We start from the raw sequence: 57,671 nt of genomic DNA on the forward strand, positions 1-57,671 counted from the left end.
ACGGCCAGGACCAGGTTGTTCGCGACCAACGAATCCGCAGTGGAGAAGAAGCCGAGGTTGCGCATGACGATGCGGCGTTCGTCGTCGGTCAGGCCTTCGGGGTTTTTCCACAGGGCGATGTCGGCGGTCATGTTGACCTCCTGCGGCATCCAGTGGTTGGCGCAGCCGTCGAGGTATTTCTGCCAGGCCCAGTCGTATTTGAAGGGCACGAGTTGGTTGAGGTCGGCGCGGCAGTTGATCATGCGCTTTTCGTCAACGGCGACGCGGGCGGAGGCGCCTTCGAGTTCGGCGAGGCCTTCGGCGACGTCGAGTTTGTCCAGGGCGGCCTTGGCGCGCACGATGGCGGCGGAGTCACTGGCGGTGACGGCGCGGGCTTCGATGGCGGCGGCGGCGCCGGCACCGTCGAGGCGGTCCATGTTGGCTTCGGTGGCGTGGCCGGCGTTGGCGCCTTTGGTGGCTACTTCGCCGTCTTCTTCTTTGTCGAATTCGTCCCAGCTCAGCATGACGTGTCGTCTCCTGCGTGAGGGCTCAAAGGTGCCCGTGTGAAACCGGATGGTTGGGTGTTCACACGGCCCTCGGGCCGCGGTGGATCTTAAGGAATCGTTTGTTGCAACAGCTCGCGCAGGCAAATAAACGGAATTGGGTAACGGGTACTGCATGAGGCTTGAGGGGCGGAGCGGTGGATGCATACTCCAGCGCAGGCTCAAGGTCTGGCTCTTCGTCCCTGTGTAAAGGGATATTGCAGGCCCGATTTACCCGCGCATTATAGGGAAAAATTCGGCTTTGTGTTGCGGCGGATGGTCTCGGATCAGAGACAAAAAGGCGGCTATTTGAGCCAGAGTGAGGGTTTGCGGGGGGTTGATGGGGTAGGAAATTTTTGACGGGCGGTGGGCTATTTATTGTGGGGAAGAGGGGAGGGCTTTTTGAGGGCGGGAAGGGAGGACCGGTTCTTTGCCGCAAGAACGATTTCTTGCGGCGAATAAGATTCGGGTCTGTTCCAACTAACGAAGTTGTTATCCGTTAGAGCAACCATTACCCATGACATGGTAATTAAGGATATGACGCTGACCCTGGGAATCTTCATATTCCATCTTCACCGGCACAACTTCGCAAACTTCCGGGATTGTGCTCATGGACAATACTTTGGCCACGTCCAGCTTGGTGCTGTAGGTGTAATCTTCAACAATCGGGGCGTTCTGGCCGGCCAGCTCGGTCGGGGCCTCGTCGGCCAGGGCGGCGGTGGCGCACAAGCTGCTGAGGGCCATAACTACGAGAGCTTTCATTTCTTTACTTACCTTCTTCAGGGCGAAAGGGGCCACGGGGCCCTTGTGAGGCCACGTGTGTAACTTAGGATTGGTTAGTTCGGATTAACGTGCCTTCGTGGGGGCTGTTACGTTGTTAATCACTGTTGTGTTAATCACAATGCCTTGGTTGGCGGAAGTGATTCTAGGCCTGCGGGTTATATTCATATACCCGTGCTTTTGATAAAGACTATTGGCGGTTTTTGTAATAATCCCGTGGTAAAGGTTTTTTCACCCGCCCGCAAAGCCCCGCAGGCTGCGGGCTAGAGCGGTAAACGGGGATAGCAGGGCATTTTGTAGGGTCTTGTTACTACCATCGTCGAATGGTTCTATAGGCCTACCCCGGATACAACTGGGCCATACAACAACAACTATGTCACCGAGGTAAGAAAGATGAGTGCGGCTTCCCTGTACCCCGTTCGCCCCGAAGTAGCAGCCAACACGCTGACCGACGAGGCAACCTACAAGGCCATGTACCAGCAGTCGGTGGTCAACCCCGATGGCTTCTGGCGCGAGCAAGCCAAGCGCCTTGACTGGGTCAAGCCTTTCACCGCGGTGAAGCAGACCTCTTTCGACGATCACCATGTCGACATCAAGTGGTTCGCCGATGGCACCCTGAACGTTTCCTACAACTGCCTGGACCGTCACCTCGCCGAGCGTGGCGACCAGGCGGCGATCATCTGGGAGGGCGATGACCCGGCCGAGAGCCGCACCATCACCTACCGCGAGCTGCACGAGGAAGTCTGCAAGTTCGCCAACGCCCTGCGTGGCCAGGATGTACACCGCGGCGACGTGGTGACCATCTATATGCCGATGATCCCCGAAGCCGTGGTCGCCATGCTGGCGTGTACCCGCATCGGTGCGATCCATTCGGTGGTGTTCGGCGGTTTCTCGCCGGAGGCCCTGGCCGGTCGCATCATCGACTGTAAGTCGAAGGTGGTGATCACGGCCGATGAAGGCATTCGCGCCGGTAAGAAAATTCCGCTGAAGGCCAACGTCGACGACGCGCTGACCAACCCGGAAACCAGCAGCATCCAGAAGGTCATCGTGTGCAAGCGCACCAATGGCCAGATCAAGTGGAACCAGCATCGCGACATCTGGTACGAAGACCTGATGAAAGTGGCGGGCACCGTGTGCGCGCCCAAGGAGATGGGCGCCGAAGAAGCGTTGTTCATCCTCTACACCTCCGGTTCCACCGGCAAGCCTAAAGGCGTGCAGCACACCACCGGCGGCTACCTGTTGTACGCGGCCCTGACCCACGAGCGCGTATTCGACTACCGCCCGGGCGAAATCTACTGGTGCACCGCCGACGTCGGCTGGGTCACCGGCCACACCTATATTGTCTACGGCCCGCTGGCCAATGGCGCGACCACCTTGCTGTTCGAAGGCGTGCCGAACTACCCGGACATTACCCGGGTGGGCAAGATCGTCGACAAGCACAAGGTCAATATCCTCTACACCGCCCCGACCGCGATCCGCGCCATGATGGCGTCCGGCACCGCTGCCTGCGAAGGCGTCGATGGCAGCAGCCTGCGCCTGTTGGGGTCGGTGGGTGAGCCGATCAACCCGGAAGCGTGGGACTGGTACTACAAGAATGTCGGCCAATCCCGTTGCCCGATCGTCGACACCTGGTGGCAGACCGAAACCGGCGCCACCCTGATGAGCCCGCTGCCGGGTGCCCATGCACTCAAGCCGGGTTCTGCCGCGCGGCCGTTCTTCGGCGTGGTGCCGGCGCTGGTGGACAACCTGGGCAACATCATCGAAGGCGCCGCCGAAGGCAACCTGGTGATTCTCGACTCGTGGCCGGGCCAGGCCCGTACCCTGTACGGCGACCATGACCGTTTTGTCGACACGTACTTCAAGACCTTCCGTGGCATGTACTTCACCGGTGACGGCGCCCGTCGCGATGAAGATGGCTACTGGTGGATCACCGGCCGTGTGGATGACGTGTTGAACGTGTCCGGCCACCGCATGGGCACCGCCGAGATCGAAAGCGCCATGGTTGCCCACCCTAAAGTCGCCGAAGCGGCGGTGGTGGGTGTGCCGCACGACATCAAGGGCCAGGGCATCTATGTGTATGTGACCTTGAAGAATGGCGAAGAACCCACCGAAGCCCTGCGTCTGGAGCTGAAGAACTGGGTGCGCAAGGAAATCGGGCCGATTGCCTCGCCCGACGTGATCCAGTGGGCACCGGGCTTGCCGAAGACGCGCTCGGGGAAAATCATGCGCCGCATCCTGCGCAAGATTGCCACGGCCGAGTACGACGGGCTGGGCGATATTTCCACCCTTGCGGACCCGGGGGTAGTGGCGCATTTGATTGAGACCCACAAGACCATGAACGTCGCGTAAGGCGGGCTGGTCAGACAAAGCCCCATTCGGTGTGAGCCGGGTGGGGCTTTTTTGTGAGTGCTTGAAATTGGAGGAGATCCAAATAAATATCGGTTTTTCGCGTAGGAGATTTCTGAATGTTACCGAGTGGCACAAATGTGTAACCCATCGCCCAAATATGAGGCAAAGGGCTACGCTTATGCCCCGAAAAACCGCGCTTTAGACACCCCGAGCCATAAGATTAAACGCCACACTTGCCGTGCTAGAAGGGTTTGCGAATAATAGGCCCGCAATTTGCAGCATCAACAGGTTTAATATCTTTTGTCTCTGCATAAAATTCAGAGGCTGTCAATGTGCTGGAACCGCTTTCTCAGTGCTTCTGTAAATTGTTGTCGCATTGAGGAAATATCGGCTTCCGGCCTGTCGTTAGAATGCCGATCACTCGCTCGTCGTCGCAGGTGTGTAGCCAGCGTAGGACGCAGCACCGCTATTCGGTTTCACTCAGTCGCATCGTGGGCCATGGCTCATACTGCTGTTTTGCCCTATACCGATGGAGTCCCAAGATGAAGAAACTCGTGCTGTTGGGCGCCCTGGCGCTGTCCGTGCTGTCCATGCAGGCTTTCGCTGAAGGCAAGCCTCTGAAAATTGGTATCGAAGCGGCTTACCCTCCGTTTGCCTCGAAGGCGCCGGATGGCAGCATCGTCGGGTTTGACTACGACATCGGCAACGCCCTGTGCGAAGAGATGAAGGTCAAGTGCACCTGGGTCGAGCAAGAGTTCGACGGCCTGATCCCGGCTTTGAAAGTGCGCAAGATCGACGCGATCCTGTCGTCCATGTCCATCACCGAAGACCGCAAGAAGTCCGTGGACTTCACCAACCGCTACTACCTGACCCCGGCACGCCTGGTGTTGAAGGAAGGCACCGCCGTCAGCGACAGCCTGGATGAACTGAAGGGCAAGAAGATCGGCGTACAGCGCGGTTCGATCCATGACCGTTTCGCCAAGGAAGTCCTGGCTCCTAAAGGCGCCACGATTGTTCCTTACAGTTCGCAGAACGAAATCTACCTGGACGTGGAAGCCGGTCGCCTCGACGGCACCGTGGCTGACGCCACCCTGTTGCAGGAAGGTTTCCTCGATACCCCGGCTGGCAAAGGCTACGCGTTCACCGGCCCGGCCTTCACCGACGCCAAATACTTCGGCGACGGCATCGGCATCGCCGTACGCAAGGGCGACAAGGAAAACCTGGACCGCATCAACGCTGCCATCGCCGCGATCCGTGCCAACGGCAAATACAAAGAAATCGAGAAAAAGTACTTCAACTTCGATATTTACGGCCCAGAAGCCAAGTAAGTATTCGCAGCTGTCTGTCCGAAATGGCGCAAGCAACAGAATTCCTGCGGTTTGCGCCATTTTTTCATCCCCCTTTTCGAGGACCTGAATCATGTTGAAAGGCTACGGGGCCGTCATCCTCGATGGCGCATGGTTGACGCTTCAGCTCGCCTTGTCGTCCATGGCCTTGGCCATTGTTCTGGGTCTGATCGGGGTCGCGTTACGCCTGTCGCCGGTGCGCTGGTTGGCCTGGCTGGGTGACTTGTACTCCACGGTGATCCGCGGGATCCCCGACCTGGTGCTGATCCTGCTGATTTTCTACGGTGGTCAGGACCTGCTCAACCGCGTCGCGCCGATGCTCGGCTATGACGACTATATCGACTTGAACCCCTTGGCCGCCGGTATCGGCACCCTGGGTTTCATCTTTGGCGCCTACCTGTCGGAAACCTTCCGTGGCGCCTTCATGGCCATCCCCAAGGGCCAGGCCGAAGCCGGCCTGGCGTATGGCATGAGCAGTTTCCAGGTGTTTTTCCGGGTGATGGTGCCGCAGATGATCCGGCTGGCGATCCCCGGGTTTACCAACAACTGGCTGGTACTCACCAAGGCCACCGCGCTGATCTCGGTGGTGGGCCTGCAAGACATGATGTTCAAGGCCAAGCAGGCGGCTGATGCCACCCGCGAGCCTTTTACCTTCTTCCTCGCAGTGGCGGCGATGTACCTGGTGATCACCAGTGTGTCGTTGCTGGCCCTGCGTCATCTTGAGAAGCGCTACTCGGTAGGCGTAAGGGCGGCTGATCTATGATCTTCGACTACAACGTCATCTGGGAGGCCATGCCGCTGTACCTTGGCGGCCTGCTGACCACCCTGAAACTGCTCGCCATCTCGCTGTTCTTCGGCCTGCTCGCCGCCTTGCCCCTGGGCTTGATGCGTGTGTCCAAGCAACCGGTCGTCAACGGCGTGGCCTGGCTCTACACCTACGTGATCCGCGGCACGCCGATGCTGGTGCAGCTGTTTTTGATCTACTACGGCCTGGCGCAGTTCGAAGCGGTGCGCGAGAGCTTCCTGTGGCCGCTGCTGTCCAGTGCGACCTTCTGCGCGTGCCTGGCCTTTGCGATCAACACCAGCGCCTACACCGCGGAGATCATTGCCGGTAGCCTCAAGGCCACCCCCAATGGCGAGATCGAAGCGGCCAAGGCCATGGGCATGTCGCGCTACAAGCTGTACCGCCGCATCCTGCTGCCGTCGGCCCTGCGTCGCGCGCTGCCGCAGTACAGCAACGAAGTGATCATGATGCTGCAGACCACCAGTCTCGCGTCCATCGTCACCCTGATCGACATCACCGGTGCCGCGCGCACGGTGAACGCGCAGTTTTACCTGCCGTTCGAAGCCTACATCACCGCCGGCGTGTTCTACCTGTGCCTGACCTTTATCCTGGTGCGCCTGTTCAAGTTGGCCGAGCGCCGCTGGCTGAGCTACCTGGCTCCACGGAAGCACTGATATGGAACGTATCGATCACCTGTTGCCCTGGGGCCACCTGGGCTGCGAGCGCCAGCTGAGCGTGTTCCGTTTCGGCCGCGGCGAGCGCAAGGCCTATATCCAGGCCAGCCTGCACGCCGATGAGTTGCCCGGCATGCGCGCCGCGTGGGAGCTGAAAAAACGCCTCGCCGAACTTGAAGTGCAAGGTGCCCTCAACGGCGTGATCGAGCTGGTGCCGGTGGCCAACCCGATGGGCCTGGGCCAGTTGCTGCAAGGCAGTCACCAGGGCCGTTTCGAAGTGGGCAGCGGCAAGAATTTCAACCGCGATTTCGTTGAGTTGAGCGAGCCGGTGGCCGAGTTGCTCACAGGCAAGCTGGGGGATGATCCTCACGCCAACGTGCGCATGATTCGCCAGGCGATGGTCGATGTGCTCAACGCATTGCCCGAGCCGAGCAGTCAGTTGCAAGGCATGCAGCGCATCCTGCTGAGCCATGCGTGCAGCGCCGATATCGTCCTCGACCTGCACTGCGACGCCGAAGCCGCGCTGCACATGTACGCGCTGCCCCAGCATTGGCCGCAGTGGCGTTCGTTGTCGGCGCACTTGAATGTGAAAGTCGGTCTGCTCGCGGAAGACTCCGGTGGCAGCTCGTTCGATGAGGCCTGCTCGTTGCCGTGGCTGCGGTTGTCCCGCGCCTTCCCCGACGCACAGATCCCGCTGGCCTGCCTGGCGACGACCCTGGAATTGGGCGGTCAGGCGGACACCGGTCGTGACGAAGCGATCTTCCACGCCGAAGGCATCCTCGCGTTTCTCGCCGAACAAGGCCTGATCAAGGGCGAATGGCCGGCACCGCAACACGAACCGTGCGAAGGCGTGCCCTTCGAAGGCACCGAATTGCTGTTCGCGCCCCACGCCGGGGTGATCAGTTACCTGCGTAAAGCCGGCGACTGGATCGAGAAGGGCGAGCCGATTTTTGAAGTGATTGACCCCCTGGAAGACCGCGTGAGCATTATCTGCGCGGGCACCTCGGGGGTGTTGTTTGCCGTTGAACGGCTACGTTATGCCCAAGCGGGTTTCTGGCTGGCCAAGGTGGCGGGGCGCGAAGCGCTGCGTCACGGGCGCTTGCTCAACGACTGACCACCTGTTTTTGTGAGAACCGACCGCATGTACAAACTTGAAGTCCAAGACCTGCATAAACGCTATGGCAGTCATGAAGTGCTCAAAGGCGTGTCCCTGGCCGCCGCGGCCGGTGATGTGATCAGCATCATCGGTTCCAGTGGCTCGGGCAAAAGTACCTTTTTGCGTTGCATCAACCTGCTGGAGCAACCCCACGCCGGCAAGATCCTGCTCAATAACGAAGAGCTGAAACTGGTGGCCAACAAGGACGGCGCCATGAAGGCCGCCGACCCTAAGCAGCTGCAACGCATGCGCTCGCGCCTGTCGATGGTGTTCCAGCATTTCAACCTGTGGTCGCACATGACCGCGCTGGAAAACGTGATGGAAGCGCCGGTGCACGTGCTGGGCATGTCGAAGAAAGACGCCCGTGAAAAGGCCGAGCACTACCTGGCCAAGGTCGGCGTGGGCCATCGCAAGGATGCGTTCCCGGGCCATATGTCCGGTGGCGAGCAGCAGCGCGTGGCGATTGCCCGTGCCCTGGCGATGGAACCGGAGGTGATGCTGTTCGACGAACCCACCTCGGCCCTCGACCCCGAGCTGGTGGGCGAAGTGCTCAAGGTCATGCAGGATCTGGCCCAGGAAGGCCGCACCATGGTGGTGGTGACCCACGAAATGGGCTTTGCCCGTGAAGTGTCGAACCAACTGGTGTTCTTGCACAAAGGCATCGTCGAAGAGCGTGGCAACCCGCGGGAAGTGCTGGTCAACCCGCAGTCCGAGCGGTTGCAGCAGTTCCTGTCCGGCAGCTTGAAATAATCCCTTACTGCTGAAGTTGCTTTTTATGTGGGGGGAGGGCAAGCCCCCTCCCACATGGGATCTACAGTGGAGTTCTACCGTTGGATCTTCATTGTTTTTGAGCTTTGTGTTGGTTTACGGGCTAGCATTGGCCCTTGTCTTCATTACCGTTCTTCGCTTCGGATAGCACTCCATGACCGCCCACAAAATTGGTTTCCTGATTTGGCCCAGCACAAAAGCACTCACGCTTGCGCTGGCTGAGGAGGCCTTGCGCGTTGCTCAGCGGGTGCATCCTGAGGTTGTCTACGAGCTGTCGTTTTTGCTCGCAGAGCCGGCCACCGACGGCGCCTGGCAACTGCCGGGCGAACCGTGGGCCGGCAAGCTGGAAGGCTTCCAGAAACTGTTCCTGCTGGCGGACGAGCCGCCTGCCGTGATCGCCTCGCAACTGAGCACCGCCCTCAAGCAACTGGTGCGCGCCGGTTGCGTGATCGGCGGCTTGTCGGCCGGTGTCTACCCGCTGGCCCAGCTCGGCCTGCTCGACGGCTACCGCGCCGCCGTGCACTGGCGTTGGCAGGATGATTTTGCCGAGCGTTTCCCCAAGGTCATCGCCACCAGCCATCTGTTCGACTGGGACCGTGATCGCCTGACCGCCTGCGGCGGCATGTCGGTACTCGACCTGTTGCTGGCGGTGCTGGCCCGTGACCACGGTGCCGAGCTGGCCGGTGCGGTGTCGGAAGAGCTGGTGGTGGAGCGCATTCGCGAAGGCGGCGAGCGCCAGCGCATCCCGCTGCAGAACCGCCTGGGTTCCAGCCATCCGAAGCTGACCCAGGCGGTGTTGCTGATGGAAGCCAATATCGAAGAGCCGCTGACCACCGACGAAATCGCCCAGCATGTGTGCGTGTCGCGACGACAACTGGAGCGGATCTTCAAGCAATACCTCAATCGCGTTCCCAGCCAGTACTACCTGGAACTGCGCCTGAACAAGGCCCGCCAGATGCTCATGCAAACCAGCAAGTCGATCATCCAGATCGGCCTGTCCTGCGGCTTCTCCTCGGGGCCGCACTTCTCCAGCGCCTACCGCAACTTCTTCGGCGCCACCCCTCGCGAAGACCGCAACCAGCGCCGCAGCAGCAGCCCGTTCGAACTCTCGTCGGTGCCGTCCGAGCGTGGTTGAAGTGGGGTGAATACGATTGGCGCGGTGTGTCGCGTCCATCGAACAACTTCCCTGCATACTGCCGAAAACCCCTGCATCCGTTTAAACTGCGCCATTGCGACGCTATTTGTCGCATTGGCGTAAACCCGCGTAAAACGGGGGTTGGCGCTATAAGAAGTTGTCGCTTGGCGGCAAGGCCGCGCTGAAAACTGTCCTTACAATCCCTGCATCGCCCGCCAGTTCCAGGCAGGCGTTCCTCTTCAGGAGACTCCGATGTCCGTTGAGCAAGCCCCGGTGCAACGTGCCGATTTCGACCAGGTCATGGTTCCCAACTACGCACCTGCCGCATTCATCCCCGTGCGTGGCGCAGGTTCCCGTGTATGGGACCAGGCGGGTCGCGAGCTGATCGACTTTGCCGGCGGCATCGCGGTCAACGTGTTGGGCCACGCCCACCCGGCGCTGGTCGGTGCACTGACCGAACAGGCCAACAAACTGTGGCACGTCTCCAACGTCTTCACCAACGAGCCGGCCCTGCGCCTGGCCCATAAGCTGATCGACGCCACGTTTGCCGAGCGCGTGTTCTTCTGCAACTCCGGCGCCGAAGCCAACGAGGCCGCATTCAAGCTGGCCCGTCGGGTGGCGTTCGACCGTTTCGGCAGCGAGAAGTACGAGATCATTGCCGCGCTGAACAGCTTCCACGGCCGTACCCTGTTCACCGTTAACGTCGGTGGCCAGTCGAAGTACTCCGACGGTTTCGGGCCTAAAATCACCGGCATCACCCACGTTCCTTATAACGACCTGGCTGCGCTGAAAGCCGCCGTGTCGGACAAGACCTGTGCCGTGGTGCTGGAGCCGATCCAGGGCGAAGGCGGCGTACTGCCGGCTGAGCTGGCTTACCTGCAAGGTGCCCGCGAACTGTGTGACGCCAATAATGCGCTGCTGGTGTTCGACGAAGTGCAGACCGGCATGGGCCGCAGCGGCCATCTGTTTGCCTACCAGCACTACGGCGTGGTGCCCGACATCCTCACCAGCGCCAAGAGCCTGGGCGGCGGTTTCCCGATTGCGGCGATGCTCACCCGCGAAGACCTGGCCAAGCACCTGGTGGTCGGCACCCACGGCACCACCTACGGCGGCAACCCGCTGGCGTGCGCAGTGGCCGAAGCGGTCATCGACGTGATCAACACCCCTGAGGTGCTGGCCGGCGTCAACGCCAAGCACGACCTGTTCAAGGCGCGCCTGGAGCAGATCGGCGAGCAGTACGGCATCTTCACCGAAGTGCGTGGCATGGGCCTGCTGATCGGTTGCGTACTGAGCGATGCGTTCAAAGGTAAGGCCAAGGACGTGTTCAACGCGGCCGAGAAAGAAAACCTGATGATCCTGCAAGCCGGCCCCGACGTGGTGCGTTTTGCGCCGAGCCTGGTGGTGGAAGACGCGGACATCAACGAAGGCCTGGATCGTTTCGAGCGTGCGGTAAAAACGCTGACCCAAGCCTGATACATATCTGTCTGTCGGACCGGATCAAATGTGGGAGGGGGCTTGCCCCCGATAGCAATCTGTCAGTTGATGCATCTGGTGACTGATACACCGCTATCGGGGGCAAGCCCTCTCCCACACTGGAATATGCCCCACATGAAGATATGGGGTGTTCCTGACCTGTTCGGTATTTTTTTCCTGTGAGTTCTAGAGTTAAGGAGTGACACCATGCTGGTGATGCGCCCCGCGCAAATGGCTGATCTGGGCGAGGTACAGCGTCTGGCTGCGGACAGCCCGATTGGTGTCACCTCCTTGCCGGATGATGTGGAACGCCTGAGCGACAAGATCGCCGCCAGCGAAGCGTCCTTCGCGGCCGAGGTGAGTTTCAACGGCGAAGAAAGCTATTTCTTCGTGCTCGAAGACACCGAGACCGGCAAGCTCGCCGGCTGCTCGGCCATCGTCGCCTCGGCCGGTTACTCGGAGCCGTTCTACAGTTTTCGTAACGAGACCTTCGTGCACGCCTCCCGCGAGCTGAAGATCCACAACAAGATCCACGTGCTTTCCCAGTGCCACGACCTCACCGGCAACAGCCTGCTCACCAGCTTCTACGTGGTGCCGGAGCTGGTCGGTTCGCCGTGGTCGGAACTCAATTCCCGTGGCCGCCTGTTGTTCGTCGCCAGCCACCCCGAGCGCTTTGCCGATTCGGTGGTGACCGAGATTGTCGGCTACAGCGACGAGAACGGTGATTCGCCGTTCTGGGATGCCATCGGCCGCAACTTCTTCGACCTCAACTACGCCGCCGCCGAGCGCCTGTGCGGGCTGAAAAGCCGTACGTTCCTCGCCGAGCTGATGCCGCATTACCCGATCTACGTGCCGCTGCTGCCGGACGAAGCCCAGGAAGCCATGGGCCAGGTGCACCCGCGTGCACAGATCACCTTCGACATCCTGATGCGCGAAGGCTTCGAGACTGACCACTACATCGACATCTTCGACGGCGGCCCGACGCTGCACGCACGGGTCTCGGGCATTCGCTCGATCGCCCAGAGCCGCGTGGTGCCGGTGAAGATCGGCGAGATGGTCAAGGGTGTCGGCCGCCAGTACCTGGTGAGCAACGCGCAGTTGCAGGATTACCGCGCGGTCATGCTGGAGCTGGACTACGCGCCCGGCAAGCCGGTGACCCTGGACCTGGCAGCCGCCGAAGCCCTGGGTGTTGGTGAAGGCGCGAGTGTGCGCCTGGTAGCGGTATAAACAGAGTGTCGCGGGTGGCTGGCAGCAGCGGCCCGTCTGAGGAGATAGCATGATCGTTCGTCCCGTACGCAGCAGCGATTTACCGGCCCTGATTGATCTGGCGCGCAGCACCGGCACCGGCCTCACCACCTTGCCGGCCAACGAAGAGCGCCTGACCCACCGGGTTGGCTGGGCGGAAAAAACCTTTCGCGGCGACGCCGGGCGCGGTGATGCCGACTACCTGTTCGTGCTGGAAAACGACGAAGGTCGCGTGGTGGGGATTTCCGCCATCGCCGGTGCCGTCGGCCTGCGCGAGCCGTGGTACAACTTCCGGGTCGGCCTGACGGTCAGCGCCTCCCAGGAACTGAATATCTACCGTGAGATTCCGACGCTGTTCCTGGCCAACGACCTCACCGGCAATTCCGAGCTGTGCTCGTTGTTCCTGCATGCCGATTACCGCAACGGCCTCAACGGCCGCATGCTGGCCAAGGCACGCCTGCTGTTTATCGCCGAGTTCCCACAGCTGTTCGGCAACAAGATCATCGCCGAGATGCGCGGCGTGTCCAACGACGCCGGGCGTTCGCCGTTCTGGGAAAGCCTGGGGCGGCACTTCTTCAAGATGGAATTCAGCCAGGCCGATTACCTCACCGGCGTGGGCAACAAGGCGTTTATCGCTGAGCTGATGCCCAAGTTTCCGTTGTACAGCTGCTTCCTTTCCGAAGACGCGCGCAACGTGATAGGTAAGGTCCATCCGGACACCGAGCCGGCGTTGAGCATGCTCAAGAGCGAAGGCTTCAGCTATCAGGGCTACGTCGATATTTTCGACGCCGGCCCGGCGGTGGAGTGCGAGACCGCCAAGATCCGTGCGGTGCGCGACAGCCAATCATTGGTGTTGGCCATCGGCACACCGGGGGACGACGCCACGCCGTTCCTGATCCATAACCGCAAACGCGAAGATTGCCGCATCACCGCCGCACCGGCACGCCTGGCGGCAGGCACGCTGGTGGTCGATCCGCAAACCGCCAAGCGCCTGCAACTGGTGGTGGGTGATCAAGTGCGTGCCGTACCGTTGTCTGCTGCTCGGGAGTCGAAATAATGAATTCGCTGTATATCGCAGGTAGCTGGCTGGCTGGCCAGGGTGAACTGTTTGAATCGCGTAACCCGGTGACCCAGCAGGTGCTGTGGGCCGGTAATGGCGCCACGGTCGAGCAGGTAGAGTCGGCCGTGCAGGCCGCGCGCCAGGCGTTCCCGGCCTGGGCCCGGCGCCCGCTGGAAGAGCGCATCAGCGTGCTGGAAGCCTTCGCCGCGAGCCTGAAAAGCCGCGCCGATGAAATCGCCCGCTGCATCGGCGAGGAGACCGGCAAGCCGCTGTGGGAGTCGGCCACCGAAGTCACCAGCATGGCCAACAAGATCGCAATCTCGGTGCAAAGCTACCGCGAGCGTACCGGCGAGAAGAGCGGCCCCCTGGGCGACGCCACCGCCGTATTGCGCCACAAGCCCCACGGCGTGGTGGCGGTGTTTGGTCCTTACAACTTCCCCGGTCACCTGCCGAACGGGCATATCGTCCCGGCGTTGCTGGCGGGCAATACCGTGCTGTTCAAGCCCAGCGAGCTGACCCCGAAAGTCGCCGAGCTGACCGTGCAGTGCTGGATCGACGCCGGTTTGCCGGCGGGCGTGTTGAACCTGCTGCAAGGCGCGCGCGAGACCGGCATTGCGTTGGCCGCCAACCCCGGTATCGATGGGTTGTTCTTCACCGGTTCCAGCCGTACCGGCAATCATCTGCACCAGCAGTTCTCCGGGCGTCCGGACAAGATCCTGGCCCTGGAAATGGGCGGCAACAACCCGCTGGTGGTAGATGAAGTAGCCGACGTGGATGCGGCGGTCTACACCATCATCCAGTCGGCGTTTATCTCCGCCGGCCAGCGTTGCACCTGTGCCCGTCGCCTGCTGGTGCCGGAAGGCGCCTGGGGCGATGCGCTGCTGGCGCGGCTGGTGGCGGTGAGTGCGACGATTGAAGTCGGCGCGTTCGACCAGCAACCACCGCCGTTCATGGGCTCGGTGATATCCCTGGCGGCGGCAAAAGCCCTCATGGAGGCCCAGGAGTTGATGTTGGCCAATGGCGCCGTGGCGCTGTTGGAGATGACCCAGCCCCAGGACCAGGCTGCCTTGCTGACCCCAGGCATCATCGACGTGACCGGCGTGACCGAGCGCGAAGACGAAGAACTGTTCGGTCCGTTGTTGCAGGTGATCCGCTACGCCGATTTCGCGGCGGCGATTGCCGAAGCCAACAACACCCGGTACGGCCTGGCCGCGGGCCTGTTGTCCGATTCCGAGGCGCGTTACCAGCAATTCTGGCTGGAAAGCCGTGCCGGCATCGTCAACTGGAACAAACAGCTGACCGGCGCCGCCAGCACCGCGCCGTTCGGCGGGGTAGGGGCCTCGGGCAACCATCGCGCCAGTGCGTACTACGCGGCGGATTATTGTGCGTACCCGGTGGCGTCGCTTGAAACGCCAAGCCTGGTGGTACCGGCCACGCTAACCCCCGGCATTACGCTGATCTAAATGTGGGAGGGGGCAAGCCCCCTCCCACAGGGGTTCAGTGGTGTATTCAAGTAATTTGAAGCCTATAAAAACAGATGTTCGTGGAGCCTCGCCGATGAAATCCTATGAAGTCAATTTTGACGGTCTAGTGGGGCCGACCCATAACTACGGCGGCTTGTCCTTCGGCAACGTCGCATCCCAGAGCAACAGCCAGCAGCATTCCAACCCCAAGGAAGCGGCGTTGCAGGGCCTGCAGAAAATGAAAGCGCTGATGGACATGGGCTTTGTGCAAGGCGTGCTCGCGCCCCAGGAGCGTCCGGACGTAGCGGCGTTGCGCAACCTCGGTTTCAGCGGCACCGACGCCCAGGTCATCCAGCAGGCAGCCAGGCAGGCCATGCCGTTGTTGGTCGCCAGCTGCTCGGCATCGAGCATGTGGGTGGCCAACGCCGCCACCGTCAGCCCAAGCGCCGACACGGCAGATGGCCGTGTGCATTTCACCGCCGCCAACCTCAACTGCAAATACCACCGCAGCATCGAACACCCCACCACCAGCCGCGTGCTGGGGGCGATGTTTGCCGACCAGAAGCACTTTGCCCACCACGCCGCGTTACCGGCGGTGGCGCAGTTCGGCGACGAAGGTGCGGCCAACCACACGCGTTTCTGCCGTGAGTATGGCGACGCGGGCGTGGAGTTTTTCGTGTTCGGGCGCAGCGCGTTCGACCCCCGTTACCCGGCCCCGCAGAAGTACCCGGCGCGCCAGACCCTTGAAGCCTCCCAGGCTGTCGCCCGCCTGCATGGCCTGAAGGATGAAGGCGTGGTCTACGCCCAGCAGAACCCGGCGGTGATCGATGCCGGCGTGTTCCACAACGACGTGATCGCGGTGGGCAACGGCGAGGTGCTGTTCTATCACGAGGACGCATTCCTCAATACCGAACAGATGCTGGCCGAGTTGCAGGGCAAGTTGGGCAAGCTGGGCGGCAACTTCCAGTCGGTGTGCGTGCCGCGTGCCCAGGTCAGCGTCGAGGACGCGGTGCGTTCCTACCTGTTCAACAGCCAGTTGCTGACCCGCGCCGACGGTTCGATGCTGCTGATCGTGCCGGAAGAATGCCGCGCCAACGAGCGCGTCTGGCAGTACCTGCAAGGCCTGACGGCGTCCGCTGGGCTGATCCGCGAAGTCAAAGTCTTCGACCTCAAGCAAAGCATGCAGAACGGCGGCGGCCCGGCGTGCCTGCGCCTGCGCGTGGCCCTCAACGAAACCGAGCTGGCAGCGGTGAACCCAGGGGTTATCATGACCGCGCCGTTGTACGACACACTGACCCAATGGGTCGACAAGCACTACCGCGACAGCCTGCGCGAAACCGACCTGGCTGACCCGCAATTGCTGCTTGAGTGCCGGACGGCACTGGATGAACTGACGCAAATCCTTAAACTGGGCTCGGTTTATCCTTTCCAGATCAATTAACGCCACCTCTTTTTACACCCTATGGCTGAGAATTATTTATGAGCACCGACACCCTGCAACTGATCCTTGAAGACACCGACGGCACCCAGCTGGAAACCTCCTGCACCCGCGTCGCCGTGGTCTGGCAGGGTAAGGAAATCTGGATCCAGCACGACGGCCGTGGCCAACTGCTGATCGGCGTGGACGTGGAAGAAGGCGACGCCGAATACGCCAACCTGTTGATGCGCCCACTGGCCACCAACCTGATGAGCCTGCAACTGGAAATGGAACCGGCCGACGTTGAAGGTGATGATGACGATCACGTCCACGGCCCAGGCTGCAACCACTAAGGAAGCTGCGTATGCTCGCCCTTGGCAAACTGCTTGAACTGACCCTCGCCGGTCGCGAACCGGCGCAAAAAATTCAACTGACTGTCGACGGCGTGCAGATGCGCTGGCTCAGCGAGGGCGCACTCGAAGTGCGCCCGCCGCAGGCAACGGACAATGGCAGCGATCTGCTGCTGTCGTCCGGCATCCATGGCAACGAAACCGCGCCGATCGAATTGCTCGACCGCCTGTTGCATGGCATCGCCCGTGGGGAGATCAAGCCCCGCACCCGGATTCTGTTCCTGTTCGGCAACCCCGAGGCCATGCGCCGCGGCGAGCGTTACCTTGAACTGGACGTCAACCGGTTGTTCAACGGCCGGCATGAAAAAAACATCGGCCCCGAAGCCATGCGCGCCGCCGAGCTTGAACAACTGGCCCGCAGCTTCTTCAGCCAGCCTGGCCGTTCGCGCCTGCATTACGACCTGCACACCGCCATTCGCGGCTCGAAGATCGAGCAGTTTGCGCTGTACCCCTGGAAGGAAGGCCGCCAGCATTCACGCCACGAACTGGCGCGCCTGAACGCTGCCGGCATGGAAGCGGTGCTGCTGCAGAACAAGAGCTCGATCACCTTCACCGCGTTTACCTACGAGCAGCTGGAGGCCGAGGCCTTCACCCTCGAACTGGGCAAGGCGCGGCCGTTCGGGCACAACCAGGGCGTGAATGTCTCCCGCCTGGAGTTGCGCCTCAAGCAGATCATCGAAGGCACCGAGCCTGAGACTGACAGCCTGGACGGGTTGAAACTGTTCGCCGTGTCGCGGGAAGTCATCAAGCACAGCGATGCATTCCTGCTGCACTTGCCGGCGGACGTGGAAAACTTTTCGGAGTTGGAAAAGGGTTATCTGCTGGCCGAAGACGTGGCCAAGACCCGTTGGGTGATCGAGGAGGAGGGGGCGCGCATCATCTTCCCCAACCCGAAGGTGAAGAATGGCTTGCGGGCGGGGATATTGATTGTGCCGACCACAGAGGCCGGGCTGGCGTAGATCTGAGCCTTAACCTGGTCCAAATGTGGGAGGGGGCTTGCCCCCGATAGCAGTGTGTCAGTCAGCTCATCTGGAGCTGAGACACCGCCATCGGGGGCAAGCCCCCTCCTACATTTTGTTTTGCAGTGTTGCTTAGACCGCTACAGCCCGTGGCTCGCTGCGACGGATCGCCCGCACCTTGTGCAGGGTGTCGGCGCATGTACGTGCAGCTTCCTGGCCCTTGTGCACGAAGTGCTCATGGAAGAACGCGGTGTGTTCGCTGCCGGCATGGAAGTGATGCGGCGTCAGGGACACAGAGAACACCGGCACTTCGGTTTCCAGCTGCACCTGCATCAGGCCGCTGACCACCGATTGGGCCACGAACTCGTGACGGTAGATCCCGCCGTCCACCACCAGCGCGGCGGCCACGATACCGGCGTAACGGCCGGTCTTGGCCAGCAGTTTGGCGTGCAGGGGCATTTCAAAGGCGCCGCCGACTTCGAAGAAATCGATGTCCGATTCCTGGTAGCCCTGGGCGATCATTTCGGCGAGGAAGCCTTTGCGCGATTGGTCGACAATATCCTTGTGCCAGCAGGCCTGGATAAACGCGACGCGCTCGCCGTGATGGTTTTTGCTTTTGCTGTCGATTGCGGTGGGTTGCATGTTCTGACTCCTGTTTAAGAAAAAAACAGGGCGTTATGAATCGAATGGGATTTTAAGGGTACGAACCGCCGAGTCATGCAGGCATGCGCTCAGCGTGCGGCCCTTAGGTGCCAATCCCGTTCTCTCTTCATCCGGACTATGACCGTCGGCCCCGGGATCACACCGGGTCTGCTGACCTTGTCGCCGTCCTGCGTGAGCAGTTCGAGGCGCCAAGCGCTCGCGGGCTATGCACATTGCGTGCAATTACCGCCGGTGGGGAATTGCACCCCGCCCTGAGAACGTTGCCACCAGAACCCTGGTGGCGGAGAGTTTTTAACATGGTTTTTCATAAACTGCACGAGCGTCGTATCGATAAGCTATATCGGTTTGTTTGGTTGGTATTCGATTGAGAACGCGTGGGGCTTGATATTCCGCGGCTTTGCCCGCAGTAATCATCCTCATAAGAAGCTTAATGAACCCCTTCGAGGCTTGTTTCATGTCTGTGATCGACCTGCGCAGCGACACCGTGACCCAACCCACCCCTGGCATGCTCGACGCCATGGCCAATGCCGCCAGCGGCGATGACGTCTACGGCGAAGACCCCAGCGTCAACCGCCTGGAGGCCGAGCTGGCCAAGCGCCTGGGCTTTGCGGCCGCGCTGTTCGTGCCCACAGGCACCATGAGCAACCTGCTGGCGCTGATGGCCCACTGCGAGCGTGGCGAGGAGTACATCGTCGGCCAGCAGGCCCACACCTACAAATACGAGGGCGGCGGGGCGGCCGTGCTGGGTTCGATCCAGCCGCAGCCGCTGGACGTGCAGGCGGATGGCTCCCTCGACCTGAATCAGGTGCTCGAGGCCATCAAGCCCGACGACTTCCACTTCGCCCGCACCCGCCTGCTGGCCCTGGAAAACACCATGCAGGGCAAGGTGCTGCCGCTGGACTACCTGGCGAAGGCGCGGGCGTTTACCCGCGAACATGGCCTGGCCCTGCACCTGGATGGCGCGCGACTCTACAACGCGGCGGTCAAGCTGGGGATCGATGCACGGGAGATCGCCCAGCATTTCGACTCGGTGTCGGTGTGCCTGTCCAAGGGCCTCGGTGCGCCGATCGGCTCGGTGCTGTGCGGCTCCACGGCGTTGATCGCCAAGGCTCGCCGCTTGCGCAAGATGGTCGGCGGCGGCATGCGCCAGGCCGGTTCCCTGGCGGCAGCGGGGCTGTACGCCCTGGATCACCAGGTGCAGCGCCTGGCCGACGACCACGCCAATGCGCAATGGCTGGGCGATGAGCTGCGCAACGCCGGTTACGCGGTGGAGCCGGTGCAGACCAATATGGTCTATGTGCAGATCGGCGACCAGGCCCAGGCCTTGAAGACGTTTGCCGCCGAGCGTGGGATCAAGTTGAGTGCCGCGCCGCGCCTGCGCATGGTGACGCACCTGGATGTCAGCCGGGCGCAGATCGAGCAAGTGCTCGAGGCATTCGTCGAATTTTCGCGCAAATGAGTGTGCAGACCGTCTAATTGAGCCTCTCTATCGCATAAACACGCTGTACCACCGGCAAAGGGCCGATATAATGCGGCCTTTTGCCGTCGCTCCGTCTGATGATGTTGCGCACTGGCCTTTGGCCGCAGCCTCCGTGGAAGAACCTATGAAAAGCGCAGAAATCCGTGAAGCCTTCCTTCGCTTCTTCGAAGAGCAAGGTCACACCCGTGTCTCCTCCAGCTCCTTGATCCCAGGCAATGACCCCACCCTGCTGTTCACTAACGCGGGGATGAACCAGTTCAAGGACTGCTTCCTGGGCCAGGAAAAACGCGCCTACACCCGCGCCACCAGCAGCCAGAAGTGCGTACGTGCCGGCGGTAAGAACAGTGACCTGGAAAACGTCGGCTACACCGCTCGCCACCACACGTTCTTCGAAATGCTGGGTAACTTCAGCTTTGGTGATTATTTCAAGAAAGACGCGATTACCTTCGCCTGGACCTTCCTGACCGGCGTGTTGAAGCTGCCCAAGGAAAAACTCTGGGTGACCGTCTACGCGACGGACGACGAAGCGTATGACATCTGGACCAAGGAAATCGGGGTGCCCGTCGAGCGCATGATTCGCATCGGCGACAACAAGGGCGCGCCTTACGCTTCCGACAACTTCTGGACCATGGGCGATACCGGCCCATGCGGCCCATGCACCGAGATTTTCTACGATCACGGCGCCGACATCTGGGGTGGCCCGCCGGGCTCGCCGGAAGAAGACGGCGACCGTTACATCGAGATCTGGAACAACGTGTTCATGCAGTTCAACCGCACCGCCGATGGCGTGTTGCATCCGCTGCCAGCGCCTTCGGTGGACACCGGCATGGGCCTGGAGCGGATCAGTGCGGTGATGCAGCACGTTCACTCCAACTACGAGATCGACCTGTTCACCAACCTGCTGAGCGCGTCGGCCGCGGCCATTGGTTGTGCCAATGAAAGCCAATCGTCCCTCAAGGTGGTGTCGGACCACATCCGTTCCTGCGGTTTCCTCATCGCCGACGGCGTACTGCCGTCCAATGAAGGCCGTGGCTACGTGCTGCGTCGCATCATCCGTCGCGCCTGCCGCCACGGTAACAAGCTGGGCGCCACCGGCAGCTTCTTCTACAAGATCGTCGCCGCACTGGTTGCCGAGATGGGCGATGCCTTCCCGGAACTCAAGCAGCAGCAGGACAACATCGAGCGTGTGCTCAAGGCTGAAGAAGAACAGTTCTCCAAGACCCTGGAGCACGGCCTGAAGATTCTGGAACAGGACTTGGCCGAGCTCAAAGGCACCGTGGTGCCGGGCGACGTGGTGTTCAAGCTTTACGACACCTATGGTTTCCCGATGGACCTGACCGCCGACATTGCCCGTGAGCGCGAGCTGACCGTCGACGAAGCCGGCTTTGAGCGTGAGATGGAAGCCCAGCGCGTGCGCGCCCGTTCTGCCAGTTCCTTTGGCCTGGACTACAACACCCTGGTCAAGGTTGACGTGCCCACCGAGTTCACCGGTTACAAGGCGACCGTTGGCGCGGCCAGGATCGTTGCCATTTATAAAGATGGTAAATCGGTCGACGTGTTGAGCGAAGGCGAAGAAGCGGTTGTGGTCCTGGACCAGACGCCGTTCTACGCCGAATCCGGTGGCCAGGTCGGTGACTGTGGTTTCCTGAGCTCGACCTCCGGTCGTTTCGAGGTGCGCGACACCACCAAGACCGGCGGTGCGTTCCTGCATCACGGCGTGCTGGTGCTGGGCAACCTGACGGTCGGTGCGCCGGTGGACACCCAGGTCGATGCCGACGTACGCCATGCCACCGCGCTGAACCACTCGGCCACGCACTTGCTGCACGCCGCGCTGCGCCAGGTGCTGGGCGAGCACGTCCAGCAGAAGGGGTCGTTGGTCGACAGCCAGCGCCTGCGTTTCGACTTCAGCCACTTCGAAGCGATCAAGCCTGAGCAGATCAAGGCCCTGGAAGACATCGTCAACGCTGAGATTCGCAAGAACTCCCCGGTAGAAACCGAAGAGACTGACATCGAGACGGCCAAGGCCAAGGGCGCCATGGCGCTGTTCGGCGAGAAGTACGGCGACAACGTGCGCGTGCTGAGCATGGGCGGCGACTTCTCGGTGGAGCTGTGTGGCGGTATCCACGCCAACCGTACCGGCGATATCGCCCTGCTGAAGATCATCAGCGAAGGCGGCGTGGCGTCGGGTGTGCGTCGTATTGAGGCGGTGACCGGCGCTGCGGCCCTGGCCTACCTGAATGCGGCGGAAGAACAACTCAAGGAAGCGGCCAGCCTGGTCAAGGGCAGCCGCGACAACCTGATCGACAAGTTGTCCGCCGTTCTGGAGCGCAACCGTGCGCTGGAGAAACAGCTGGAGCAGTTGCAAGCCAAGGCGGCCAGCGCTGCGGGCGACGATCTGTCGGCTTCGGCCGTTGACGTCAAGGACGTGAAAGTCCTGGCTGCACGCCTGGACGGCCAGGACGGCAAGGCGCTGTTGGCCCTGGTCGATCAGTTGAAGAACAAGCTCGGCCGCGCAGTGATCCTGCTCGGCAGTGTCCATGAGGAGAAGGTCGTGCTGGTTGCCGGTGTAACCAAGGACCTGACTGGCCAACTCAAGGCCGGTGATTTGATGAAGCAAGCCGCTGCGGCAGTGGGCGGGAAGGGCGGCGGTCGTCCGGACATGGCGCAAGGCGGTGGTGTAGACGCCAGTGCCCTGGACGCGGCCCTGGCCCTGACCGTGCCATTTGTCGAGGCAGGTATTTAAGGCACTGTTAACCCGCCCGTGGTCTAGTCACGGGCTGTTCTGTGCTGGTTGATTGGATATTAGGCGCCCCTTTACGGGCTGAGGCGGCTTGGAAATGGCTTTGATCGTACAGAAATTTGGAGGCACCTCGGTCGGCTCTGTCGAAAGAATCGAGCAGGTGGCCGACAAGGTTAAGAAATTCCGCGATGCCGGTGACGACCTGGTCGTGGTGCTGTCGGCCATGAGCGGCGAGACCAATCGCCTGATCGAACTGGCCAAGGCCATCAGTGGCGAGCAACAGCCGCTGCCGCGTGAGCTGGATGTGATCGTGTCCACCGGCGAGCAGGTGACCATCGCCTTGCTGGCCATGGCCCTGAACAAGCGTGGCGTGCCTGCCGTGTCCTACACTGGCAGCCAGGTGCGCATCCTCACCGACAGCGCGCACACCAAGGCGCGGATCCTGCAGATTGACGACCAGAAAATTCGCAGTGATCTGAAAGCCGGGCGCGTGGTAGTTGTAGCGGGCTTCCAGGGTGTGGACGAGCACGGCAACATCACCACCCTCGGGCGTGGCGGTTCTGATACCACCGGTGTGGCCCTGGCTGCGGCCCTCAAGGCTGACGAGTGCCAGATCTACACCGATGTGGATGGCGTCTACACCACCGACCCGCGTGTGGTGTCCGTGGCCCAGCGCCTGGACAAGATCACCTTTGAAGAGATGCTGGAAATGGCCAGCCTCGGTTCCAAGGTGTTGCAGATCCGCGCGGTGGAGTTCGCCGGCAAGTACAACGTTCCGCTGCGCGTATTGCACAGCTTCAAGGAGGGTCCGGGCACCCTCATTACTATTGATGAAGAGGAATCCATGGAACAGCCGATCATTTCCGGCATCGCTTTCAACCGCGATGAAGCCAAGCTGACGATCCGTGGCGTGCCAGACACCCCGGGCGTGGCCTTCAAGATTCTGGGCCCTATCAGCGATGCGAATGTTGAAGTCGACATGATCGTGCAGAACGTCTCGCACGATAACACCACCGATTTCACCTTCACCGTGCACCGCAACGAGTACGATGCGGCGTTGAAAATCCTGGAGAACACCGCGAGCGAAATTGGCGCCCGTGAAGTGGTCGGCGATACCAAGATTGCCAAGGTCTCGATCGTAGGTGTGGGCATGCGTTCCCATGCCGGCGTTGCCAGCCGGATGTTCGGGGCTTTGGCCAAGGAAAGCATCAATATCCAGATGATCTCTACCTCGGAAATCAAAGTCTCGGTGGTGATTGAAGAGAAGTACCTGGAGCTGGCTGTACGCGCGCTGCATACAGCTTTCGAGCTGGATGCTCCGGCCCGACAGGGCGAGTGACGCAATGCCAGGAAGGCGCGGTTTACCGCGCCTTTCATTTTTTTGTAGGGCGCATGGTCTTTTGCGTGCGCTCGACAATACTTAGGCCGTTAGGGCTATGGCTATCGAGTCGTAGGTCGAACGCCTTTTTTTTGCAGACTGTTGTTCCTGAAATGAAATGCGTGAGGAGAAAGGTATGCTGATTCTGACTCGTCGGTGCGCAGAAAGCCTGATTATCGGTGATGGCGAAATCACCGTGACCGTGCTCGGCGTCAAAGGCAATCAAGTGCGTATCGGGGTTAACGCTCCGAAAGAGGTGGCGGTCCATCGCGAGGAAATCTTCTTGCGGATCAAGAAAGAGAAGGACGAAGAACCAAGCCTTTAATTTTTATCGTTTTTTATGTTTGCAAACGGGGATGAACGTGGTTAATATACGCCCCGTGTTGCGGAGAGCTGGCCGAGTGGCCGAAGGCGCTCCCCTGCTAAGGGAGTACACCTCAAAAGGGTGTCGGGGGTTCGAATCCCCCGTTCTCCGCCATTATTTGCTTAGTACGTTGCAATCTGGTTTTTTCGCTAAGTTGTTGAAATTAAACGAAAAAATAGCTTTACATAGAGATTGAACGGCCTATAATGCGCGGCAACAAATGCACTCGTAGCTCAGCTGGATAGAGTACTCGGCTACGAACCGAGCGGTCACAGGTTCGAATCCTGTCGAGTGCACCATACAAACAAAAAGCCCGCCTAGTGCGGGCTTTTTGCCGTCTGGGGTTTGTGTAGATCCTTATCTTTTTCTCCTCCCTCGTGTGTTTTTCATTCCGGTGATGGCGTCGCAGTTGAATAGGTGTGGCCAATACTCAACTTTGGCTCGCAAGCGCTTGTTCTTTCCAGTTTTTTGACGTTAAAAACGGACGCACGGTGTATCATTGCGCCCGTCAGCCCCGCCGGGGCTTATGGAATACCTCCATGGACTTACCCAGTAGTTACTCAGTACCCCGTTTTACCAATCATGAATTGACTGATTGATCCTTCCGGCGTGCCCCGCTGCTGGGAGTGGAGTTCGCCTATGACCGAAGTAGAAGTAAAGAAAACACAAGAAAGCCTGCAGGATCGCCTTGCTCAAGTCATCGAGCTGCTGCAGCGCCAGCGCGTGGTCGAAGATTTCACGCACCGCCAGGAAGGTCCGAATAACGACCTGGTGGAAAACCTGGTTCACCGCCAGAACCTCGTCGAGTTGCAACGCAAGCTCGATGACCTGCACTCCGCCGACGTTGCCTACATTCTCGAAGCCTTGCCGCTGGATGATCGACTGACCCTCTGGCAGTTGGTCAAGGCCGACCGCGACGGCGACATCCTGCTCGAAGTATCCGACTCGGTCCGTGAAACCCTGATCGCCGACATGGACGATCACGAGCTCCTGGCGGCCGCCAGGGAGATGGACGCTGACGAACTGGCCGACCTGGCTCCAGAGTTGCCGCGTGATGTTGTCCATGAGTTGATGGAGGCCCTTGACGGCCAGCAGCGTGAGCGCGTGCGCTCCGCGTTGTCCTATGACGAGGATCAGGTCGGCGCACTGATGGACTTCGAGATGGTCACCATCCGCGAAGACGTCAGCCTGGAAGTGGTCTTGCGTTACCTGCGCCGGCTGAAAGAGCTGCCGAGTCATACCGACAAACTGTTCGTGGTCGACTATGAAGGCATTCTCAAAGGCGTGCTGCCGATCAAGCGCCTGTTGGTCAACGATCCTGAGAAAAAGGTTGCTGACCTGATGGCCAGCGATACTGTGAGCTTTCACCCTGATGAGGATGCCTACGACGCAGCGCAGGCCTTTGAGCGTTACGACTTGATCTCCGCCCCGGTGGTCGACAAGAACGGCAAGCTGATCGGCCGTCTGACCATCGACGAAATCGTCGACTTGATTCGTGAAGAGAGTGAAACCGAAGTCCTCAACATGGCGGGTTTGCGTGAAGAGGAAGATATTTTTGCGTCAGTCTGGCGTTCCCTGCATAACCGCTGGGCGTGGCTGGCCGTTAACCTGATTACCGCGTTTATCGCCTCCCGTGTGATCGGGCTGTTCGAAGGTTCCATCGAGAAGCTGGTGGCCTTGGCGGCGTTGATGCCGATTGTGGCAGGCATAGGTGGTAACTCGGGCAACCAGACCATCACCATGATCGTACGCGCCATGGCGCTGGACCAGGTCAGTACCGCCAACTCTTCGCGCCTGCTGCGCAAGGAGTTGGCCGTGGGCCTGATCAATGGCCTGGTGTGGGGTGGGGTGATTGGTGTGGTGGCCTACTTGCTGTACGGCAGTTGGTCCCTGGGGGTGGTCATGACCGCTGCCATGACCCTTAACCTGCTGCTGGCGGCCCTGATGGGGGTGCTGATCCCCATGACCCTGGCACGCCTTGGGCGCGACCCGGCCATGGGCGCCAGCGTGATGATCACGGCCATGACCGACAGTGGTGGCTTCTTCATCTTCCTCGGTTTGGCGACGATCTTCCTGCTCTGATCTGTCTCGGGCGGGCGCCCTCTGCAGAATGTCGAGCCCTATGAATCCCAGGCAAAAAAAAGCCAGCACAGGGCTGGCTTCGGCTTTCAGTGGCGGATCAATTGGCTTCTGCGGCCGCCTCGACGTCGTGCGCGATAAGCGAGACGAGAGCATTTTGCTGGCGATGGGAGAGCTGACGAAAACGCTGCAGCAGTTCGCGTTCGTGCAGCGACAGCTCGGGGCTGTCCAGGCGCATGCTCAGTTCGTCACCCAGCGCACCTTCCTGAATAAGGCTCTGCTCCAGGCGCGCGATGATTTCGGAGTTCATGCTGCGGTGATGATTGCGAGCCACCTCGGCAATGCGTTCCCGCATTCCGTCTGGCAGACGTACGACGAACTTGTCAGCCGTACGGCTGGAATAAATTGCCTGTTTCAATGGGCGCATATATTTAACCGGTTAGTTCAGGGGAGCGGTTATTGGAATTGGCCGCAAGATGAGTGTTAAGACAAGACTCACGACCAAAGTTCAACCCGAATTGCAAAGAGGCCGCATCATGCCTCAGATTTGCCAGTTCCTTGGCGTCAATTCTGTGACAAATATTGAACTGCCTGGAGGCTTTATGCCAGCACTCATTTGCATTTTTGCGGACTGGTTGGAAAACTTTTCCACGAGTGATTCCACGAGGGAACTTCCCGTAAGTCCAGGCCACCACAGGGTTTTAGGTCGCACATCCTATAGCAAAGTGGCCTTTTGCCCTTGGTTTTAAGACTAGTGGCAATTTGCCGATTTACTAGGACGAGGCGACATAAGGTAGGGGAGGGCAGCGCAGAGAAGGGAGGGGTCAGCGCAAAACCGGATCAAATTTGATTCGGCGACCGACGAAGAGCGTCAAGAGAAGCAGGCCTGCGAAAACGCCGGCGGCGACGAATGCGCTGGTTTGCCCATCCTGGGAGCTTGCACTCAGGCCCATAAGGCCAGTGGTGATGGTCAGGCATAGGAACAGCCAGGCAAATTTGCTCATCATCAGTGTCCTTAAAAAACCCAGTGTTCAGAGGCAGGCGCGGCCTGGATGCCTTGAGTCACGCGTACTGGCGCTTGTGCATTCGGCGTCATCACGGCCAGTTGCGGACGTTGTTGCAAGTGGTGGGGAACTGCCTGCTGGCTGATCTGGGCGGGGTCGTTGCTGCCCGTCGATTGGAAATGGAACATCACCAGTGCAGCCAGGGCGACGGTGTTGAGAGCTAACAGAATGGCACTGTTCATGGTCGTGTTCTCCGTTTAATGCCTTGGCTGGATGGGGTTTGCAGGAGAACTGTTGCAGGTGTCGTGCCAATGTATTAATTCAATAAAATCAATGTGTTGAGTGTGAATTGAGAAGGGCTCGGATTGCAATTTGCAATGCTGGCATTTTGGATGGTTGCATTTTGCACGATCAGGCCAGGTGCCCGTATTCGCGGGGCGAAACCGCAATTGCTCGGGCAAGGCTCGGCCTACACTTAAAAAGCCCACGGACGACATGACAAAACCCACCTCGGCCGTTAACATGCACGCCGTCCGTCGCAGTGCCCTTGGCCTGATGGCTGTCATTTTGTCCCAGTAGCTCAATTGGATAGAGCATCCCCCTCCTAAGGGGAAGGTTGGCCGTTCGAACCGGCCCTGGGACACCAGATTCGTAGCCCATTAAAGAAGGCCCCGCACAGAACCTCCTGGCGGGGCTTTTTTGTGGGCGCTCGATCTTTTTGCACCCGGGTCGAACCTTGCCGCCGATCAAGGTTCACAGCAGGTGCCGTGATGTATTTGTCGCAACCATGTACCTTGCGCGCCATCCGACAGCGTCTGAGCTGTTAAGCAAAATAATCCCCGGAAACAGCGCATGTTGCCTGTCCGGACCCGGTCACCCCGGACTATCATGCCGATAGCCCTGTCTCTCACCGCAAGGAGCCGCTCGGAACGCCGATGCGCCAGATCTGGAAATCTTTTCGAGCCCTTTATTTCGCCTCCTTGATGATGCTGATTGGCTCCGGCCTGCTCAGTACCTACCTGGCCTTGCGCCTGGCGGCCGACCATGTCGACAGTCTATGGGTGGGTGCGCTGATGGCGGCCAACTACTTTGGCCTGGTACTGGGCGGCAAGATCGGGCATCGCCTGATTGCCCGGGTCGGGCATATCCGTGCCTATGCCACCTGTGCCGGGATTGTCGGTGCGGCGGTGCTGGGCCATGGCCTGGTCGATTGGCTGCCGGCCTGGATTGTGCTGCGGATAATCGTGGGCCTGGGGATGATGTGCCAGTACATGGTCATCGAGAGCTGGCTCAATGAGCAGGCAGATGCCAAGCAGCGTGGCGTAGTGTTCAGCGGTTATATGATCGCCTCCTACCTGGGTCTGGTATTGGGCCAGTTGATACTGGTGATGCATCCCCAGCTTGGCCTTGAGCTGCTGATGCTGGTGGCGCTGTGCTTCGCCCTATGCCTGGTGCCGGTGGCCATGACCCGGCGCATTCACCCGGCGGCCTTGCATCCTGCGCCGATGGAGCCGCGCTTCTTTATCAAGCGCGTGCCGCAGTCGCTGAGTACGGTGTTGGGGGCGGGGTTGATCGTCGGTTCGTTCTACGGCCTGGCGCCGCTGTATGCCTCCCAGCAAGGGCTGAGCACCGAACAGGTGGGTCTGTTCATGGGTAGCTGCATTTTTGCCGGGTTGCTGGTGCAATGGCCCCTGGGCTGGTTGTCGGATCGTTATGATCGCGCGCTGCTGATCCGCTGCTTCGCCTTGTGCCTGGCGGTGGCGGCACTGCCGTTGGCAATCATGACCCAAGTGCCGCTGGAAGTGCTGTTTGTGGCGGGCTTCCTGTGTTCTCTCGTGCAGTTTTGCCTGTATCCCTTGGCGGTGGCGTTTTCCAACGACCATGTGGAGGGGGATCGCCGGGTATCGCTGACGGCCATGCTGCTGGTGACCTACGGTATCGGCGCCAGTGTCGGGCCGTTGCTGGCGGGTGTGGTGATGAAGCTGTTCGGCAGCCAGATGCTGTATGCGTTTTTCAGTCTGTGCGCGCTGATCCTGGTGTGGCGAATCCGGCCTAAAGCGGTGACCAATCTGCACCAGGTGGAAGATGCCCCCCTGCATCACGTGGCAATGCCCGACAGTATGTCGAGTTCACCGCTGGTAGCGGCGCTGGACCCGCGGGTCGACGAGCAGGTGGTGCAGGAGCAGATGCAGACTGTCCCTGATCCCGAGCCGCAGGTCGATCCGGAGCCGCCGGTGGATGAGCCCGTCTTCGAAGGGCCACCTGAGCCCCTGGGGCCGGACGAGCATCCTCACGAATTGAGCAGGGCGCGCCCCTGAAAACAAAAACGGGCAGATCCCAAAGGGTCTGCCCGTTTTTTTCTGCGATCGTTAAGGATCAAAAATCGTCGTCTTTGTCGAACCGTCGTGCTTCACGCTGCAGCTGGTACACAAAACGCTCGACCTGGCGTTGCACCAAACCACTCATGTTGTGGAAGCGCACACCGGCAAAGGTCGTGTTGATCCTTTCCTCGAAGTGCAGGTATCGCAGTTCGACGGCGGTGGTCATGCTGCCAAACGGCAGGGCTGCGATAAAACGGTCGTAGACCTGGCCCAGTTGCAGGCGCTCGGAAATATCGCCTTCAAAACGCAATTTGCAGCCGGTGGCGGAAATATCCAGCAGTTTGCCGTTGACCGGCAACTGAAGTTTCTCGCCGCCCAGCTCGATATTTACCAGTTGCGCCAGCTTCAGTGCGGCGCGGAAGGCATTGCGGCGCTGATGATAGACCACCTCGTCCGGCAGGCTGCCGGTGTAGATACGGTGGCCGCCTTTTTCGCTGATGGTCAGGGTGCCCTTGCTTTCCCAGGCGATGCGTACGCCATCATGGAAACCTTCGATGCGAAAGGGTTCGCCGTTTTCGAGGTGGCGCTCGCCGTCGCGGGGGATCATTTCGTCCAGCGCCAGCATGTTGCTGTCGCGGTTGACGTCCACCAGGTAGCTCTGGAAGCGCTGGCTGCGTTCGTGGAAAGTGATGATCAGCGGATCATGGCTGTCTTGCAGCATCCGCAAGGTGCCGGCGATTTCCAGAGGCGTGGTGAGGACCTTGGGTGGCTGCGGGGCATCTTCCGCATTAAGGGCGTTGAACACGGTTCTTCCATCTCCAGACAAAATACGACTACACGCAAGAACCGGCATTTTGCCAGCATGTGGCGTGCCTTGGATAGGGCGCGCTGTAAACCGGTGTCAGGCTTGGCTGCGGGTGCTTGGCTTGACCAGGCGCGAGGTGGAGCCCTGGGCGTTATAGAGTGCCGGAGGCTCTCCGCCGTGGAGTATACGCAACTGGTTGGCGGTCGTGGCTTGCTGAAGCTGGATCGACTGACCGTTAAGCAGGTTGGCTTCCTGGCACTGGGCGAGCAATTGGTTGAGTTCTTTGCTCTGGGCCAGCAGTTGATCGCCGACCGAGGAGTGGCTGGCCAACTGCGCCAGGCCGTCGTGGTCTGCCGGCAGGCCGAGGCTGATGAGGATCTGGCTGCGTTTTTTGCCGTGCTGTTCCAGCAGGACGATCAACGACTGCTTGCGTGCCAGAATTTCTTCCAGCAGCGGCATGTCCCGGCCATACAGGGCCAGTGATTCTTCTTTGAGCAGCTCGAGCAATTGTTGCGTCGGCGCTAGATCATCAATGATCAGTTGAAGCAAATGTTCGTCGTGATGCATGGCTGGCCTTGGGTTTTAAGCGTCCAAAAGCCCTGCGCAGGCCTTTGCCTAGCGCTCGGCTTCGAAGTTAAGCAGCTTGCTGGCTACACGGTTGCTGTCGACTTTATAGCTGCCATCGGCGATCGCCTGTTTCAATTCGGCCACGCGGGCTTTATTGACGACCGGTTGATCGCGCAGCGAGTCAGTGACCTTCTGCAACTGTTGAGCCTCATTGCTCAGGTGTACGGATTCCCCGCTCTGGCTGGCACTGGCCTGTTCTGCCTTGGCGGGCAGCGCCGGAGCCTTGGCTTCTACGTTGTCCTTGGGACTGGTGGTGCGCGTAGTGCCTGACGTCGTCGGGGTGTTATTCAAACGGCTGAAATCGATGACCATGATAAAAAAACCTCTGGGTATTTGGACGCTTGCCATGTTTTCGGCCATACCCGGACAAACTTTAGGCGCGAATGACAATAAATCTCCGCACGGGGCCTCTCGTGCACAGTGTAGGAAAACCCAGCGTCCTGTACCAGTAGTCTATAAAGCGACCTCGACTTGCCCTGGGGCTGTTACCCGCGCCTTGATCACGCGGTTGGAGTTGAGGTTCTTGACGCGAATCTGTTCGCTCATGCCGCCGTTGGACAGTGCTTCGCCCGGCATTTTCACATTCAAGCCGCCGCTGCTCGCGGAAATCACCACCTGGTCGCCCTTGCGGATGACCTCCGCCTGTTCCAGGTGCACCAGGGTAATGACCTGATCGGTGACCACTGGTCGGGTCAATCTCTGCCCGATGGCCTGGTCCAGGGATGTCAGGTAGCCCTGGCTGATCTGGCTGATGTCGCGCTCACGCAGTACGACGTCCTCGAAATCGATGATGCCCGTGCGTTTCAGCGGGCGGGCAACCACCACCACATCACGGAACAATTTGACCTGGGCCGGTACAAACACGGTCCAGGGCGAGGCACCTTCGCAGCGTACCTTTACCGTTACGCGCCCGATCGGTTGTGCGGGACTTTCCAGGGTCGCTGTCAATTCCTTGTCGCACATCGGCATGCGCAGACGCGGGTCCAACTGGTTGACCTGGATTTCATAACGCCCCGGCGTCTGTGTGGTTGCCAGATAATCTTCTACAGTGAACTCAAGAAAGCCTTGGGTGACGCCGATAAGTAGATCAGGCAAGGTGACGTTCTCTGCACGGGCCGTGGTGCCCAGGCTGAAGGCAAGCAGCGCCAGCGGTGCGCAGAGCAATCTGCAAAACCGTGTCAGGTGAAGGCGTCGGGAAACTGTCGTTTTAATGTCCATAATTCAACAAATAGCAAAGCTCGTGCCGTTTTAGTGTTGGGGCGCGCCGCCCTTGTAGGTATAGCCAAAGGTTTTAGCGTAGGAGTCATGGCATGGCAGGAGTAATGGATTCAGTAAACCAGCGCACACAGCTGGTAGGGCAGAATCGCCTGGAGTTGCTGCTGTTTCGCCTGGATGGCAAGCAGCTGTATGGCATCAACGTATTCAAGGTGCGGGAAGTGCTGCAATGTCCCAAGCTGACGATCATGCCAAAGTCCAGTCCGGTGGTGTGCGGTGTGGCGAATATTCGTGGTGCGACTATCCCGATTCTTGACCTGGCCCTGGCCACCGGTTCGGCCGGCCTGCAGGATCGCGAGAACCCGTTCGTGATCATTACCGAGTACAACACCAAGACCCAGGGTTTCCTGGTGCGCTCGGTGGAGCGCATCGTCAACATGAACTGGGAAGAGATCCATCCGCCGCCCAAGGGCACCGGTCGCGATCACTACCTCACGGCGGTGACGCGGGTCGATAACCAGTTGGTGGAGATCATCGACGTGGAGAAGATCCTCGCCGAAGTGGCGCCCACCTCGGAATCGATTTCCGTGGGAGTGGTCGACGCCGAAACGGCGCACAAGGCGGTCTCGCTGCGTGTGCTGACGGTGGATGACTCCTCGGTGGCGCGTAAACAGGTGACTCGCTGCCTGCAAACCGTCGGCGTGGACGTTGTCGCCCTCAATGACGGGCGCCAGGCGTTGGATTACCTGCGCAAGCTGGTGGATGAAGGCAAGAAGCCGGAAGAAGAATTCTTGATGATGATCTCTGACATCGAGATGCCGGAAATGGACGGCTATACCCTCACCGCTGAGATACGCAGCGATCCACGCATGCAAAAACTGCATATCATCCTGCATACTTCGTTGTCGGGCGTATTCAATCAGGCGATGGTCAAGAAAGTCGGTGCCGATGACTTCCTGGCCAAATTCCGCCCTGATGACCTGGCATCCCGGGTAGTCGACCGGATCAAGGCAGCAGATCACGGCTAGGGTTTTCCCCTGGCGGTCATACGATTTTAGAGGCGGTATCAGTGTCTACGGGTAATTTGGATTTTGAACAGTTCCGGGTCTTCCTGGAAAAAGCCTGTGGCATATTGCTCGGTGAAAACAAGCAATACCTGGTATCCAGCCGTCTTAACAAACTGATGGAGCAGCAGGGCATCAAGTCCCTGGGCGAGTTGGTTCAACGGATCCAGGGCCAGCCGCGCAGTGGCCTCAAGGAGATGGTGGTCGATGCCATGACCACCAACGAAACCCTGTGGTTTCGCGATACCTACCCCTTTGAAGTGCTCAAGAGCAAAGTGCTGCCGGAGGCCATCAAGGCCAGCCCGGGCCAGCGCCTGCGTATCTGGTCGGCCGCCTGCTCTTCGGGTCAGGAACCGTACTCGATTTCGATGTCCATCGATGAGTTCGAGCGGACCAACATGGGCCAACTGAAAGCCGGAGCGCAGATCGTCGCCACCGACCTGTCCGGCACCATGCTCACCAACTGCAAGACCGGCGAGTACGACAGCCTGGCCCTGGGCCGTGGCTTGTCCCAGGAACGCTTGCAACGCTACTTCGACCCGAAAGGGGCAGGGCGTTGGGCGGTCAAGGCGCCGATCAAGAACCGTGTGGAGTTTCGCTCGTTCAACCTGCTCGACAGCTACGCCAGCCTGGGCAAGTTCGACATGGTGTTCTGCCGCAACGTGCTGATCTACTTCTCGGCCGAGGTGAAGAAAGACATCCTGTTGCGCATCCACGGCACCCTCAAGCGTGGCGGCTACCTGTTTCTCGGTGCATCCGAGGCGCTCAATGGTTTGCCGGATCACTTCCAGATGGTGCAATGCAGCCCTGGGATCATCTACCAGGCCAAATAATCAGGCCAAATAATAATGTGGGAGGGGGCTAGCTCCCGATAGCGGTGTATCAGTGATAGAGACATCAACTGATCAAACGCTATCGGGGGCAAGCCTCCTCCCACATTTGTTTCTGCGGCAAAGTTGAAGAAAGCGGCAACTCCCCATTGCCGCTTTACTGGCGCCACGCGGAAACCCGTTGCCGCTTTTCTGGCATTGCCGCCGGCAAGCTCTTCGCAACCCCTTGATTTACGGGGGTATCAGATATTGGCATGCGCCTTGCTATAACCCTGTTAACGAACAGCAGGTCAGCCTAAAGGTTTCCGCCATGAGCATCAGCTTCGATAAAGCGCTCGGTATCCACGAACAAGCCCTGGGCTTCCGCGCCCAGCGTGCCGAAGTCCTGGCCAACAACATTGCCAACGCCGACACCCCGAACTACAAGGCTCGGGACCTGGATTTCTCCGCCGTGCTCGCCGCACAGCAGGACAAGACCAAGAACGGCACCTTCGCCTTGAACATGACAAACAGCCGTCATATCGAAGCACAAGGCCTGAGCAGTGGTGACGAGTCGCTGCTGTATCGCACGCCGATGCAGCCGTCGATCGACCAGAACACCGTCGACGCCCAGCTGGAGCAATCGGCCTATGCCGAGAACTCGGTGAACTTTCAGGCCAGCTTTACCCTGCTCAACAGTAAATTCAAAGGGCTGATGTCAGCCCTGCGTGGAGAGTAAGCCATGTCCCTGTCCAGTGTTTTCAATATTGCCGGCAGTGGCATGAGCGCGCAGACCACGCGCTTGAACACCGTCGCCAGTAACATCGCCAACGCCGAGACCGTGTCTTCGAGCATCGACCAGACCTACCGCGCCCGTCACCCGGTGTTCGCCACCATGTTCCAGGGTGGCCAGAGCGGTGGCAGCGATTCGCTGTTCCAGAACCAGGATGCGGCCGGCCAGGGTGTGCAGGTGCTCGGTGTGGTCGAAGACCAGAGCAACCTCGAGGCCCGTTACGAGCCGAACCATCCTGCCGCGAACGAAAAGGGTTATGTCTATTACCCCAACGTCAACGTGGTCGAGGAAATGGCAGACATGATCTCCGCCAGCCGCTCGTTCCAGACCAACGCGGAAATGATGAACACCGCCAAAACCATGATGCAGAAGGTCCTGACCCTGGGTCAGTGATAAGGGGCGCCAAATAATGGCCATCGTTGATACCACGACCAACACGGCAGTCCAGGACCTTTTCAACTCCAAGGTCAAGACCGCCACCGACAACACCACTGTCGCCGACGCTACCAAGACGGCGACAGGCAGCCAGTCCCTGGGCAAGGACGCGTTCCTGCAATTGCTGGTGACCCAACTGAAAAACCAGAACCCGCTGTCGCCTCAGGACAACGGTGCGTTCGTGGCCCAGTTGGCCCAGTTCAGCAGCCTGGAAGGCATCAATACCCTGAACGACTCGGTCAATGCGATCTCCAGTAACTTCAGCTCGTCGCAGGCGCTGCAGGCTTCGTCGCTGGTGGGGCGCTCGATCATCACCCAGACCAACAAGGCCTTGGTGGACACGAGCAAGAGCATGACCGGTTCGGTGGCGGTGACTGCGGCGACAGGCAACGTCTCGATCAAGATCTCCGATAAAGACGGCAACGTGGTGCGCACTATCGATATGGGTGCCCAAAGCGCGGGTTCGTCAGACTTTATCTGGGATGGCAAGAACGAGAACGGTGAGGTCGCCCCGGCCGGCACCTACACCTTCGCGGCGACGACCAAGAACGACAAGGGTGAGTCGGTGGCCATGGCGACTTCGTTGCCGGCAACGGTGACCAGCGTGACGTTGAGCAAGACCGGCGGCGAAATGCTGCTGAACCTTGCAGGTGGCATGGGCAGCGTCAAGCTGTCGCAAATTCAGACTATCGGTACATAGAGCCGGCTAAATACGGCAGAGGGAGAGAAACATGTCTTTTAATATCGGCCTTAGCGGCCTCTATGCGGCCAACAAACAACTGGACGTAACCGGCAACAACATTGCCAACGTTGCGACCACTGGCTTCAAGTCGTCCCGTGCGGAATTCGCGGATATCTACGCCGCGTCCAAATTGGGCACCGGCCAGAACAGCATCGGCAACGGTGTGAACCTGGCAGCGGTGTCCCAGCAGTTCACCCAGGGTGACGTCAACAACAGCGGCGGCGTGCTGGACATGGCGATCCAGGGCGGTGGCTTCTTCGTGCAGAAGGGCAGCGATGGCTCGCTGGAATACACCCGGAGCGGTGCCTTCCGTGCCGACAAAGACGGCTACATCACCAACAACACCGGTACCTCGCGCCTGCAGGGCTACGCGGCAGATGACGACGGCAAGATCATCAAAGGCGGCTTGACCGACCTGCAACTGAACCTGTCATACCTGCCGCCGAAGGCGTCCACCAAAGTGGACTCCACCAGTAACCTGAACTCGTCGGAACCGGTGATCAACCAGACCACCAAGCCGTTCGATCCGACCGACACCACCACCTTCACTACCCAGTACAGCACCACGTTGTACGACTCTCAGGGCAACTCCCACGAGATGGTGCAGTACATGGTGAAAACCGACGCCAACCAGTGGAGTTCCTACACGCTGATTGACGGTCGTAACCTGGATGGCTCCAAGCCTACCACCACCGGTACTACTGCTCCCGTGCCGTCGATATTGAGCTTTGACGGTGCAGGTAAACTGACGGGTATCAGCACCGGTGGTGTGGCGGGCACGACCCTGACGCTCGCCGGTTGGATCCCGGGCTCGGTGACCAATGGCGTATGGACGCCTAACAAGGCTACAGCGCCAAACATTGCCGTCAACATGGCCAATATCACCCAGTACAACTCCGCCAGTTACCGCAACCCGCCGACCACCGACGGTTACGCCACTGGCCAGATCACCGGCCTGAAAATCGACGGCAATGGCGTAATGTTCGCCACGTTCAGCAACCAGCAGAGCAAGGCCATCGGCCAGATCTCCCTGGCCAGCTTCAACAACGAGCAAGGCTTGCAGCCATCGGGCGGCACCACTTGGAGAGAGACCTTCGCTTCGGGCCAGCCGGGTTATGACTCCCCGCAATCCGGCACCCTGGGTTCGATCGTGGCCAACTCCCTGGAGAACTCCAACGTCAACCTGACCAACGAACTGGTGGACCTGATCAAGGCCCAGAGCAACTACCAGGCGAACGCCAAGACCATTTCCACCCAGAGCACCATCATGCAGACCATCATTCAGATGACCTGATGCCATGGCGTAATGCGCTTGTTTAAAAACCCCTCGATCGAGGGGTTTTTTTTTGACAAGAATCGAATGGAACATTCTGTGCCTGTCGCGTCACCCATCATCCGAAAGCCATTGAGCTATCTGACATCGGGAGAGGGGGCATGGGGAGCTTATTATCGGAGGTTGGCCATCACAGCAGCAATTCGCATTTTCATACTGTAGGACCGGGGTGGTATCCGGCTTGGGGGGGTGGGCCGACTGCGCATAAGGTCAGCGTCGGAAACCTGCTCAGGGCACTTGAGGATGCGAAAATTACTGGCAAGGGCCAACTTGTCAGAGAGCTGCGCGACAAACTTTATGAAAAACGCGAGGAGCTCGGCGATGCAAGGTTCAAGGGCATCCTTAATGAGTTGATCGGGGCGAATGAAACATTTAATGCGCCTCGTGCGTCCCATGGGTTTCTCAGTGAGCAGTTAAGGGAATGGTTCTCTGAGTCAGGTGTGGCGCCGGGAGGCGGCGGTAGTCATGGCCGCAGTGGCGGGGTGAGTGGCGGTTACGGAAATAACAGTAGTGTTTTCGGTGGTGGGCCACGTGATTCTGGTGGTGGGCCACGTAATTCTGGCGGTCCGCTTTTCAGTGGGGCAGACCTCGGTGATTATCGGCCCGATTTGTCTCTTGATAATCCCGGTAAAAAACCCAAGGACGTCTTCGCCGGATTTAGTCAGGGGGCGCAAGGTAACTGTGGGACCGTCTCTGCGATCAAGGCGTCAATGATGCATTTTGGTCAGAAGGCTACTGATGTTTTTAAGGAGGTGAAAGAGGTAGGGGATGGCTACGACGTAACCATGCGGGATGGCTATAAACTTCATCTTACTAAGGATGAATTGAAGCAGGCTGCCATCGCGGCGAACTTCAAGGGTAACGATAAGGAGCTGATGAAAGAAGCCATTTTTATGTTTGCCGTAAGTGCCAAGCGCGCCCAAGAAGAAGGCAACGATGGTAAGAGGGGAATGACTTACGCGCAGGCGCTTGCTTCGTTAAATGATGGCGAGTGGAGTAAGGAGGCCTTTGATCGTCTGGGCTTGAAGAATCACGTCAGGCAAGTGAGCCTGGATGATTTGGCCAAAGGGGTCGTCGGTACTGCCGATACGTCTTTGCATTCGGTGGCAGTGGTTCACGGCAGAAAGGAGCTGTGGGGGAAGGTCGGAGGGCGTCCAACTAAAGGCATAGCCTTTGGTTTCATATGACTTGTGCCGCGGGTGCCGGCGCCAAATAAAGCCGTTGCGGTGTTTGTTGCAACCCCCCCCGATAAACCCTACTGCATCCAGGTCTATCGGGGGGGAGCAAGCCCTGAGCATTCAGCCCCGGGATCGGCTCAGCTTATTGACAAGCTTCGCAATCCGGTTCGTCGATCGCGCAGGCCTTTGGCACTGGCGCCGGGCCGGCAGGCGCGGCGAGCACCGAATCGTCACCGTGGTTACCGCTGGACACAGCGTTCAGCTTGCCGGTGTTGATGGTCGATTTCTCGGTGCTGGTCGCGGCCAGGGCACGGAGGTAGTAAGTGGTTTTCAGGCCACGGTACCAGGCCATGCGGTAGGTCACGTCGAGCTTCTTGCCCGATGCGCCGGCGATGTACAGGTTCAGCGACTGAGCCTGGTCGATCCACTTCTGGCGACGGCTGGCGGCGTCGACGATCCACTTGGTGTCCACTTCGAAGGCGGTCGCGTAGAGCTCTTTGAGTTCCTGCGGGATGCGTTCGATCTGCTGCACGGAACCGTCGTAGTACTTCAGGTCGTTGATCATGACCGAGTCCCACAGGCCGCGGGCTTTCAGGTCGCGAACCAGGTACGGGTTGATCACGGTGAATTCGCCCGACAGGTTCGATTTCACATACAGGTTCTGGTAGGTCGGTTCGATCGACTGCGATACGCCAGTGATGTTGGCGATGGTCGCGGTCGGTGCGATGGCCATGATGTTGGAGTTACGGATGCCTTTCTGCACACGGGCACGTACCGGTGCCCAGTCCAGGGATTCGTTCAGGTCAACGTCGATGTATTTCTGTCCGCGCTGCTCGATCAGGATCTGTTGCGAATCCAGCGGCAGGATGCCCTTGGACCACAGCGAACCCTGGAACGTCTCGTAGGCGCCGCGCTCGTCGGCCAGGTCGCAGGAAGCCTGGATCGCGTAGTAGCTGACCGCTTCCATGGACTTGTCGGCGAACTCGACCGCAGCGTCCGAACCGTAGGGAATGTGCTGCAGGTACAGCGCGTCCTGGAAGCCCATGATGCCGAGGCCGACCGGACGGTGCTTGAAGTTGGAGTTCTGCGCCTGTGGCACCGAGTAGTAGTTGATGTCGATCACGTTATCGAGCATGCGTACGGCGGTGTTGACGGTGCGTTCCAGCTTGGCGGTGTCCAGCTTGCCGTTGACGATGTGGTTCGGCAGGTTGATCGAGCCCAGGTTGCAAACGGCGATCTCGTCCTTGTTGGTGTTCAAGGTGATCTCGGTGCACAGGTTCGAGCTGTGGACCACGCCCACGTGCTGCTGCGGGCTGCGCAGGTTGCACGGGTCCTTGAAGGTCAGCCATGGGTGGCCGGTTTCGAACAGCATCGACAGCATTTTGCGCCACAGGTCCTTGGCCTGGATGGTCTTGAACAGCTTGACCTTGCCTGGGTATTCGGTGAGGGCTTCGTAGTACTCGTAGCGCTCTTCGAAGGCCTTGCCGGTCAGGTCGTGCAGGTCCGGCACTTCGGATGGCGAGAACAGGGTCCACTTGCCGTCATCGAAGACACGCTTCATGAACAGGTCAGGGATCCAGTTGGCGGTGTTCATGTCGTGGGTACGACGACGGTCATCGCCGGTGTTCTTGCGCAGCTCGATGAACTCTTCAATGTCCATGTGCCAGGTTTCCAGGTAGGCACACACGGCGCCTTTGCGCTTGCCGCCCTGGTTGACCGCTACGGCGGTGTCGTTCACGACTTTCAGGAACGGTACGACGCCCTGGGACTTGCCGTTGGTGCCCTTGATGTACGAACCCAGTGCACGCACTGGTGTCCAGTCGTTGCCCAGGCCACCGGCGAATTTGGACAACATGGCGTTGTCGTGGATCGCGTGGTAGATGCCCGACAGGTCATCCGGCACGGTGGTCAGGTAGCAGCTCGACAGCTGTGGACGCAGGGTACCGGCGTTGAACAGGGTCGGAGTGGACGACATGTAGTCGAAGGACGACAGCAGGTTGTAGAACTCGATCGCACGGTCTTCTTTGTGCTTCTCTTCGATCGCCAGGCCCATGGCCACGCGCATGAAGAACACTTGCGGCAGTTCGAAGCGGATACCGTCCTTGTGGATGAAGTAACGGTCGTACAGGGTTTGCAGGCCCAGGTAGGTGAACTGCTGGTCGCGCTCGTGGTTGATCGCCTTGCCGAGTTTTTCCAGGTCGAAGGTGGCCAGGACCGGGTTCAGCAGTTCGAATTCGATACCCTTGGCGATATAGGCAGGCAGCGCCTTGGCGTACAGCTCGGCCATTTCGTGGTGGGTGGCGCTGTCGGCCACGCCCAGGAAGCCCAGGCCTTCGGCACGCAGGGTGTCCATCAGCAGGCGCGCGGTCACGAACGAGTAGTTCGGCTCGCGTTCAACCAGGGTACGGGCGGTCATCACCAAAGCGGTGTTGACGTCGGTCAGGGCCACGCCGTCGTACAGGTTTTTCAGGGTTTCGCGCTGGATCAGGTCACCGTCGACTTCTTCCAGGCCTTCGCAGGCCTCGGTGATGATGGTATTCAGGCGGCCCAGGTCCAGCGGCGCGAAGCTGCCGTCGGCCAGGGTGATGCGGATCGACGGGTGCGCTTGCACGGCGGCTTCTTCGGCCGGGGTGCGGACGGCACGTTCCTTGGCGCGCGAATCGCGGTAGATCACGTAGTCGCGGGCGACTTTCTGCTCGCCGGCACGCATCAGGGCCAGTTCGACCTGGTCCTGGATTTCTTCGATGTGGATGGTGCCGCCCGACGGCATGCGACGCTTGAAGGTCGCGGTAACCTGTTCGGTCAGGCGGGCAACGGTGTCGTGGATGCGCGACGAGGCAGCAGCGGTGCCACCTTCAACTGCAAGAAACGCTTTGGTGATGGCGACGGTGATTTTGTCATCGGTGTAAGGAACGACAGTCCCGTTACGCTTGATCACGCGCAATTGGCCAGGTGCAGTGGCGGACAGATCCATAGTCGAATCGGCGGCCTGCGGCACGGAGCCTTGCGGGTTCTCGCGAGTTGTGTCGGTTTGCATGGGGGGTTGTCTCCACATTTCTATATTTATTTGGGCACCATCACGGTGCCCACCGTTCCGTCCTGAAGCACTTACAGCAGGCCTGGGCCTGGCATAACAACTTCGGGACAGGAGGAAGGGAGCTGAACGCGCCGCTTCCATGCCGAAGTCTTCGGTTCGGGGCTCAAACGCCCTTGGCCGTATTCCTGGTGGGTGACAGTTGCCAGGTTCAAGCACTGCAACACCCGTACCGTTTTCCGCTGTTGGAGCTGGAAAACGGCTGCCATCCGCTTGAGCGGTTTGGGCTTTCAAAAAATGCTTGGATTAGACCCAACAGAAGCAAGAAAGGGCTTGAGTTTCTTGTCTGATTTGTGTTGGGTCTTTTCGCTGAAAACCCTACATGTAGGGTTTTTTTTGCGACGAGCTACAAGATAATGCGTTTTGGGGGGCTTAGCAACGTACTGCCTGTGGATAACGTTGTGGGTAAAATGTGTATGAAACGTGGAACACCCGTGTAGGCCGCAGCACTGCTGGATTCGGCCGTTTGTCACTGAATATTCCAAGTTGAAAACAGCCGGTTGGATTTTTGAGGGCGCGAACCCTATCACAGAAAAGCGCGATCACCGAATGGATTTCCCGGCTTGTGCGAGAGGGCTTGGGCATGGCTACAATCGGCCTCTGTTATGCCCTCAAAACATTACAAATAAGGTGTGGCCGACTCGGTCAAAGCATCCCTTTATAACAACGAGGTTCACCCGTGGAGCAAGAAGCCTGGCACATCCTGATTGTCGAGGACGACGAGCGACTCGCCGAGTTGACCCGCGATTACCTGGAAAGCAACGGCCTGCGGGTTTCCGTGGAAGGTGATGGCGCCCTGGCTGCGGCGCGGATCATCGCCGAGCAACCGGACCTGGTGATTCTCGACCTGATGCTGCCCGGCGAAGACGGCCTGAGCATTTGCCGCAAAGTGCGCGAACGCTACGACGGCGTGATCCTGATGCTCACCGCCCGCACCGACGACATGGACCAGGTGCTCGGCCTGGACATGGGCGCCGACGACTACGTATGCAAACCCGTGCGCCCGCGCCTGTTGCTCGCGCGTATCCAGGCCCTGTTGCGCCGCAGTGAGCCGGCGGAACCCGCCAGCGTGGAAAGCCAGCGCCGCCTGCAATTCGGCCCGCTGCTGGTGGACAACGCCCTGCGCGAAGCCTGGCTGCAGGGTGAAGGTATCGAGTTGACCAGTGCCGAGTTCGACCTGCTGTGGCTACTGGTGGCGAATGCCGGGCGCATCCTGTCCCGCGAAGAAATCTTTATCGCCCTGCGCGGCATCGGCTACGACGGCCAGGACCGCTCCATTGATGTGCGCATCTCACGGATTCGCCCGAAAATCGGCGATGACCCGATCCACCCACGGCTGATCAAGACCATCCGCAGCAAAGGCTATCTGTTCGTCCCTGAAGCCGCTGCCGATATGCCGTTGTGAACTCGATCTTCCTGCGAATCTATGGCGGCATGTGCGCGGCGCTGATTCTGGTGGCGCTGCTCGGCGTGCTGGCCCTGCACCTGCTCAACGAGGTGCGCAGTGGCCAGTACCGCGAGCGCCTGGCCCACGGCACCTTTGCCTTGATGGGCGATAACCTGCAGCCCATGAGCGCCATCGAACGCCAGCGCGCCCTGGCCGTGTGGGAGCGTTTGCTCGGCATCCCCCTGGAATTGCGCAGCCTCACCGATGCCCAACTGGACCTCAGCCAGCGCACCCGCCTGCAACGCGGCCAGGTGCTGGTGGAGCAGACCGGCCCCCACGCCGCCCGGGTGCTGCGCCTGGTCAGCGATAAGGAACAGTGGGTGCTGACCGGGGAGGTGCAGCAGATCAGCGAGCAACTGGCCCGCGCGACCATTTACCTGCTGGCCGACGAACTGGTGCGCTTCCCCGTGGCCGAGCAGCCGCAACGGCTGGCGGATATAAAGGAAGCCAAGGGCTTTGGTTTCGAAATGCACCTGATGACCCTGGATCAGGCCGATATGGACGACGACCAACGCCGCCGTGTATCGGAGGGCGATACGGTCATGGCCCTGGGCAAGGGCGGCGATTCGATCCGCGTGTTTGCCGGCATGGTCGGCACGCCCTGGGTGCTGGAGCTCGGCCCGCTGTACCAGATGAGCCCGTACCCGGCGCAATGGCTGGTCCTGATCGCCTTGATCGGCCTGACCCTGATCGGCCTGATTGTCTATCTATTGGTGCGTCAGCTTGAGCGCCGGCTCCGAGGCCTGGAAGCCGCCGCCACGCGCATCGCCAAAGGCAACCTCGAGGTGCGTGTGCCGGCCCGGGGTGCCGACTCGGTGGGGCGCCTGGCGGCGGCCTTTAATGGCATGGCCGAGCACCTGCAGCAACTGTTGGCGATCCAGCGTGAACTGGTGCGCGCGGTGTCCCATGAACTGCGCACACCGGTGGCACGCCTGCGCTTCGGCCTGGAGATGATCGGCGACGCCGCCACGCCTGAAGCACGGCGCAAGTACCTGGAAGGCATGGACAGTGATATCCAGGACCTCGACGGCCTGGTGGATGAAATGCTCACTTATGCAAGGCTGGAGCAGGGGGCGCCGGCGTTGATTTTCCAACGGGTCGACCTCGATGCGCTGCTTGACCAGGTGATTGGCGAATTATCGCCACTGCGCCCGCAGGTGACCGTGGCCAGGGGGATTTGCCTGTCGTCGGCACATTGGGATGACGCTTGGGTCGATGCCGAGCCGCGCTACTTGCACCGCGCCCTGCAAAACCTGGTGAGCAACGCCATGCGCCACGCCCAGGGCCGGGTGCTGATCAGTTATCAGGTGGGCCAGGTGCGCTGCCGCATTGATGTGGAGGACGACGGGCCCGGCGTACCGGAAAGTGCCTGGGAGCGTATCTTCACGCCGTTCCTGCGCCTGGACGACAGCCGCACCCGTGCCTCGGGTGGGCATGGCCTGGGGTTGTCGATTGTGCGGCGCATCATTTATTGGCATGGCGGCAGGGCGTTGATCAGCAAAAGCAATAATTTGGGCGGAGCGTGTTTCAGCTTGAGTTGGCCCAGGGATCAAGATAAACCCTGATGTCGGTCTATCAAGCGGCGATGGCAACCAGGCTCAATAACTGCCCTTCATTCACCGCAAACTGCGCGGTAAGTTCCTTGCCGTGGCACCACTCGCTGGACAGGTCTGTGAGCAAGCGCAAGCGCACAGGCCCGGCCTCTGACCACTCCACCACCTCGGCATGTTCAAAATAAAAGCGCTTCTGCACGATCGGGTAGAGCGCCTTGAACAAACTCTCCTTGACCGAAAACGTCAGCGTCACCAGCAAGGCGATCTGCTCTCGCGGCAGGTCGGCCATACGCTGCAGCTCTTGCGTCGTCAGAATCTCCCCGGCCAGGCGCTCGGCCCGTTCCAGGCTCAGCAGGTTCTCCAGGTCCATCCCCAACCCGCGCCATTGTACCTTGTGCCCGACAATCGCGGCGGCATGCCCGGTGCTGTGGGTAATGGAACCGCTGATATGGGCGGGCCACACCGGTGCGCGGTCTTCGCCGATCGCAGGGATGCAGTTGATCTGATCGAGCTGTTGCAGGGCCGCGCGCGCGCACAGGCGACCGGCGAGAAACTCGGCCTGACGCTTGGCTACCGAACGCTGGATACTCGCCGGTGGCGGCACGGCGCAATGCTGGAAGTCGCCGGGTGCCAGCAATGCAGGATCGAACCGGGTGCTGAGAAACACCGTGCCCGGCAAGGGGGCGGGCAGCGGCCAATGGGCGTCGAGTGGGGTGCAGCAAGCGGGTAGGGGCGTCATGGGCGGTATTTTGCCGAGTTGATGGGCAAGAGGATAGCCCGCCGTGATTCAGGCGAGGTTCAAAGCCTGTTCAGGGGGAGTTCAGGGGCGCTTGCGTAGTCTGGCCTCACAGCCAAACGCGTAATGAGGTAACACCATGACTGCGATCAAGAAGCTGATGTTGGCCTTAACCATGCTCAGTGCCACTGTTGGGGCTCAGGCCTCCGATGGTGCCTTTGCCGCATTCGGTCGTGAGAAAACCAAGAAATCCAGCATCCTGATGCAGCGCGTCAGCATCGAAGATGCTGGCAGTCAGCCCACGCCCTGGGGTCAGTCCCTGGGCCAGGCCACCCCGCAGCCGAGCTATCGCGCCGGCTATGAACACCTGACCGGCCGGTTCAACGGCATTAAACTGCGCCCGCAAGACCTGCAGGGCCGCTATGATACCCCTCTGTCGGACAGTTGATTTGCTTTGGAGAGCCTTATGAAATTGCTGGTGGTGGAAGATGAGGCGCTGTTGCGCCATCACCTGTTTACCCGCCTGACCGACAGCGGCCACGTGGTCGAGGCCGTGGCCAATGCCGAAGAGGCCCTGTACCAGACTGGTCAATTCAACCATGACCTGGCGATCATCGACCTGGGCCTGCCCGGCATGGGCGGCCTGGACCTGATCCGCCAACTGCGCAGCCAGGCCAAGACCTTTCCGATCCTGATCCTCACCGCGCGCGGCAACTGGCAGGACAAGGTCGAAGGCCTGGCCGCCGGGGCCGACGACTATGTGGTCAAGCCGTTCCAGTTCGAAGAGCTGGAGGCGCGGATGAACGCCTTGCTGCGCCGCTCCAGCGGGTTTACCCAGTCGACCATCGTCGCCGGGCCCTTGCTGCTGGACCTCAACCGCAAGCAGGCATCCCTCGATGAACAGCCCCTGGCATTGACCGCCTATGAATATCGCATCCTCGAATACCTGATGCGCCATCACCAGCAGGTCGTCGCCAAGGACCGCCTGATGGAGCAGCTCTACCCCGACGACGATGAGCGCGATCCGAATGTGATTGAAGTGCTGGTCGGCCGCCTGCGCCGCAAGCTGGAAGGCCCGGCGGGGTTCAAGCCGATCGACACCGTGCGCGGCCTGGGCTACCTGTTCAATGAGCGCTGCCGTTGATTCGCTCGCTCCGTGTGCGCTTGATGCTGGCGGCCGCCACCCTGGCCGTGCTGTTTATGCTGGGCCTGTTGCCCGCCATGCAGGGCGCGTTCAGCCTGGCATTGCAGGATTCCATCGAGCAGCGCCTGGCGTCGGACGTCACCACCCTGATCTCCGCCGCGCGGGTGGAAAACAATCGCCTGCTGATGCCGGCGCAGTTGCCGGATGAACGCTTCAACCTCACCGATAGCCGGTTGCTCGGCTATATCTATGACCGCGAAGGCCACCTGGTGTGGCGTTCGCGGGCCACCCGGGACGAAAACATCAACTACAAGCCGCGCTATGACGGGCGCGGCAATGAGTTTGCGCGGATTCGCGAGGCCGACGGGCAGGAGTTCTTCGTCTATGACGTCGAGGTCAGGCTGCTCGGCGGCAAGAGTGCGGCGTTCAGTATCGTGGCCCTGCAACCGGTGCGCGAATACCAATTGACCCTCGAAGGCCTGCGCGAAAACCTCTACCTGGGCTTTGGCGCGGCACTCCTGGTGTTGCTGACCTTGCTGTGGCTCGGCCTGACCTGGGGCCTGCAGGCCCTGCGGCGATTGAGCCAGGAGCTTGACCAGATCGAAGGCGGTACCCGCGAAAGCCTCTCCGAACAACACCCGCGCGAATTGCTGCGTCTCACCGGCTCCCTTAACCGCCTGCTGCATAGCGAGCGCGAACAACGGGCACGTTACCGCGACTCCCTCGATGACCTGGCCCACAGCCTGAAAACGCCACTCGCCGTGTTGCAAAGCGTGAGCGAAGACATGGCGCAACGTCCGGAAGATCGCGACCAGGCCTGGGTGCTGCAATCCCAGATCGAACGCATGAGCCAGCAGATCGGCTACCAGCTGCAGCGTGCCAGCCTGCGCAAAAGCGGCCTGGTGCGCCATCAGGTGCGCCTGGAACCGGTAGTGCAAAGCCTCTGCGATACCCTGGGCAAGGTCTACCGCGACAAGGGCGTCACGGTGTCCTTTGAGCTGCCGGACGAATGCGATGTACCGATCGAGAAGGGCGCCCTGCTTGAGTTGCTCGGCAACCTGCTGGAAAACGCCTATCGGTTGTGCCTGAGTGAAGTGCGCGTCAGCCTGGTGGAAAATTCCGAAGGGCTCGAGTTGTGCATCGAGGACGACGGCCCCGGAGTGCCACCGGACCAGCGTGCACGGATCCTGCAGCGGGGCGAGCGCCTGGACCGTCAGCATCCGGGGCAGGGGATCGGGTTGGCGGTGGTCAAGGACATCATAGAAAGCTACGGCGCACGACTGACCCTGGGGGATTCGCCGCTGGGTGGGGCGGCGTTCAAGATTCACTTTCCGGCCTTGTGAACTGTAGTGGCTGGGCTGGCCCTATCGGGGGCAAGCCCCCTCCCACATTTTGAACTTATTCGCAGATCAAACTTTGTAAGCACAGTCAAAGGTGGGAGGGGGCTTGCCCCGATGAGGCCCTCACACACGACGCAGCGCTAGCTCTCCTGCGCCCGGTAGGCCCCCGGTGTCAGCCCCGTCCACTTCTTGAACGCCCGATGAAACGCCGACGGTTCTGAGAACCCCAATTGCTCGGCGATCGCCTGCAAGGACAAGTCCGCCCGCCCCAGGTGGTAGATGGCGATGTCCCGCCGCAATTCATCCTTGAGCGCCTGAAAGCTGGTGCCTTCTTCGCGCAAATGTCGGCGCAGGGTTTGCGGGCTGACGTGCAAGTGCTGGGCGACGGCCTCCAGGTCTGGCCAAGGCGTGCGGTCGCGGCTCAACAAGCGCCGCAACTGGCTGCTCAAACTGTCGCCTTCATCCGGGCGTGACAGCAGGTCGGCGGGGGAGCGCTCGAGGAAATGCTTGAGGGTGCGTTCGTCCTGCAACAGCGGCAGGCTCAGGTAGCGGGCGGGAAACACCAGGCTGCTGTGCGCTGCACCGAACACCTGGGCGCAGGGAAACAGCAGGTCATATTCACCGGCGTGGGCCGGCATCGGGTAGCTGAACGTGGCCTGGTGCAAACGAATGCGCTGGCCAATCAGCCAACTGCCCAGGCGGTGCCAGATCACCAGCAGGCATTCGCTGAGGAAGTGATCCGGGTCCCACAGTTGAGAGTCATCCAGGCTCAGGCGGGCCATTTCGCCTTCCCGTGTCAGCTGCCAGCGCGGGCCTTGCGGGAATAGGCTATAAAATAATAAGCCGCGTTCCAGAGCCTTCTCCAGGGTGCGGCAGTGGATCAGCGCATGGCACATCATGGCGAAGGTGCCGCGTTTGCTCGGGCCGTCGGCGAACCCCAGGTACTCATCGTCCAAAGCCAGCCAGAGCATTTGCAGCAGCCGGGTGAATTGCTCCGGTGCAATGCGGGCGCGGGGTTCGGCCAACAGTTCGGGGGTGATGCCCAGCTGTTGCAACAGGCCCGAATAGTCGTAACCGGCTCGACGCGCACCGCCCAGGGCTGCCCGTGCGTAATGGCTGGCGATGGTACGTTCACGCATGCGGGGCCCTCGTCCATGGAATGGCGGATGGTAGTCATCACTCGGCAGGGCGACAAGGCGGATATCCGCCAAATTGTAGGACGGGATTGGGCGGCGTGGCGGAAATCCGCCAGCCGATTCGGCACATTGGTGGCGGCTTTGAAATCCGCAGCCCTGATGTCTTAAGGCCCCCAGGGGTTTTCAGCAAAGTGGCACGGCGTTTGCGATAAGGATTACAGCGCAGGCCTGGTCCTACAGGCTTCGCAAACAACAAATCCCTCCAGTGCAGGAGGGTTCGCAATTCAAGTGTCGTGGGCAATGGCGGATATTTGCCACACGGGACGATTGAGGAATTTTGCAATGACGACTCGTCAGCCAATCTACAAATCCCTGTATTTCCAGGTGATCGTTGCAATCGTTATCGGTATTTTGCTCGGTCATTTCTACCCGCAGACCGGTGTGGCGCTCAAGCCACTGGGTGACGGCTTCATCAAGCTGATCAAAATGGTCATCGCCCCGATCATCTTCTGCACCGTTGTCAGCGGCATCGCCGGCATGCAAAGCATGAAATCGGTCGGCAAAACCGGCGGCTACGCGCTGCTGTACTTCGAAATCGTTTCTACCATCGCACTGCTGATCGGCTTGATCGTGGTGAACGTTGTGCAACCGGGCGCCGGCATGCACATCGACGTGGCAACCCTGGACGCTTCCAAAGTGGCGGCCTACGTCACTGCCGGTAAAGACCAGAGCATCGTTGGCTTTATCCTCAATGTGATCCCGAACACCATCGTCGGCGCCTTCGCCAACGGCGACATCCTGCAAGTGCTGATGTTCTCGGTGATCTTCGGTTTCGCCCTGCATCGTCTGGGTGCCTACGGCAAGCCGGTCCTGGACTTCATCGATCGCTTCGCCCACGTGATGTTCAACATCATCAACATGATCATGAAGCTCGCGCCAATCGGTGCCCTGGGCGCCATGGCGTTCACCATCGGTGCCTACGGTGTAGGTTCCCTGGTGCAGTTGGGCCAGTTGATGATCTGCTTCTACATCACTTGCCTGCTGTTCGTGCTGGTGGTGCTGGGCGGTATCTGCCGCGCCCACGGTTTCAGCGTGATCAAACTGATCCGCTACATCCGTGAAGAACTGCTGATCGTTCTGGGTACGTCCTCCTCCGAATCCGCACTGCCACGCATGCTGATCAAGATGGAGCGTCTGGGCGCGAAGAAATCCGTAGTCGGCCTGGTAATCCCGACCGGTTACTCGTTCAACCTCGACGGTACCTCGATCTACCTGACCATGGCGGCCGTGTTCATCGCCCAGGCGACTGACACCCACATGGACATCACCCACCAGATCACCCTGCTGCTGGTGCTGCTGCTGTCCTCCAAAGGCGCTGCTGGCGTGACCGGCAGTGGCTTCATCGTTCTGGCTGCCACCCTGTCGGCTGTCGGCCACCTGCCGGTTGCCGGCCTGGCGCTGATCCTGGGTATCGACCGCTTCATGTCCGAAGCCCGTGCACTGACCAACCTGGTGGGTAACGCCGTTGCTACCCTCGTTGTGGCCAAGTGGGTCAAGGAACTGGACACCGACAAGCTGCAAAGCGAGCTGGCATCCGGCGGTACCGGTATCTCTGAAACCCGCGAAGTCGATGACCTGGGCGTGGCCGAGGGCCCAGCCCCTGTGATCAAGTAAACCGCTGATGGCGTGAAATCCGCGCCGACAGCTATCCGCAAACGCCCCGACTGGTTCGGGGCGTTTGCGTTTGTGCGGGATTACTTTTTTGCAATATTTTCACTTAGAGTCAGCGACTGATGAAATTCGCGCTACGCGGCATGTTCCAAACGCAGACTGGCAGGAGGATATATGGACAGTGTTGATTTGAATGTCCTGCGCAGCGTGCTCGAATGGCGCCGCGCCGGGCAGCAGGTGGTGTTGTATAGCGTTGTCCAGACCTGGGGCAGCGCGCCGCGTCCACCCGGCGCCATGCTGGCGTTGCGGGGGGATGGCGTGGTGATCGGCTCGGTGTCCGGCGGTTGCATCGAGGACGACTTGATCGCCCGCTTGCAGGATGGTCGCTTGACGCACGACGGGCCGGCGGTGCAGTTGGTGACCTACGGCGTGACGCGCGACGAGGCGGCGCGTTTCGGCCTGCCATGCGGCGGCACCTTGCGCTTGACCGAAGAGCGGGTGCAAGACTGGGCCTGGGTCGCGCAGTTGCTGGAGCGTTGCGAGGCGCATGAAATTGTCGCGCGGGAACTGGACCTGGTCTCCGGCGAAGTCACGTTGAGCAGTGCGAACAAGACCGATGTGGTCACCTTCGATGGCGAACGCCTGCGGGCTATCTATGGCCCGCGCTGGCGTCTGCTGTTGATCGGTGCCGGGCAACTGTCGCGCTACGTGGCGGAAATGGCGCGCCTGCTGGATTTCGAAGTACTCATATGCGATCCGCGTAGTGAGTTTGTCTACGGCTGGGAAGAGCAGCACGGTCGCTTCGTGCCGGGTATGCCTGATGAGGCGGTGCTGAACATCCAGACCGACGAGCGCACGGCCATTGTCTGCCTGACCCATGATCCGCGCCTTGATGATATGGCGTTGCTGACGGCGCTGAACTCCAGTGCCTTCTACATCGGTGCGCTGGGTTCGCGGGTCAATAGCCAGACGCGTCGCGAGAACCTGGCGGCGCTGGGATTGTCGACGGATGCGATTGCGCGTCTACATGGGCCGATTGGCCTGCATATCGGTAGCCATACGCCGGCGGAGATCGCCTTGTCGTTGATGGCGGAAATTGTCGCGATCAAGAACGGCGTGGCGCCGATGCAGAAAAAGCCCCTGCCGGTGGTTGCTGAGTAATGGTGGCGGCGATTGTCTTGGCGGCGGGCCGGGGCAGCCGGTTCCGAGCCGAGGCGGGGGCTGACCAGGATAAGTTGCTCGCCGATTGCGTGGGCCGTGATGGGGTGATGCGTCCGGTGATCGAGCAGGTATTGGTGAATTTGCCGGATCGCCTGGTGGCGCGCTGGCTGGTGACCACGCCGGATCGCACGGAGGTCATTCGGTTGGCCCAGGCGTATGGCTGCCAGGTCTTGCTGCTGCAGTCAGCCGGCATGGGCGAGAGCATCGCCGCAGCCGTCGCGGCCAGTGCCTCGGCGGATGGCTGGCTGGTGGTGTTGGGGGATATGCCGTTTATCCAATCATCGAGCATTGAACGGGTGATTGACGTGCTGGAGGAGGATGGCATCAGCGTGCCGGTGCACGCGGGTGACTATGGGCATCCGGTGGCCTTTGGTCGTGCTTTTGGTCCGGACTTGATGGCGCTGACCGGGGATCGTGGAGGCAAGCCATTGTTCGCACGTGCCCGGGTGTGGGAAGTGCAGGTGGAAGATGCGGGTGTTCTGTGGGATGTGGATCTGCCGAAACGGTTAAGTTTTAACCCCGACTAAATTTGATCTTCTCTGTTTTCGAGATTGTATAAAAAAGCCCCGCCTGATCACTCAGGCGGGGCTTTTTAGTGGCGGATGGAATCAGACGAGGGGTTTAGGCTCGTGTTCTTCTTCCAGGGCCTTGTGCTCTACCACTGCTTCAGCAGCAGTGTGCTCAACCACGGTTTCAGCAACCGGGGCTGGCGCCTCGACAGCTTCGACTACGGCTGGAGCGGCAGCCGCAGCAGCCGCGGCAGCTGCCTCAGCTTCCTTGCGACGACGACGCACTTCACGTGGGTCGTTCGGCGCACGGCCGTTTTCGGTCAGGGCGCTGGCTGGTGCGGCTTCTACCACGGGGGCTTCGGCAACCACCGGGGCTTCAACCACCACTGGCGCAGCCTCGACGGCTGGCGCAGGCTCGGCGACCACTGCTTCGGCAACCGGCGCAGGCGCTTCTTCTACCACCGGTGCAGGCGCTGGTGCTTCAACCGGGGCGGCAGGTTCGGCAGTCCACTGGAAGGCGGTCTGTTCTTCGCGAACTTCACGCACCGCCGGGGCAGCTTCTTCGATTACCGGGGCTTCAACAGCCGCTTCAACCACTGGCTGAGGCTCAACCACCGGAGCGGCTTCAACTGCAACCACTTCGGTTTCTGGCTGGGCGTCGCGGGTCGGTGCCACTTCCACTTCCGGAACCACTGGGGCTTCGACAGGGGTAGTTGCTTCAACGACCGGTGTTTCAACCGCTGGGGTCTCGGCAACTGGCGCCTCAACGGCAACGGTTTCTTCGACAGCAGCAGTCGCGCGTTCAGCCTGTTCGTGAGCCTGGGCTTCAGCCGGTGCGCTGATCACCGAGCTGGCAACCGCTGCGGTAACGGCCAGGCCGGCAGCCAGTTCGGCACCGGTCGGTTCGTGGGTGGCGCCTTCTGCGTTCTCGCCGGCCTCTTCCGAGCCCTCGATCACATTGCCATTGGCATCACGCTGACGCTCACGGCGGTTGCTGCGACGACGCTGGCCACGGGAGCGGCGGCGTGGACGATCGCCTTCGGCGTTGTCCTGGCCGTCTTCCTGCAATTGCTCTTCGCCGGCCAGTACTTCTTCTTCGCTGGCGGCAGCGGCTTGCTCGGCACGTGGTTGACGCTCTTCACGCGGTGGACGCGGCTGGCGCTCTTCACGTGGTGCACGCTCTTCGCGCGGCTGGCGAGCTGGACGCTCTTCAGCGGCAGCGGCTGCAACACCTGCAACGGCAGGGGCGGCATCCAATGGCTCGCGCAGTTCACGCACGCGTTCTTCACGCTCGCCACGCGGCTTGCGATCTTCACGCGGAGCACGTGGGGTACGTGGTGCGCGCTCTTCACGCGGTGCACGTTCTTCACGGGCTACAGCCGGGGTTTCTTCACGCGCTTCGCGAGGTGCACGCTCTTCACGTGGTGCGCGTTCTTCGCGAGGCGCACGTTCTTCACGTGGCTTGCGCTCTTCGTCACGGCGACCGTTGCGGTTACGGCTCTGCTGGCGACCGTTGCGACGCTCTTCGTTGCGTGCTGGGCGTTCGGTCGCAGGTTTTTCAACCACGACCGGTGCCGCAGGCTCTTCCTTGGTGGCGAACAGGCTGACCAGCGACTTCACCAGGCCCTTGAACAGGCTCGGCTCAGGCAGGGCGGCCGGTGCGGCAACCGGGGCAGCGGCTTCAACCGGCACCGGTGCGTTGGCACGGGCTGGCGCGGTTTTCACGGCGGCTTCCTGGCGCACCAGGGTGCGGGTCGCGGCGGCTGGCTGGACTTCTTCCACTTCGGCGGCGGCGGCAGCGATTTCGTAGCTGGACTGGCCGCTGTGGGCTTCCGGGCTGTCGTCACGCAGGCGCTGTACTTCGAAGTGCGGCGTCTCGAGGTGATCGTTCGGCAGGATCACGATACGGGCACGGGTGCGCAGTTCGATCTTGGTGATCGAGTTGCGTTTTTCGTTGAGCAGGAAGGCTGCGACCGGGATCGGCACTTGCGCGCGGACTTCGGCGGTGCGGTCTTTCAGGGCTTCTTCTTCGATCAGGCGCAGGATCGCCAGGGACAGCGATTCAACGTCACGGATGATGCCGGTGCCGTTGCAACGCGGGCAGACGATGCCGCTGCTCTCGCCCAGGGATGGACGCAGGCGCTGACGGGACATTTCCAGCAGGCCGAAGCGCGAGATGCGGCCGACTTGCACGCGGGCACGGTCAGCTTCCAGGCATTCGCGGACTTTCTCTTCCACGGCGCGCTGGTTCTTGGCGGGGGTCATGTCGATGAAGTCGATCACGATCAGGCCGCCGATGTCGCGCAGGCGCAGCTGGCGGGCGATTTCTTCAGCCGCTTCCAGGTTGGTCTGCAGGGCGGTTTCTTCGATGTCGCTACCCTTCGTGGCGCGCGCCGAGTTGATGTCGATGGACACCAGGGCTTCGGTCGGGTCGATCACGATGGAGCCGCCGGAAGGCAGTTCGACCACACGCTGGAAAGCGGTCTCGATCTGGCTTTCGATCTGGAAACGGTTGAACAGCGGCACGCTGTCTTCGTACAGCTTGATCTTGCTGGCGTACTGCGGCATCACCTGGCGGATGAAGGTCAGGGCTTCGTCCTGGGCTTCGACGCTGTCGATCAGCACTTCGCCGATGTCCTGGCGCAGGTAATCGCGGATGGCGCGGATGATCACGTTGCTTTCCTGGTAGATCAGGAACGGCGCGGAACGATCCAGGGAGGCTTCTTTGATGGCGGTCCACAGTTGCAGCAGGTAGTCGAGGTCCCACTGCATTTCTTCGCTGCTGCGGCCCAGGCCGGCAGTGCGCACGATCAGGCCCATGTCGGCCGGTGCGATCAGGCCGTTCAGCGCTTCACGCAGTTCGTTGCGCTCTTCGCCTTCGATGCGACGGGAGATGCCGCCGGCACGCGGGTTGTTCGGCATCAGCACGAGGTAACGGCCGGCCAGGCTGATGAAGGTGGTCAGGGCGGCGCCCTTGTTGCCACGTTCTTCTTTTTCGACCTGAACGATGACTTCCTGGCCTTCGCTCAGGACGTCCTTGATGTTTACGCGGCCTTCGGGGGATTTCTTGAAGTATTCGCGGGAGATTTCTTTGAGGGGCAGGAAGCCGTGGCGCTCGGAGCCGAAATCGACAAAGGCAGCCTCAAGGCTTGGTTCGATGCGAGTAATACGGCCTTTATAGATGTTGGCCTTCTTTTGCTCGCGTGCACCGGATTCGATGTCCAGGTCGTAGAGGCGTTGGCCATCTACCAGTGCAACACGCAACTCTTCGGGTTGAGTTGCGTTAATCAGCATTCTTTTCATGTTGTACCGTCGGTTTCCGGGCTGCCGGAAACGGCGTTCGGCACACACGACTTCTCACGGTCGGTGTCAGGTGCGTCAAGAGTGGTTGGCCACTCCAGTGTCCAGCAAAATCGGCCAATTGGGCCGGTATCGCGACGGACGCGTCCTGCTTGTTAGCGGTGGTGACAAAGGCACCACTTCAACAAAAGCTAAGGTCAGGAGGAGGAATCAACCGGCGACTGTGGACGAGATGAAGCGTCTAAATATAAGCCTAGTGCTACACGGTCCGACGGTTGTGCATCTCCACCCTACACGTATCCCTGATAATTCGGGTGCTGCCGCGCGCAGAATCCGCAGCGGGTTGGCATTTACCGTGTTCTCCAATGGGGAGTCCACGCTCATGGCTAAACAAGACTGAATGTGGGCGACTGCGCTCACACTCAGCTCTTAACAGGCGTTGTTTCCGAAGCATTCGCCGTGGTCCGGCTCAAGACTGACTGCACTTTGTGAACTGGCCGTAAATATCGGCGCAGAACGCGAGTATTCACTCTGCTTTCTGCACTCGCTTCAGGCCTCATGTCACCTGCGCTTGTTACAATCTCGAGCCTTCCAGGGTGGCGAAAGCCCCGTAGGACGGCCTCGCGTCCTGATGAATTGCGATGGTCAGGGCCGGCAGTTTGCCGCTAGTCCTCTGCCCAGGCCGCTTTTGGCGGCGTTCGCGACTATAGCAGTAATGATTAAGTGCTTCAATTCCATAAAAAATTGTTATCATCGCCGCCATGACGACTACCGCCCCCCAGACCCCCAGCGTCCAGCTGCTCGAGGTCTCGCCGGAATATGCCGGCCAACGCATCGATAATTTTCTCCTGGCCAGGCTCAAGGGTGTGCCCAAGACCTTGATCTACCGCATCTTGCGCAAAGGCGAAGTGCGCGTGAACAAGGGCCGCATCAAGCCTGAGTACAAGTTGCAGGCGGGCGATATTGTCCGTGTGCCGCCCGTGCGCGTGCCTGAACGCGATGAGCCCGTGCCATTGGCCCAGGGCCTGTTGCAGCGCCTTGAGGCATCGATTGTCTTCGAAGACAACAAGCTGATCGTGATCAACAAGCCCTGCGGTATTGCGGTTCACGGTGGCAGCGGCCTGAATTTCGGGGTGATCGAAGCCTTCCGTCAGTTGCGCCCGGATTGCAAGGAGCTGGAACTGGTTCACCGCCTGGACCGCGACACCTCTGGGCTGTTGATGATCGCCAAGAAGCGCAGCATGTTGCGCCACCTGCACACCGCCCTGCGCGGCGATGGCGTGGACAAGCGCTACATGGCGCTGGTGCGCGGCAACTGGGCCAGCTCGATCAAGAGCGTCCGCGCGCCGTTGCAGAAGAGCAACCTGCGTTCCGGCGAGCGCATGGTCGAAGTGGACGAGGAGGGCAAGGAAGCCCTGACCCTGTTCAAGGTGCTGCGTCGTTTCGGTGATTTCGCCACCATGGTCGAGGCCAAGCCAGTGACGGGGCGTACCCACCAGATTCGTGTGCACACCCTGCACGCCGGTCACTGCATCGCCGGCGATACCAAGTACGGCGACGAGGATTTCTCCAAGGAAATCCGTGACCTGGGCGGCAAGCGCCTGTTCCTGCACGCCTACATGCTCACCGTGCCGCTGCCTGACGGCGGCGAGCTGAAGCTGCAGGCGCCGGTCGATGAGATGTGGGCCAAGACCGTGGAGCGTTTGAGTGTCGCACCTTGACTACAAGCTGCTGATTTTCGATTGGGACGGCACCCTGTGTAATTCCATTGGTCGGATTGTCGAGTCGATGCACAGGGCTTCGACCCGCTCGGGCTTCGAGTTGTGCACTGACCTGGCGGTCAAAGGCATTATCGGCCTTGGCTTGCCTGAGGCGATCCGCACCTTGTACCCCGAGATCAGCGACGCTGAGCTGGTGACGTTCCGCGAGCATTACGCGGATCACTACATT

At 60.4% G+C, this 57,671-nt stretch carries 51 protein-coding genes, 3 tRNA genes and 1 riboswitch (1 of these 55 running past the window's edge); of the genes, 40 read left to right on the forward strand and 14 right to left on the reverse strand.

The genetic code is table 11. The annotated features are described in order from the left end of the window. A partial coding sequence (locus BM416_RS27490) for a ribonucleotide-diphosphate reductase subunit beta (protein ID WP_175539106.1) occupies window positions 1-503 on the reverse strand: 503 nt, incomplete at its 3' end. A gap of 510 nt (window positions 504-1,013) precedes the next feature. Further along, window positions 1,014-1,283 (reverse strand): DUF2790 domain-containing protein, encoded by a 270-nt coding sequence (locus tag BM416_RS27495; RefSeq protein WP_027607759.1) that lies wholly within the window; start codon window positions 1,281-1,283, stop codon window positions 1,014-1,016. A 411-nt stretch (window positions 1,284-1,694) separates the two neighbouring features. Here BM416_RS27495 and acs point away from each other — a divergent pair, with 411 nt between their 5' ends. From acs to astE, 14 genes are all read left to right on the forward strand, one after another. Then, window positions 1,695-3,650, forward strand: a complete 1,956-nt coding sequence (gene acs, locus BM416_RS27500) for an acetate--CoA ligase (protein ID WP_092490079.1) — start codon at window positions 1,695-1,697, stop codon at window positions 3,648-3,650. Window positions 3,651-4,192: 542 nt separating this feature from the next. After that, window positions 4,193-4,978, forward strand: coding sequence for an ABC transporter substrate-binding protein (locus BM416_RS27505; RefSeq protein ID WP_092490080.1), 786 nt, complete (start codon window positions 4,193-4,195; stop codon window positions 4,976-4,978). A 91-nt stretch (window positions 4,979-5,069) separates the two neighbouring features. Beyond that, window positions 5,070-5,759: an ABC transporter permease gene (locus BM416_RS27510; RefSeq protein ID WP_010208305.1), complete on the forward strand. Its 690-nt coding sequence runs from the start codon at window positions 5,070-5,072 to the stop codon at window positions 5,757-5,759. Next, window positions 5,756-6,454: an ABC transporter permease gene (locus BM416_RS27515; RefSeq protein ID WP_053140043.1), complete on the forward strand. Its 699-nt coding sequence runs from the start codon at window positions 5,756-5,758 to the stop codon at window positions 6,452-6,454. Before BM416_RS27510 ends, BM416_RS27515 begins: the two co-directional genes overlap by 4 nt. A 1-nt stretch (window position 6,455) precedes the next feature. Continuing rightward, the gene (locus tag BM416_RS27520; protein WP_092490081.1) at window positions 6,456-7,568 is read left to right on the forward strand and encodes a succinylglutamate desuccinylase/aspartoacylase family protein; all 1,113 of its coding nucleotides are present in this window, start codon (window positions 6,456-6,458) and stop codon (window positions 7,566-7,568) included. 27 nt (window positions 7,569-7,595) lie between these two features. Then, window positions 7,596-8,360, forward strand: a complete 765-nt coding sequence (locus BM416_RS27525; RefSeq protein ID WP_003214336.1) for an ABC transporter ATP-binding protein — start codon at window positions 7,596-7,598, stop codon at window positions 8,358-8,360. A 172-nt stretch (window positions 8,361-8,532) separates the two neighbouring features. Further along, a complete protein-coding gene (argR, locus tag BM416_RS27530; protein WP_090400456.1) occupies window positions 8,533-9,513 on the forward strand; it encodes a transcriptional regulator ArgR in 981 nt (326 codons plus the stop codon). A gap of 252 nt (window positions 9,514-9,765) precedes the next feature. Further along, entirely contained in the window at window positions 9,766-10,986 is a 1,221-nt protein-coding gene (locus tag BM416_RS27535) for an aspartate aminotransferase family protein (RefSeq protein WP_092490082.1), read from the forward strand. Between the two features lie 207 nt (window positions 10,987-11,193). Then, window positions 11,194-12,213, forward strand: coding sequence for an arginine/ornithine succinyltransferase subunit alpha (aruF, locus tag BM416_RS27540; protein WP_003175655.1), 1,020 nt, complete (start codon window positions 11,194-11,196; stop codon window positions 12,211-12,213). Between the two features lie 49 nt (window positions 12,214-12,262). After that, complete coding sequence (astA, locus tag BM416_RS27545; protein ID WP_027607767.1) at window positions 12,263-13,288, forward strand: arginine N-succinyltransferase; 1,026 nt, start codon at window positions 12,263-12,265, stop codon at window positions 13,286-13,288. Next, entirely contained in the window at window positions 13,285-14,754 is a 1,470-nt protein-coding gene (gene astD, locus BM416_RS27550; protein ID WP_175539107.1) for a succinylglutamate-semialdehyde dehydrogenase, read from the forward strand. The genes astA and astD overlap by 4 nt, the downstream gene beginning before the upstream one ends. Before the next feature lie 94 nt (window positions 14,755-14,848). Continuing rightward, entirely contained in the window at window positions 14,849-16,195 is a 1,347-nt protein-coding gene (astB, locus tag BM416_RS27555; protein WP_092490084.1) for an N-succinylarginine dihydrolase, read from the forward strand. A gap of 38 nt (window positions 16,196-16,233) precedes the next feature. Further along, complete coding sequence (locus BM416_RS27560) at window positions 16,234-16,524, forward strand: hypothetical protein (RefSeq protein WP_027607770.1); 291 nt, start codon at window positions 16,234-16,236, stop codon at window positions 16,522-16,524. 11 nt (window positions 16,525-16,535) lie between these two features. Next, window positions 16,536-17,540, forward strand: a complete 1,005-nt coding sequence (astE, locus tag BM416_RS27565) for a succinylglutamate desuccinylase (RefSeq protein ID WP_027607771.1) — start codon at window positions 16,536-16,538, stop codon at window positions 17,538-17,540. Window positions 17,541-17,672: 132 nt separating this feature from the next. On the opposite strand, the gene BM416_RS27570 is transcribed toward astE, so the two are convergent. Further along, on the reverse strand, window positions 17,673-18,182 hold the full coding sequence (locus tag BM416_RS27570) for a 6,7-dimethyl-8-ribityllumazine synthase (protein ID WP_065926190.1): 510 nt from the start codon (window positions 18,180-18,182) through the stop codon (window positions 17,673-17,675). 114 nt (window positions 18,183-18,296) lie between these two features. After that, window positions 18,297-18,466, reverse strand: a riboswitch (FMN riboswitch). 191 nt (window positions 18,467-18,657) lie between these two features. On the opposite strand from BM416_RS27570, the gene ltaE reads away from it, so the two are divergent. From ltaE to mgtE, 7 genes are all read left to right on the forward strand, one after another. Beyond that, on the forward strand, window positions 18,658-19,662 hold the full coding sequence (ltaE, locus tag BM416_RS27575; protein ID WP_092490125.1) for a low-specificity L-threonine aldolase: 1,005 nt from the start codon (window positions 18,658-18,660) through the stop codon (window positions 19,660-19,662). 145 nt (window positions 19,663-19,807) lie between these two features. Next, complete coding sequence (gene alaS / locus BM416_RS27580; RefSeq protein WP_065926189.1) at window positions 19,808-22,426, forward strand: alanine--tRNA ligase; 2,619 nt, start codon at window positions 19,808-19,810, stop codon at window positions 22,424-22,426. A gap of 94 nt (window positions 22,427-22,520) precedes the next feature. Continuing rightward, window positions 22,521-23,762: an aspartate kinase gene (locus BM416_RS27585; RefSeq protein ID WP_065939088.1), complete on the forward strand. Its 1,242-nt coding sequence runs from the start codon at window positions 22,521-22,523 to the stop codon at window positions 23,760-23,762. Window positions 23,763-23,937: 175 nt separating this feature from the next. Further along, window positions 23,938-24,126: a carbon storage regulator CsrA gene (gene csrA, locus BM416_RS27590; RefSeq protein WP_003233512.1), complete on the forward strand. Its 189-nt coding sequence runs from the start codon at window positions 23,938-23,940 to the stop codon at window positions 24,124-24,126. Between the two features lie 62 nt (window positions 24,127-24,188). Continuing rightward, window positions 24,189-24,279: transfer RNA gene (locus tag BM416_RS27595), tRNA-Ser, on the forward strand. 108 nt (window positions 24,280-24,387) lie between these two features. Beyond that, window positions 24,388-24,464, forward strand: a tRNA-Arg gene (locus tag BM416_RS27600). 340 nt (window positions 24,465-24,804) lie between these two features. After that, window positions 24,805-26,247: a magnesium transporter gene (mgtE, locus tag BM416_RS27605; RefSeq protein ID WP_092490086.1), complete on the forward strand. Its 1,443-nt coding sequence runs from the start codon at window positions 24,805-24,807 to the stop codon at window positions 26,245-26,247. Window positions 26,248-26,344: 97 nt separating this feature from the next. On the opposite strand, the gene BM416_RS27610 is transcribed toward mgtE, so the two are convergent. From BM416_RS27610 to BM416_RS27625, 3 genes are all read right to left on the reverse strand, one after another. Beyond that, window positions 26,345-26,671: an Arc family DNA-binding protein gene (locus tag BM416_RS27610; protein WP_003175643.1), complete on the reverse strand. Its 327-nt coding sequence runs from the start codon at window positions 26,669-26,671 to the stop codon at window positions 26,345-26,347. Window positions 26,672-27,068: 397 nt separating this feature from the next. After that, complete coding sequence (locus tag BM416_RS27620; RefSeq protein WP_092490088.1) at window positions 27,069-27,248, reverse strand: PA3371 family protein; 180 nt, start codon at window positions 27,246-27,248, stop codon at window positions 27,069-27,071. Window positions 27,249-27,259: 11 nt separating this feature from the next. Continuing rightward, a complete protein-coding gene (locus tag BM416_RS27625) occupies window positions 27,260-27,490 on the reverse strand; it encodes a hypothetical protein (RefSeq protein ID WP_092490089.1) in 231 nt (76 codons plus the stop codon). A 327-nt stretch (window positions 27,491-27,817) separates the two neighbouring features. On the opposite strand from BM416_RS27625, the gene BM416_RS27635 reads away from it, so the two are divergent. Continuing rightward, window positions 27,818-27,894, forward strand: a tRNA-Arg gene (locus tag BM416_RS27635). 289 nt (window positions 27,895-28,183) lie between these two features. Then, window positions 28,184-29,566, forward strand: coding sequence for an MFS transporter (locus tag BM416_RS27640; RefSeq protein ID WP_065926186.1), 1,383 nt, complete (start codon window positions 28,184-28,186; stop codon window positions 29,564-29,566). Window positions 29,567-29,624: 58 nt separating this feature from the next. Here BM416_RS27640 and BM416_RS27645 read toward each other — a convergent pair whose 3' ends face one another. From BM416_RS27645 to flgA, 4 genes are all read right to left on the reverse strand, one after another. After that, entirely contained in the window at window positions 29,625-30,374 is a 750-nt protein-coding gene (locus BM416_RS27645) for a flagellar brake protein (RefSeq protein WP_092490091.1), read from the reverse strand. Between the two features lie 96 nt (window positions 30,375-30,470). Then, complete coding sequence (locus tag BM416_RS27650) at window positions 30,471-30,941, reverse strand: flagella synthesis protein FlgN (RefSeq protein WP_027607781.1); 471 nt, start codon at window positions 30,939-30,941, stop codon at window positions 30,471-30,473. 48 nt (window positions 30,942-30,989) lie between these two features. Continuing rightward, the gene (flgM, locus tag BM416_RS27655; RefSeq protein ID WP_065939081.1) at window positions 30,990-31,313 is read right to left on the reverse strand and encodes a flagellar biosynthesis anti-sigma factor FlgM; all 324 of its coding nucleotides are present in this window, start codon (window positions 31,311-31,313) and stop codon (window positions 30,990-30,992) included. A gap of 141 nt (window positions 31,314-31,454) precedes the next feature. Next, window positions 31,455-32,219 carry a flagellar basal body P-ring formation chaperone FlgA gene (gene flgA / locus BM416_RS27660; RefSeq protein ID WP_092490092.1) on the reverse strand — a complete coding sequence of 255 codons (765 nt, stop codon included), beginning with the start codon at window positions 32,217-32,219 and terminating at the stop codon, window positions 31,455-31,457. Window positions 32,220-32,311: 92 nt separating this feature from the next. Between flgA and BM416_RS27665 the strand changes: the two genes are divergently transcribed. From BM416_RS27665 to BM416_RS30505, 7 genes are all read left to right on the forward strand, one after another. Further along, window positions 32,312-33,244, forward strand: coding sequence for a chemotaxis protein CheV (locus BM416_RS27665; RefSeq protein WP_027607784.1), 933 nt, complete (start codon window positions 32,312-32,314; stop codon window positions 33,242-33,244). A 41-nt stretch (window positions 33,245-33,285) separates the two neighbouring features. Beyond that, window positions 33,286-34,113: a protein-glutamate O-methyltransferase CheR gene (gene cheR / locus BM416_RS27670; protein WP_027607785.1), complete on the forward strand. Its 828-nt coding sequence runs from the start codon at window positions 33,286-33,288 to the stop codon at window positions 34,111-34,113. 307 nt (window positions 34,114-34,420) lie between these two features. Continuing rightward, window positions 34,421-34,828 (forward strand): flagellar basal body rod protein FlgB, encoded by a 408-nt coding sequence (gene flgB / locus BM416_RS27675; RefSeq protein ID WP_003175633.1) that lies wholly within the window; start codon window positions 34,421-34,423, stop codon window positions 34,826-34,828. Between the two features lie 3 nt (window positions 34,829-34,831). Then, entirely contained in the window at window positions 34,832-35,275 is a 444-nt protein-coding gene (flgC, locus tag BM416_RS27680) for a flagellar basal body rod protein FlgC (protein WP_024076985.1), read from the forward strand. A 16-nt stretch (window positions 35,276-35,291) separates the two neighbouring features. Then, entirely contained in the window at window positions 35,292-36,017 is a 726-nt protein-coding gene (flgD, locus tag BM416_RS27685) for a flagellar hook assembly protein FlgD (RefSeq protein ID WP_027607786.1), read from the forward strand. 31 nt (window positions 36,018-36,048) lie between these two features. Then, on the forward strand, window positions 36,049-37,353 hold the full coding sequence (flgE, locus tag BM416_RS27690; RefSeq protein WP_092490093.1) for a flagellar hook protein FlgE: 1,305 nt from the start codon (window positions 36,049-36,051) through the stop codon (window positions 37,351-37,353). Between the two features lie 140 nt (window positions 37,354-37,493). Continuing rightward, window positions 37,494-38,579, forward strand: coding sequence for a hypothetical protein (locus BM416_RS30505; RefSeq protein ID WP_139237784.1), 1,086 nt, complete (start codon window positions 37,494-37,496; stop codon window positions 38,577-38,579). A gap of 133 nt (window positions 38,580-38,712) precedes the next feature. Here BM416_RS30505 and BM416_RS27705 read toward each other — a convergent pair whose 3' ends face one another. Then, on the reverse strand, window positions 38,713-41,607 hold the full coding sequence (locus BM416_RS27705; protein WP_092490096.1) for a ribonucleoside-diphosphate reductase subunit alpha: 2,895 nt from the start codon (window positions 41,605-41,607) through the stop codon (window positions 38,713-38,715). Window positions 41,608-42,343: 736 nt separating this feature from the next. On the opposite strand from BM416_RS27705, the gene BM416_RS27710 reads away from it, so the two are divergent. Together BM416_RS27710 and BM416_RS27715 are read left to right on the forward strand one after the other, a co-directional pair. Continuing rightward, window positions 42,344-43,069, forward strand: a complete 726-nt coding sequence (locus BM416_RS27710; protein ID WP_065939076.1) for a response regulator — start codon at window positions 42,344-42,346, stop codon at window positions 43,067-43,069. After that, the gene (locus tag BM416_RS27715; protein ID WP_092490097.1) at window positions 43,066-44,676 is read left to right on the forward strand and encodes an ATP-binding protein; all 1,611 of its coding nucleotides are present in this window, start codon (window positions 43,066-43,068) and stop codon (window positions 44,674-44,676) included. The genes BM416_RS27710 and BM416_RS27715 overlap by 4 nt, the downstream gene beginning before the upstream one ends. A gap of 10 nt (window positions 44,677-44,686) precedes the next feature. Here BM416_RS27715 and BM416_RS27720 read toward each other — a convergent pair whose 3' ends face one another. Next, on the reverse strand, window positions 44,687-45,403 hold the full coding sequence (locus BM416_RS27720; RefSeq protein ID WP_092490098.1) for a 4'-phosphopantetheinyl transferase family protein: 717 nt from the start codon (window positions 45,401-45,403) through the stop codon (window positions 44,687-44,689). A gap of 136 nt (window positions 45,404-45,539) precedes the next feature. On the opposite strand from BM416_RS27720, the gene BM416_RS27725 reads away from it, so the two are divergent. The 3 genes from BM416_RS27725 to BM416_RS27735 are packed head-to-tail and all read left to right on the forward strand — an operon-like array spanning window position 45,540 to window position 47,887. Continuing rightward, window positions 45,540-45,848 carry a hypothetical protein gene (locus tag BM416_RS27725; protein WP_092490099.1) on the forward strand — a complete coding sequence of 103 codons (309 nt, stop codon included), beginning with the start codon at window positions 45,540-45,542 and terminating at the stop codon, window positions 45,846-45,848. Window positions 45,849-45,866: 18 nt separating this feature from the next. Beyond that, a complete protein-coding gene (locus tag BM416_RS27730) occupies window positions 45,867-46,544 on the forward strand; it encodes a response regulator (RefSeq protein ID WP_017138377.1) in 678 nt (225 codons plus the stop codon). After that, a complete protein-coding gene (locus BM416_RS27735; RefSeq protein WP_065939071.1) occupies window positions 46,541-47,887 on the forward strand; it encodes an ATP-binding protein in 1,347 nt (448 codons plus the stop codon). Before BM416_RS27730 ends, BM416_RS27735 begins: the two co-directional genes overlap by 4 nt. Before the next feature lie 137 nt (window positions 47,888-48,024). Here the strand turns inward: BM416_RS27735 and BM416_RS27740 are convergent, their stop codons facing one another. Beyond that, on the reverse strand, window positions 48,025-49,023 hold the full coding sequence (locus tag BM416_RS27740) for an AraC family transcriptional regulator (RefSeq protein ID WP_092490100.1): 999 nt from the start codon (window positions 49,021-49,023) through the stop codon (window positions 48,025-48,027). A 339-nt stretch (window positions 49,024-49,362) separates the two neighbouring features. On the opposite strand from BM416_RS27740, the gene BM416_RS27745 reads away from it, so the two are divergent. The 3 genes from BM416_RS27745 (at window position 49,363) to BM416_RS27755 (ending at window position 52,439) form a co-directional block, all read left to right on the forward strand. After that, window positions 49,363-50,694, forward strand: a complete 1,332-nt coding sequence (locus BM416_RS27745; RefSeq protein ID WP_065939069.1) for a dicarboxylate/amino acid:cation symporter — start codon at window positions 49,363-49,365, stop codon at window positions 50,692-50,694. 171 nt (window positions 50,695-50,865) lie between these two features. Beyond that, on the forward strand, window positions 50,866-51,852 hold the full coding sequence (locus BM416_RS27750) for an XdhC family protein (protein WP_092490101.1): 987 nt from the start codon (window positions 50,866-50,868) through the stop codon (window positions 51,850-51,852). Then, window positions 51,852-52,439 carry a nucleotidyltransferase family protein gene (locus tag BM416_RS27755; protein ID WP_092490102.1) on the forward strand — a complete coding sequence of 196 codons (588 nt, stop codon included), beginning with the start codon at window positions 51,852-51,854 and terminating at the stop codon, window positions 52,437-52,439. Before BM416_RS27750 ends, BM416_RS27755 begins: the two co-directional genes overlap by 1 nt. Before the next feature lie 81 nt (window positions 52,440-52,520). On the opposite strand, the gene rne is transcribed toward BM416_RS27755, so the two are convergent. Next, a complete protein-coding gene (gene rne, locus BM416_RS27760) occupies window positions 52,521-55,715 on the reverse strand; it encodes a ribonuclease E (protein ID WP_092490103.1) in 3,195 nt (1,064 codons plus the stop codon). Between the two features lie 767 nt (window positions 55,716-56,482). Between rne and rluC the strand changes: the two genes are divergently transcribed. Both rluC and BM416_RS27770 read left to right on the forward strand, forming a co-directional pair. Then, window positions 56,483-57,442 (forward strand): 23S rRNA pseudouridine(955/2504/2580) synthase RluC, encoded by a 960-nt coding sequence (gene rluC / locus BM416_RS27765; protein ID WP_065939065.1) that lies wholly within the window; start codon window positions 56,483-56,485, stop codon window positions 57,440-57,442. Next, window positions 57,429-57,671, forward strand: partial view of an HAD-IA family hydrolase gene (locus tag BM416_RS27770; RefSeq protein WP_092490104.1) — the 5' portion only. Its footprint extends 420 nt past the window's final position; 243 of the gene's 663 nt are visible here — the first part of the coding sequence; the start codon lies at window positions 57,429-57,431; its stop codon lies off the right edge, out of view. The genes rluC and BM416_RS27770 overlap by 14 nt, the downstream gene beginning before the upstream one ends.

Source organism: Pseudomonas sp. NFACC42-2 (assembly GCF_900116055.1).
GTDB lineage: Bacteria > Pseudomonadota > Gammaproteobacteria > Pseudomonadales > Pseudomonadaceae > Aquipseudomonas > Aquipseudomonas marginalis.

Coding starts and splice junctions, on each gene's coding strand:
- BM416_RS27495 (WP_027607759.1), bottom strand. CDS start 1,283: ATGAAAGCTCTCGTAGTTATGGCCCTCAGCAGCTTGTGCGCCACCGCC.
- acs (WP_092490079.1), top strand. CDS start 1,695: ATGAGTGCGGCTTCCCTGTACCCCGTTCGCCCCGAAGTAGCAGCCAAC.
- BM416_RS27505 (WP_092490080.1), top strand. CDS start 4,193: ATGAAGAAACTCGTGCTGTTGGGCGCCCTGGCGCTGTCCGTGCTGTCC.
- BM416_RS27510 (WP_010208305.1), top strand. CDS start 5,070: ATGTTGAAAGGCTACGGGGCCGTCATCCTCGATGGCGCATGGTTGACG.
- BM416_RS27515 (WP_053140043.1), top strand. CDS start 5,756: ATGATCTTCGACTACAACGTCATCTGGGAGGCCATGCCGCTGTACCTT.
- BM416_RS27520 (WP_092490081.1), top strand. CDS start 6,456: ATGGAACGTATCGATCACCTGTTGCCCTGGGGCCACCTGGGCTGCGAG.
- BM416_RS27525 (WP_003214336.1), top strand. CDS start 7,596: ATGTACAAACTTGAAGTCCAAGACCTGCATAAACGCTATGGCAGTCAT.
- argR (WP_090400456.1), top strand. CDS start 8,533: ATGACCGCCCACAAAATTGGTTTCCTGATTTGGCCCAGCACAAAAGCA.
- BM416_RS27535 (WP_092490082.1), top strand. CDS start 9,766: ATGTCCGTTGAGCAAGCCCCGGTGCAACGTGCCGATTTCGACCAGGTC.
- aruF (WP_003175655.1), top strand. CDS start 11,194: ATGCTGGTGATGCGCCCCGCGCAAATGGCTGATCTGGGCGAGGTACAG.
- astA (WP_027607767.1), top strand. CDS start 12,263: ATGATCGTTCGTCCCGTACGCAGCAGCGATTTACCGGCCCTGATTGAT.
- astB (WP_092490084.1), top strand. CDS start 14,849: ATGAAATCCTATGAAGTCAATTTTGACGGTCTAGTGGGGCCGACCCAT.
- BM416_RS27560 (WP_027607770.1), top strand. CDS start 16,234: ATGAGCACCGACACCCTGCAACTGATCCTTGAAGACACCGACGGCACC.
- astE (WP_027607771.1), top strand. CDS start 16,536: ATGCTCGCCCTTGGCAAACTGCTTGAACTGACCCTCGCCGGTCGCGAA.
- BM416_RS27570 (WP_065926190.1), bottom strand. CDS start 18,182: ATGCAACCCACCGCAATCGACAGCAAAAGCAAAAACCATCACGGCGAG.
- ltaE (WP_092490125.1), top strand. CDS start 18,658: ATGTCTGTGATCGACCTGCGCAGCGACACCGTGACCCAACCCACCCCT.
- alaS (WP_065926189.1), top strand. CDS start 19,808: ATGAAAAGCGCAGAAATCCGTGAAGCCTTCCTTCGCTTCTTCGAAGAG.
- BM416_RS27585 (WP_065939088.1), top strand. CDS start 22,521: ATGGCTTTGATCGTACAGAAATTTGGAGGCACCTCGGTCGGCTCTGTC.
- csrA (WP_003233512.1), top strand. CDS start 23,938: ATGCTGATTCTGACTCGTCGGTGCGCAGAAAGCCTGATTATCGGTGAT.
- mgtE (WP_092490086.1), top strand. CDS start 24,805: ATGACCGAAGTAGAAGTAAAGAAAACACAAGAAAGCCTGCAGGATCGC.
- BM416_RS27610 (WP_003175643.1), bottom strand. CDS start 26,671: ATGCGCCCATTGAAACAGGCAATTTATTCCAGCCGTACGGCTGACAAG.
- BM416_RS27620 (WP_092490088.1), bottom strand. CDS start 27,248: ATGAGCAAATTTGCCTGGCTGTTCCTATGCCTGACCATCACCACTGGC.
- BM416_RS27625 (WP_092490089.1), bottom strand. CDS start 27,490: ATGAACAGTGCCATTCTGTTAGCTCTCAACACCGTCGCCCTGGCTGCA.
- BM416_RS27640 (WP_065926186.1), top strand. CDS start 28,184: ATGCGCCAGATCTGGAAATCTTTTCGAGCCCTTTATTTCGCCTCCTTG.
- BM416_RS27650 (WP_027607781.1), bottom strand. CDS start 30,941: ATGCATCACGACGAACATTTGCTTCAACTGATCATTGATGATCTAGCG.
- flgM (WP_065939081.1), bottom strand. CDS start 31,313: ATGGTCATCGATTTCAGCCGTTTGAATAACACCCCGACGACGTCAGGC.
- flgA (WP_092490092.1), bottom strand. CDS start 32,219: ATGGACATTAAAACGACAGTTTCCCGACGCCTTCACCTGACACGGTTT.
- BM416_RS27665 (WP_027607784.1), top strand. CDS start 32,312: ATGGCAGGAGTAATGGATTCAGTAAACCAGCGCACACAGCTGGTAGGG.
- flgB (WP_003175633.1), top strand. CDS start 34,421: ATGAGCATCAGCTTCGATAAAGCGCTCGGTATCCACGAACAAGCCCTG.
- flgC (WP_024076985.1), top strand. CDS start 34,832: ATGTCCCTGTCCAGTGTTTTCAATATTGCCGGCAGTGGCATGAGCGCG.
- flgD (WP_027607786.1), top strand. CDS start 35,292: ATGGCCATCGTTGATACCACGACCAACACGGCAGTCCAGGACCTTTTC.
- flgE (WP_092490093.1), top strand. CDS start 36,049: ATGTCTTTTAATATCGGCCTTAGCGGCCTCTATGCGGCCAACAAACAA.
- BM416_RS30505 (WP_139237784.1), top strand. CDS start 37,494: ATGGGGAGCTTATTATCGGAGGTTGGCCATCACAGCAGCAATTCGCAT.
- BM416_RS27705 (WP_092490096.1), bottom strand. CDS start 41,607: ATGCAAACCGACACAACTCGCGAGAACCCGCAAGGCTCCGTGCCGCAG.
- BM416_RS27720 (WP_092490098.1), bottom strand. CDS start 45,403: ATGACGCCCCTACCCGCTTGCTGCACCCCACTCGACGCCCATTGGCCG.
- BM416_RS27725 (WP_092490099.1), top strand. CDS start 45,540: ATGACTGCGATCAAGAAGCTGATGTTGGCCTTAACCATGCTCAGTGCC.
- BM416_RS27730 (WP_017138377.1), top strand. CDS start 45,867: ATGAAATTGCTGGTGGTGGAAGATGAGGCGCTGTTGCGCCATCACCTG.
- BM416_RS27740 (WP_092490100.1), bottom strand. CDS start 49,023: ATGCGTGAACGTACCATCGCCAGCCATTACGCACGGGCAGCCCTGGGC.
- BM416_RS27745 (WP_065939069.1), top strand. CDS start 49,363: ATGACGACTCGTCAGCCAATCTACAAATCCCTGTATTTCCAGGTGATC.
- BM416_RS27750 (WP_092490101.1), top strand. CDS start 50,866: ATGGACAGTGTTGATTTGAATGTCCTGCGCAGCGTGCTCGAATGGCGC.
- BM416_RS27755 (WP_092490102.1), top strand. CDS start 51,852: ATGGTGGCGGCGATTGTCTTGGCGGCGGGCCGGGGCAGCCGGTTCCGA.
- rne (WP_092490103.1), bottom strand. CDS start 55,715: ATGCTGATTAACGCAACTCAACCCGAAGAGTTGCGTGTTGCACTGGTA.
- rluC (WP_065939065.1), top strand. CDS start 56,483: ATGACGACTACCGCCCCCCAGACCCCCAGCGTCCAGCTGCTCGAGGTC.